Origin of the sequence: Streptomyces sp. NPDC127038 (genome assembly GCF_042725875.1) — a bacterium.
In the GTDB taxonomy this organism is placed as follows: Bacteria; Actinomycetota; Actinomycetes; order Streptomycetales; family Streptomycetaceae; genus Streptomyces.
The window spans coordinates 1-47,253 of the sequence record NZ_JBHXDQ010000073.1 but is presented as its reverse complement, the minus strand read 5'-3'; the positions used below and the strand labels follow the sequence as shown (position 1 = coordinate 47,253).

Here is a 47,253-nt window from a genome sequence, read left to right as displayed (position 1 = left end):
TGGGCGCCCGCCGGGCGGCCCTGGGGCCCCGGACGTGCGCCGCGGGTTCAGGCCTTCCGCACGACCACGGTGACCGTCCACGCCTGGAGGCCCTTGCAGGAGATCCTGGCCGGATCGCTCGGGCACAGGGGACGCGACGAGGTCAGCCGGACCGTGCCGGGCGAGACGGCCCGGTAGGCGGCCGAGGCGTCACCCGGCTGGAGGACGATCCCGCTGTTGACGGCCTCCAGGGCCTTTCCGTCCGCCGCGACGGGCTTCCAGGGCCGGACGGTGGTGCCGTCCAGCGAGACCCGGACCGTCTCGCCGGGTGTCAGACAGTACGTGTGGCCCGTGTCGGCGGCACCGAGCCCGGCCCCGGGCGCCGCCCCGCAGTCGGGGCGGGACGGGGACGGGGACGGCGGCGGTGACGCGGTGTCTCCGGACGGGGGCGGTGACGCGGTGCTTCCGGACGGGGACGGCGACACGTTGCCGCCGGCGCCCGTGTCGCCCCCGTTCTGGGCGCCGCAGCCCGCGAGGAGCAGGGCCAGGGCGGTGAGGGAGATGGTCCGGGTGTGAGTCGTTCGACGCATGGGGTGGCCTCCTTGGGGATGGGACGTGCCACCGGCCCTTCAGGATCCGTTCCCGCGCACGACAGGGCCCCGGCCGCCTCGGCGACCGGGGCCCCGGTGTCGGTCAGCTGGTCGTCACGGCCGTGTCGTCCACGACGAAGCTGGTCTGGAGCGAGGAGTCCTCGACGCCGCTGAACTTCAGCGTGACGGTCGAACCGGCGAAGGAGGACAGGTCGAAGCTCTTCTGCGCGTAGCCCGTCGCCTTGTTGAGGTTGGAGTAGGTCGCGAGCGTGGTCGAGCCCGCGGTGACGGTGAGCTTGTCGTAGGCCGTGCTGGTGCTGGTCTCGGCCGTGTCGATGTGCAGGTAGAAGGTGAACGTGGCCTTGCAGCCGCTGGGGACGGTCACCGACTGGGACAGGGTGTCGGTGTGGGTCGAGCCGTACCCGTCGAGCCAGGCGTCGTACGAGCCGGCGTGCGTGGCCTCGCCCGTGTCATTGGTGATGACACCGCTGGTCTCGCTCCACACGGTGGCGCCGGACTCGAAGCCCTGGTTGCCGAGCAGCTGCGCCGAGGTGCAGGTGCCGCCGCCCGAGGTGCTGACGGTCCAGGTGAACGAGGCCGAACCGGAGGCGCCCGTGCTGTCCTTCGCCGTGACGGTGACCGCGTAGGTGCCGGCGGTGCTCGCGGTGCCGGAGATCAGACCGGTCGAGCTGCTGATCGACAGGCCGGTCGGCAGCCCGGTGGCGCTGTAGGTGAGGGTCGCGCCCGCGCTGTCACTGGCCGAGATCTGCAGGCTCGCCGCGCTGCCCGTGGCCGTGGACTGGCTGCCCGGGTTGGTGACGGTCACCGTGTTGCCCGTGCTGGTACCCGAGGTGAAGGCGGCCGTGCCGTTGGGGGTGCCCCAGCCGGTCGGGCCGTCGTAGCCGGTGCCCGCGGTGCAGAAGTACGAGGTGGAGCAGGAGCCGTTGTTGCCGCTGGTCACGTCGTACAGGTTCGAGGTGTGGGAGTAGGGGTACTTCGCCGGGTAGTCGCTGGAGCCGGGGGTGCCGGCGAGCGCGTACACGCCCGCGATGATGGGCGAGGAGGCGCTGGTGCCGCCGTAGACCGCCCAGCCGGAGCCGCCGTAGGTGTCGTAGACCGCCACACCGGTCGCGGGGTCGGCGACCGCGGAGACGTCGGACTCCATGCGCTTGGTGCAGCCCGTGTCGGTCTGCCAGGAGGGCTTGGCGTCGTAGGCGGAGCAGCCCGAGCCGGTGCCCTCGGTGCTGCTGGTCTTCCAGACCGACTCGGTCCAGCCGCGGGTGCTGGAGGAGGTGCTCAGCGCGGTTCCGCCGACGGCGGTCACGTACTGCGAGGTCGCCGGGTACTCGGCGCCGTAGGCCTCGTCACCCGAGGAGACGGTGATCGCGACACCCGGGTGCTTGAAGTACGAGGTGTCCTCGCTGGTCTGCGAGGAGGACTCGGAGCCGCCCCAGCTGTTGGAGACGAACTTCGCGCCCAGTGCGACGGCCTCGTTCTCCGCGATGCCGAGGTCGGAGTCGTTCGCGGAGCTGGCCTCGACGAGGATGATGTTGCAGTTCGGGCAGACGGCGCTGACCATGTCGATGTCCAGCGCCTCCTCACCCGCCCAGCCGGTGTCGTTCGTCGGCAGCGAGGTGGTCGAGCCCGTCTGGCTGACCTGCTTGAAGCAGCCGCTGGCCACAGTGCAGGCGGACAGCCCGTACTGCGAGCGGTAGGTGGCCAGGTCGGAGGCCGCGTTGGGGTCGTTGTAGGCGTCGACCACGGCGACCGTCATGCCGGAGCCGCCCGTCGAGGGCAGGTTGTAGGCGCTGTGCAGGTTGGCCGGGCTGAGGCCGGACACCGCGGCGGCGGCGTCGGGGGAGACCTTCGCCGCGAGCTTCTGCGCGATGTCGGTGCGCCGCTGGGCGAAGCAGGACATCTGGCCGGGCTTGGCCGCCGTGGCGCACAGGTGCTTGGTCGCGACCTTCTGGCCGGCCCTGCCGGTCGCGTGGACCGTCTGCCGGGAGGGGTCGGTGAGGGCCCGGGCGTTCTGGGTGGTGCGCGATACGTGGGGGGCCGGCGCGGGCTGCGCGCTCGCGGGCGGGGCCGCGGTGAACCCGGCGAGGCCGAGGGCCAGGGCGGGGAGGGCGGTGGTGAGGAGTCTTCGCAGGCTCCGGGCCGGTCTGCCGGCGGGTATCGGGCGCTGGGAACGCATGGGGGTGTCGCCTCCATCGGTTCGAGGCCGGTGCCGCTGCGGCCCGGGTGAGGCCGTTCGCGGTGCCAGGGCCGGAAGTGGGGTTCTCGGCGCTCTGAATCGGCACGCCCGTGACGCGCGTAGCGTGAACGTGGAGAGACACGTCATGGGCATGCCAAATCAGTCGTCCCGGCGTGCCGCTGTGCGTGGCGTGACGGGACGGCCAGAACGTAGCCGGGGAGAACGACGTGCGAACAGCCGTGCCGGAAGAACTTTGCCGCTTGATGGGAGGGGATTGGCACGGCGATTGGAGGCGCGGGGGCAGTACGTGACGAAAGCCGGGCCGCAACGGGCGGCCCGGCTCTCATCGGTGACGAACGGTCAGGACGACCGCCGCCGTCAGAAGTCCTCGTCGAAGTCGACGGTTCCCTCCACCGCGACCTGGTACGCGGAGGGCCGGCGCTCGAAGAAGTTGGTCAGCTCCTGGACACCCTGGAGCTCCATGAAGGAGAACGGGTTCTCCGAGCCGTACACCGGCGCGAAGCCCAGCCGCTGGAGGCGCTGGTCCGCCACGCACTCCAGGTACTGCCGCATCGAGTCGGTGTTCATGCCCGGCAGGCCCTCGCCGCACAGGTCACGGCCGAACTGCAGCTCCGCCTCGACGGCCTCGCGCAGCATGGCGGTCACCTGCTCCTGGAGCAGGTCGTCGAAGAGCTCCGGCTCCTCCTTGCGGACGGTGTCGACGACCTCGAAGGCGAAGCTCATGTGCATCGTCTCGTCGCGGAACACCCAGTTGGTGCCCGTCGCCAGACCGTGCAGCAGACCCCGGCTGCGGAACCAGTAGACGTACGCGAAGGCCCCGTAGAAGAAGAGCCCCTCGATGCACGCCGCGAAGCAGATCAGGTTCAGCAGGAAGCGGCGCCGGTCGGCCTTGGTCTCCAGCCGGTCCAGCTTCTCCACCGAGTCCATCCACTTGAAGCAGAACTGCGCCTTCTCGCGGATGGAGGGGATGTTCTCGACCGCGTCGAAGGCCGCCGCGCGGTCCTCGAGGTCGGGCAGGTAGGTGTCGAGCAGCGTCAGATAGAACTGGACGTGCACGGCCTCCTCGAAGAGCTGACGGCTCAGGTACAGCCGCGCCTCGGGGGAGTTGATGTGCTTGTACAGCGTCAGGACCAGGTTGTTCGACACGATCGAGTCGCCCGTCGCGAAGAACGCGACCAGCCGGCCGATCATGTGCTGCTCACCCGGCGTCAGCTTCGCGAGGTCGGCCACGTCCGAGTGGAGGTCGACCTCCTCGACGGTCCAGGTGTTCTTGATCGCGTCCCGGTAGCGCTCGTAGAAGTCCGGGTAGCGCATGGGACGCAGGGTGAGTTCGAAGCCCGGGTCGAGCAGGTTCTTCTCGGTGGAGCTCATTACTGGCAGGCCTCGCAGGACTCGGGGTTTTCGAGGGAGCAGGCGACGGCGTCGGGGTCGGCGGCCTGCTGGACGGGGATGACGGTCTCGGGGCGCGCCTGCGCCTGGGCCGCGCGGGCGATGCGCGTCGCCGGGCGCGAACGCAGGTAGTACGTCGTCTTCAGCCCCGCCTTCCAGGCGTACGCGTACATCGAGGAGAGCTTGCCGATGGTCGGCGTCTCCAGGAACAGGTTCAGCGACTGGGCCTGGTCCAGGAACGGGGTGCGGGCGGCGGCCATGTCGATCAGACCGCGCTGCGGGATCTCCCACGCCGTGCGGTACAGGTCGCGGACCTCCTGCGGGACCCAGGTGAAGCCCTGGACCGAGCCGTTGGACTCGCGCAGCGCCTCACGGGTCTGCGCGTCCCACACGCCGAGCTCCTTCAGCTCGGCCACCAGGTAGGAGTTGACCTGGAGGAACTCGCCCGACAGCGTCTCGCGCTTGAACAGGTTCGACACCTGCGGCTCGATGCACTCGTACACGCCCGCGATGGACGCGATGGTGGCGGTCGGCGCGATGGCGAGCAGCAGCGAGTTGCGCATGCCGACCGAGGCGATCCGCTCCCGCAGGGCGGCCCAGCGCTCCGGCCAGTTCAGCTCGACGTCGAAGTGGTCGGGGTGCAGCACGCCACGGGCGGTACGGGTCTTCTCCCAGGCCGGGAGCGGTCCGTTGCGCTCGGCGAGGTCCGCGGATGCCTCGTACGAGGCGAGCATGATCCGCTCGGCGATCCGGGTCGACAGGGCGCGGGCCTCGGGCGAGTCGAAGGGGATCCGCAGCTTGAAGAAGACGTCCTGGAGGCCCATCGCGCCGAGGCCGACCGGACGCCACTTGGCGTTGGAGCGGCCCGCCTGCTCGGTCGGGTAGAAGTTGATGTCCACCACGCGGTCGAGGAAGGTCACCGCGGTGCGCACGGTCTCGTCGAGCCGCTGCCAGTCGATGTCCCCGCCGGTCACGAACGCACCGAGGTTGACCGAGCCCAGGTTGCAGACCGCCGTCTCGCCGTCGTCCGTGACCTCCAGGATCTCGGTGCACAGGTTCGAGGAGTGGACGGTGTGGCCCGGCTCCGCCGTCTGGTTGGCGGTCCGGTTGGCGGCGTCCTTGAACGTCATCCAGCCGTTGCCGGTCTGCGCGAGGGTGCGCATCATGCGGCCGTAGAGGTCGCGGGCCGGGATGGTCTTGCGGGCGAGGCCCGCCTCCTCGGCCTTGCGGTAGGCCGCGTCGAACTCGTCGCCCCACAGGTCGACCAGTTCCGGCACGTCGGCGGGGGAGAACAGCGACCAGACGCCGTCCTCGTTCACCCGGCGCATGAACTCGTCCGGGATCCAGTGCGCGAGGTTCAGGTTGTGCGTACGCCGGGCGTCCTCACCGGTGTTGTCGCGCAGCTCCAGGAACTCCTCGATGTCGGAGTGCCAGGTCTCCAGGTAGACCGCGGCCGCGCCCTTGCGCCGGCCGCCCTGGTTCACCGCGGCCACCGAGGCGTCGAGCGTCTTCAGGAACGGGACGATGCCGTTGGAGTGCCCGTTGGTGCCGCGGATCAGCGAACCGCGGCTGCGGATGCGGGAGTACGAGAGACCGATGCCGCCGGCGTGCTTCGACAGCCGCGCCACCTGGTGGTAGCGGTCGTAGATGGAGTCCAGCTCGTCCAGCGGGGAGTCGAGGAGGTAGCAGGACGACATCTGGGGGTGCCGCGTACCGGAGTTGAAGAGCGTGGGGGAGGACGGCAGGTAGTCGAGGCGGCTCATGAGCCGGTAGAGCGCCGCGACCTCGTCCACCGAGCGGACGGTGTCGTCCTCCGCGAGACCGGAGGCCACCCGCAGCATGAAGTGCTGGGGGGTCTCGACGACCTTGCGCGTGATCGGGTGCCGGAGCAGATAGCGGGAGTGCAGCGTGCGCAGGCCGAAGTAGCCGAAGCGGCCGTCGCCCTCGGCGTCGATCAGCGTGTCGAGACGGTCCGTGTGCAGTTCCACGAACGCAGCCGTACGGTCGGCGATCAGGCCCTCGCGGTGGCCGACGGCGACCGACTCGGAGAAGGTGGTGACGCCCTGGGAGGCGGCCTCGGCGGCGATGGTGACCGCGAGCAGGCGGGCGGCGAGCCGGGAGTAGGCGGGGTCCTCGGCGATGAGACCCGCGGCCGCCTCGGTGGCCAGTTCGCGCAGCTCGGCCTCGTCGGCACGGGCGGACCGGCCGCGCAGCGCCGCGGCGGCGACCCGGCCGGGGTCGGCGTCGGGGAGGTCGGCGGTCAGCTCCGTCAGGGTACGCAGCAGCACGGTTCCGGGACCGTCGGTCTCCACCGGGGCCTGCTGCGCGGTCACTGAAGCCGGATCGGCTGGCGCGATGGTCACGTGTGGCTCTCCTCGCTCGGCACGGGGCCTCACGGGCGGGTGCGGGGCACACGGGAGCGCTTTCGGGCACAGCGCACCGCGTCCACCGGCCCATTCCGCGAGGCCCGGACGTCGTCGGCACCCGGGCCGGACGGCCGGGGCGCGCTGTCGGCAGGTCCTCGGACTGACGCGAGTACGGGCACACGCAGACGCGAACACGCACAAGTACACCGTTGCGGGACAGTTCCGGATTCGCACCGGATTCCCCTGCGGCGACAGCGACCATGAGCATACATCTTGTGCCGGGCTTCGGGACTGCCCCCACATGTTGTGTCCGCTTGGTGTCCCGGGGCGCTACGGAGTGTGCCGGAACGCCAACTCGTAGGTGAGCAGCCGGATGTCGTCGAGCTCCGGGAGGGGGTTCCAGTCGCGCTCCGGGGTGCGGGTGAAGCCGAGGCGCTCGTAGAGCCGGTGGGCTCCGTGCATGGTGCGCTGGGTGGACAGCACGAGCCGCGTGCAGCCCTCCAGGGCCCGTGCGCGGGCGACGCAGGCGCGTACGAGGGCCTCGCCCGCACCCCGGCCGCGCGCCTCGCGCGCGACCGCCAGCATCCGGATCTCGGCCTCCCCTGGGCGCGCGAAGTCGGCCATGGGGCCGGCGTCCGCCACGAAGGTCACACTGCCGAGCACCCGGTCCCCCTCGACGGCCGCGAGCACCTCGGCGACGGCCGCCCGTCCCTCGACGTCCCGCAATTTTCCGAGGTACGCGTCGCTCTCGCCGAAGTCGAGCAGCCCGTCCCCGAGATAGGCCCGCGCCGCGATCTCGCCGACGACGGGGTACTCCTCGGGCCGCGCCGGCCGGATGACGATGTCCATGCGGGCGAGTGTGCCCGACCGGCACGGCGACGGGCCGCCGGTTTTTTCACCGGCGGCCCGTCGTTCACGGCTGTCGCGGGACCCGGCCCGCAGGCGGGGGACCCGGTACCCGGTGTCTCCTAGTGGCTCGCATCCGCCGTGGCCGGCGGGAGTTCCGTCTCGACCCCGGGGTCGCCCGCGTCGGCCGTGTAGTCCCCCGGAGAGGTCTCGTCGACGCCGTCCGGGGCCTTGAGCGCCCGCAGGGCGAAGGTGAGGACGACGGCGACGGCCGCGTTCAGGACGAACGCCGTCAGCCCGATGTAGCCGATCTCCCCGATGCCGGGGATCTCCTTCGAGCTGCCGCCGAAGTGCTTCTGGGTCGGGGAGGCCACCCCGTAGGCGGCGATCGTGCCGTAGAGCATGCCGACCGCCCAGCCGGCCAGCAGCGCCCAGCGGTGGAACCAGCGGGTGAACAGACCGCCGACCAGCGAGGGGAAGGTCTGGAGGATCCAGATCCCGCCCAGCAGCTGGAAGTTGATCGCGACGGTCTTGTCCATGGTCAGGACGAAGACCAGGGCGCCGACCTTCACCAGGAGCGAGACCAGCTTGGAGACCCTGGTCTCCTGCCGCGGGGTCGCGGCCGGATTGATGAAGTCCTTGTAGATGTTGCGGGTGAACAGATTCGCGGCCGCGATCGACATGATGGCCGCCGGGACGAGCGCGCCGATGCCGATGGCGGCGAAGGCGACGCCCGCGAACCAGTCGGGGAACATGTCCTCGAAGAGCTGGGGGATGGCCAGCTGGCCGTTGGTGACCTTCACCCCGGCCGCGATCGCCATGAACCCGAGCAGCGCGAGCAGGCCCAGCATCAGCGAGTACAACGGCAGGATCGTGGTGTTGCGGCGGATCACCTCCCGGCTGCGGCCGGACAGCGTCGCGGTGACCGAGTGCGGATACATGAACAGCGCCAGCGCCGAACCGAGCGCGAGCGTGGCGTACGTCCACTGGCCGGCCTGGGCGGGGACGAGCCCGCCGGCGCCCGCGGCCGTGTACTTGGCGCCCGCCGCCTTGAAGATCTCGTCGAAGCCGCCGAGTTTGATCGGGATGTAGATGATCGCCACCGCGATCACGATGTAGATCAGCGTGTCCTTCACGAACGCGATCAGCGCGGGCGCCCGCAGCCCCGAGGAGTAGGTGTACGCGGCCAGCACGCCGAACGCGATGAGCAGTGGCAGGTCCTTGACGAACCAGTTGGAGGACGCCCCGCCGCCCACCCCCATCACGTCCAGGACGGCCTGGATGCCGACGAGTTGGAGCGCGATGTACGGCATGGTGGCGAGGATGCCGGTGACGGCCACCGCGAGCGACAGGCCCTTGGAGCCGAAGCGGCCGCGCACGAAGTCCGAGGTCGTCACATAGCCGTGCCGGTGCGAGACCGACCACAGGCGGGGCAGGAAGGTGAAGATCAGCGGATACACCAGGATCGTGTACGGCACCGCGAAGAAGCCGGCCGCGCCCGCCGCGTAGACCGCCGCGGGCACGGCGACGAAGGTGTACGCGGTGTAGAGGTCGCCGCCGAGCAGGAACCAGGTCACCCAGGTGCCGAACGACCGTCCGCCCAGGCCCCATTCGTCGAGCGTGTGCTCGTCGGCGGCCCGGCGCCAGCGCGCGGCCAGGAAGCCCATGACCGTGACGGCCAGGAAGAAGAAGATGAAGACGCCGAGGGCGACGCCGTTCACGCCGTCTTTCATGCTTCAGCGCCCTCCTTCACGGAGGAGGTGCGGGCCCGCTGGTCACGCCGCCACAGGTGGTACGCGGTCACGGTCAGCAGCGTGGAGAGGGGCACCCACAGTATTTGGTACCAGTAGAAGAACGGGATACCGATGAACGCCGGGTCGGTCTTGGTGTAGGAGCCGACCCACAGCATCGCCACGAAGGGCGCGAGCAGGCACAGGCCGATCACCACACGTACCGGTGTCACCACCGGTGGTTTCACTTCGGGCAGGTCTGACACAGGTCGTCTCCGTCCCCTCATCGATCACCTGGGTAACGCGCAGGCAATCTAGGGGACGGTCCGGCTTTAGGGAACACCGCAGCGCGGCGGCGGGTGTGGAGGGTTGGTGTCGGGCACGGGGGTGTGCCCCGTGCCCGCGGAGTGCCTCGTACCGCTCAGTCCTGCGGGCGCTTGAGGCGCGCGACGAACTTGTACCGGTCGCCGCGGTACACCGAGCGCACCCACTCCACCGGCTCGCCGTGCCGGTCGAGCGAGTGACGGGAGAGCATCAGCATGGGCAGGCCCACGTCCGTGCCGAGCAGCCCGGCCTCGCGCGGGGTCGCCAGCGAGGTCTCGATGGTCTCCTCGGCCTCGGCGAGGTGGACGTCGTACACCTCGGCCAGCGCGGTGTAGAGGGACGTGTACTTGACCAGCGACCTGCGCAGGGCGGGGAAGCGCTTGGCCGAGAGGTGGGTCGTCTCGATGGCCATGGGCTCGCCGCTGGCGAGGCGCAGCCGCTCGATCCGCAGCACGCGTCCGCCGGCGGAGATGTCGAGCAGCCCGGCGAGGGCGTCGTCCGCGGTGATGTAGCCGATGTCCAGCAGCTGCGAGGTGGGTTCGAGGCCCTGGGCGCGCATGTCCTCGGTGTACGAGGTCAGTTGGAGCGCCTGGGAGACCTTCGGCTTGGCGACGAAGGTGCCCTTGCCCTGGATGCGTTCGAGCCGGCCCTCGACGACCAGCTCCTGAAGGGCCTGCCGCACCGTGGTCCGCGAGGTGTCGAACTCGGCGGCGAGGGTCCGCTCCGGCGGCACCGGCGTGCCGGGGGGCAGCGTGTCCGTCATGTCGAGCAGGTGCTTCTTGAGGCGGTAGTACTTGGGCACGCGCGCGGTACGGATGGGCGCCCCACCCTCGTTCTCCGCACTGCTGACATCGGTGCTCATGCTCTGCCTTCCCGGCTCCGGATGCCGAAGCGACCGCCATGTCGTCGGCCACGGTCACATCGTGGCACGCCTTGTCGTCCGCGTGATCCCCGCACGCTCCGTGATCCCCTCTATATACCGTCGGCGTACCCGTTGGTCTAGTCCATCGCGTGCCCGCGGTGGTGCGGGAGCCGCCGTGCACGGTCCGTGAGCGGTTCCTTCGCAGGCCGCGAACTCGCCCGTGTTTTGTGCCGCTTGGCTACTTAAAGGTCCTTGCATATGTAGGTCCCATAACGGCCGACTGGACGGGCTTACACACCCTTGACACCCCCCTAGGTCTAGGCCAAGCTCCGGGTACTGGTCTACACCATTGGTCCAGTCCCGGCCCCACGGGCGGTACACGGCGTATGTCACCGCGGGGGAGCAGGGGGGTTTGTGGCATCCCTGAGGAGGGTGGCGTGAAGCGCAAGCTGATAGCCGCGATCGGTATCGCGGGCATGATGTTCTCCGTCGCGGCGTGCGGGAACGACAACAAGTCCGGGGGGTCGGACAAGGGCGCGGACGCCAAGGAGCTGACGGTCTGGCTCACGGTCGACGCGCAGAACAACTGGCCCGAGCTGGTCAAGCAGGCCGACAGCGCGATCGAGGCGAAGCACCCCGGCATCAAGATCAAGCACGAGTACTACGGCTGGCCGGACAAGAACACCAAGCTCGACGCGGTCCTCGCCACCGACAAGGCGCCGGACGTGGTCGAGATGGGCAACAGCGAGATGCTCGGCTACATGGTCAAGGGTGCGTTCGCCCCCCTCGACGCGTCGAAGTTCGACAACTCGAGCGCCTGGCTCGACGGACTCAAGGAGTCCGTGACCTACGACGGCAAGACCTACGGCGTGCCGTACTACGCCGGTGGCCGCGTCGGCAACTGGCGCAAGGACATCGCCGCCTCGGCCGGCGTGAAGTCCACGCCGAAGACCTACGCGGAACTCACCTCCGACCTGGACAAGATCCAGAAGAAGGAGGGCAACAAGTTCAGCGCCTGGTACCAGCCCACCCGTGACTGGTACGCGGCCATGTCCTTCGTCTACGACGCCGGCGGCGCCATCGCGAAGGAGGAGGGCGGCACGTGGAAGGCCAACCTCTCCTCGCCCGAGTCCGTCAAGGGTCTCAACGAGTTCAAGACCATCGTCGACAAGTACATGCACGGCGACAAGACCAAGGACGAGTCCGACCGTTACATCGTCTACGGCCAGGGCAAGTCGGGCATGATCTTCGGTGCCGCCTGGGAGGGCGCGACCGCCGAGGACCCGAAGAGCGACAAGACCGGCAAGCTCAAGGGCAACCTCGAGAACTTCGTGATGCCCGGCCCGTCCGGCAAGAACCTCCCGGTCTTCCTGGGCGGCTCCGACCTCGCCGTCCCGGTGAAGTCGAAGGCGCAGGCCGTCGCCGCCGAGTGGATCAACGCGTTCACCGGTGCGAAGGGCCAGAAGGGCCTGATGGCCAAGGGCAACCTGCCCAACAACAAGACGGACCTCGTCAGCCTCCAGAGCGACCCGGCGACGGCCGTTCCGGCGACCGCCGCCGAGTCCAGCTGGTTCGTCCCGATGGCACCGGGCTGGGGCCAGGTCGAGAAGGCCCAGATCCTGCAGACCATGCTGCAGAACATCGGCACCGGCAAGAAGTCCGTCGCGGACGCCGCGAAGGAAGCGGACGCCGCGATCGACAAGGTCATCAACACCAAGTGACCTGAGGGCAGGGTCCCGTCCCTCCGCCACGGAGGGACGGGGCCCTGCCTCCCGTCCGGCCCGGCCAGGGGCTCGCCCCGGCGCCCCGCCGTACGGGCCCTTCGCTTTCGTTCGACCTGAGGGACCGCTGAGGAGCGCGCGATGAGTGCCGCAGACACGACCACCCACGCCAAGGTGCCGCCACCGCGGCAGGCACCACCACCGGCCGTCGCCGAGGCACCACGCGCCAGACGGACCCTGGGCGCGGCGGCGGTCCCCTGGGTCCTGCTCGCCCCCTGTCTGCTGATCCTCGCGCTGGTCCTCGGCTATCCCCTGGTGCGCCTGGTCACGCTCTCCTTCCAGAAGTTCGGGCAGTCCCAGCTCTGGGGCTTCCAGCCGGCCGAGTCGGTCGGCTTCGCCAACTTCAAGGGCGTGCTCTCGGACGGAGAGTTCTGGCAGGTGGTCGTCAGGACCATCCTGTTCGCCGGCGGGGCCGTCGTCTTCACGATGGTCATCGGCATGCTGATCGCGCTGCTCCTCCAGCGGGTCTCCGGCTGGATGAAGACGCTGATCAACATCGTGCTCGTGGCCAGCTGGGGCATGCCCATCATCGTGGCCACCACCGTCTTCAAGTGGCTCTTCGACTCCGACTACGGCATCTTCAACGCGCTGCTCAGCAGACTTCCCGGCGTCGACATGATCGGCCACAACTGGTTCGCCAGCGGGCCGCAGGGCCTGAGCGTGATCATGCTCCTGGTCGTCTGGGGCGCGGTGCCCTTCGTGGTCATCACCCTCAGCGCGGGACTCACCCAGGTCCCCGCCGAGCTGGAGGAGGCCGCACGGCTCGACGGCGCCGGCGCCTGGGGCGTCTTCCGCCACGTCACCCTGCCGATCCTCAAGCCGATCATCGTCATGCTGACGACCCTCTCCGTCATCTGGGACATGGGCGTCTTCCCGCAGGTCTTCGTCATGCGCGGCGGCCACCCGGAGGCGGAGTTCCAGCTCCTCACCACGTACTCGTACGACCGGGCGTTCGTCGTCAACGACTACGCGCAGGGGTCGGCGATCGCCGTGCTCACCGTGCTGCTGCTCCTGGGCGTGGTCGCCGTGTACATGCGTCAGATGCTCCAGATCGGAGAGGTCGAATGAGTTCCCTCGCCACGTCCGGGCGTACGTCCGCCACGGGGCGGAAGTCCTCCGGGCCCCGCAAGTCCAAGCTCGGCTGGAACCTGCTCGGCCTGTTCGTCTTCCTCACCGCGGGCTTCCCGGTCTACTGGATGCTCAACACGGCGATCAAGCCGGCCAAGGACGCGATCGACCCCGACCCGAGCCTGCTCCCCACCGGGTTCACGCTCGACAACTTCCGCCGCGCGCTGGACATCGCCGACTTCTGGGGCCCGGTGGGCCGCAGTCTGATCGTGTCGCTCTCGGTGGTCGTGATCGGCATCGTGGTCGGGATGCTGGCCGCGCTGGCCATCTCCCGCTTCGCCTTCCGCGGCCGCAAGGTCGTGATCGTCGGCATCCTCGCGGTCCAGATGATCCCGCTGGTCGCCATGATCATCCCGGTCTTCCTGCTGCTGAACGACCTCCACCAGTACGACAAGCTCTCCGGTCTGATCCTCACCTATCTGACCTTCATCCTCCCCTTCACGGTGTGGACGCTGCGCGGTTTCATCGTCAACATCCCGAAGGAGCTGGAGGAGGCGGCCATGGTCGACGGGTGCAGCCGCACCGGCGCCTTCATCCGCGTGGTCTTCCCGCTGCTGGCCCCCGGCATGGTCGCGACCTCGGTCTACGCCTTCATCCAGGCATGGAACGAGTACCTCTACGCCCTCATGCTGCTGAGCCAGGAGAACCAGACCGCCACGGTCTGGCTCGGCAACTTCACCACCAAGCACGGCACCGAGTACGCCCCGATGATGGCCGGCGCCACCCTGATGGCCGTGCCGATCGTCGTCCTGTTCCTCCTCGTCCAGCGCAAGATGGCCGCGGGTCTGACCGCGGGCGCCGTGAAGGGATAACGCCCCCGATGACGACATTCGCCAGCGGTACAGACACCCTGACGCGCGACGCCCTCACCGTGCTCCAGCCCGGATTCACCGGGACCACGGCCCCGGACTGGCTGTTGCGCCGTCTCGGTGAGGGACTCGCCTCCGTCGGACTGTTCGGCCGCAACATCGCCTCGCCCGGCCAACTGGCCGCGCTGACAGCCCAGTTGCGCGCCGAGCGTGACGACGTCCTGGTCGCCATCGACGAAGAGGGCGGTGACGTCACCCGTCTGGAGGTGCGCACCGGGTCGTCCTTCCCCGGCAACCACGCGCTGGGCGCCGTCGACGACGTGGAGCTCACCGAGCAGGTCGCCCTCGAACTCGGCCGCAGACTGGCCGCGTGCGGGGTCAACCTCAACTGGGCGCCGTCCGCCGACGTGAACTCCAACCCCGCCAACCCGGTCATCGGCGTACGGTCCTTCGGCGCCGACACCGCCCTGGTGGCCCGGCACACGGCCGCCTACGTCACCGGCCTCCAGGCCGCAGGCGTGGCCGCCTGCACCAAGCACTTCCCCGGTCACGGGGACACCGCGGTGGACTCCCACCACGCCCTGCCGCGCATCGACGCGGACCTGTCGGTGCTCCAGTCCCGCGAACTCGTCCCCTTCCGGGCCGCGATCGCCGCGGGCAGCCGGGCCGTGATGAGCGCGCACATCCTCGTCCCGGCCCTGGACCCGGACCGCCCCGCCACCCTCTCCCGCCGCATCCTCACGGGCCTGCTGCGCGAGGAGCTCGGCTACGACGGCCTCATCGTCACCGACGGCATGGAGATGCAGGCCATCGCGGCGACGTACGGCATCGAGCGGGGCAGCGTGCTGGCCATCGCGGCCGGCGCGGACGCCATCTGCGTCGGCGGGGGACTGGCGGACGACGACACCGTGCGCCGGCTGCGCGACGCCCTGGTCTCCGCCGTCCGCTCCGGCGAGCTGTCCGAGGAGCGCCTCGCGGACGCGGCGAACCGGGTGCGGGAGCTGGCCGAGTGGACGGCCGCGGCCGCCGCGTCCCGCACGGCCTCCCCGGCCGCCGCCGGCCCGGTGACCGTCTCCGCGAATGGCTTGAACGGCTCGAACGCCTCGAACGGCCCGGCCGGTACGGGCGGGGCGAGCGGTACGGATGGTACGGGTGTCACCGGCGGCGCGGACGGTGCGGGTGGTGCCGGCGGTACGGACGCGGGAGCCGACGTGGGCCTGGTCGCGGCCCGGCGGGCGCTGACCGTGACCCGCTCCGCGGCCTACACCCCGCTCACCGAGGCTCCCTACGTGGCCGCGCTCACCCCGGTCGCGAACATCGCCGTCGGCGACGAGACCCCCTGGGGCGTGGCGGCCGAGCTGGCCCGGCTGTTCCCCGGCACCGGGACCGGCAGCTTCAGTGGCGAGGACGCGGGTGCCTCGGCCCTCGCGGCCGCCGCCGGACGGCCCCTCGTCGCGGTGGTCCGCGACGAGCACCGCCACCCCTGGATGGCGGCCGCCCTCGACACCCTGCTCGCCGCCCGCCCCGACACCGTCGTGGTCGAGATGGGCGTCCCCCAGTCGGCGCCCCGCGGTGCCCTGCACATCGCCACCCACGGCGCGGCCAGGGTCTGCGGCCAGGCGGCGGCGGAGGCCATCGCGGGCGAGTAGGGCCTGTCCGGCCGGCCCCCGGGCCCCCACGCGCCGGTGCCGGGCACTCCCTCGGGAGTGCCCGGCACCGTTGTGTCCGGGGACCGGCGGCCGCGCCGGAGCGGCTTCCAGGGCTCTAGATGCCCTGCCAGTCCGGCTTGGCGGCGAAGGTCTGGCGGAAGTAGTCCGCGAGCTTCAGCTTGGACGCGGCGGCCTCGTCGACGACCACGGTCGCGTGCGGGTGCAGCTGGAGCGCCGACGCCGGGCAGACCGCCGCGACCGGCCCCTCGACCGTCGCCGCGACGGCGTCGGCCTTGCCCTCGCCGGTCGCCAGCAGCACCAGGTGGCGTGCCTCCAGGATGGTGCCGATGCCCTGGGTGATGACGTGGTGCGGCACCTGCGCGATGTCGCCGTCGAAGAACCGCGCGTTGTCCACCCGGGTCTGCTCGGTCAGCGTCTTGATCCGGGTCCGCGAGGCGAGCGAGGAGCACGGCTCGTTGAACCCGATGTGCCCGTCCGTCCCGATCCCCAGCAGCTGGAGGTCGACCCCGCCGGCCGCCGCCAGCGCGCGGTCGTAGGCCTCGCACGCGGCCTGGACGTCCGCCGCGGTGCCGTCGGGTCCCATGAACGCGTCCATGCCGATGCCCAGCGGCTCCAGCACCTCGCGCCGCAGTACGGAGCGGTAGGACTCGGGGTGCTCGGCCGGCAGGCCCACGTACTCGTCGAGCTGTGCGATGCGCGCACCCGAGGTGTCCACGGCACCGGACCGCACGCGGGCCGCCAGCGCCGTGTAGACGGGCAGCGGCGTCGAGCCGGTGGCCACGCCGAGGAGCGCGTCGGGCTTGCGTCCGAGCAGTTCCGCCATGGCCTCGGCGATCAGCTCGCCGCCCGCCTTGGCGTCCGGGACGATGACAACTTCCACGCTGGGCCTGCCGATCTGGAGAGGGGACTCAGGAACGCATCCGAATCCGAAGGGGGACACATGTGGTATAGACCAATCTAGCAGAGGGTGCCCCTCCCGTCGCCCCGGCGCGGGCGCGTCGTGGGACGAATCGCGGCACGGGCCGCGGGGCGCGATCGCCGGGCGGAAGCGGACCCGTTGGTTCCGTTCGGCGGACGGCTCCGCCCGCCCCCGCGCCGCCCGTTCGCCCTCCGGGGCGGGATAGCCTGAGGGGCGCTCCTGGTGTTGGATGAGCGGACGACGAGGACCACGGCCGCCCCCCGGGGCGGGGTGCCGAACCGGCCGCCGATCCATGGACGCGGAACCATGGTCTAGTCCACAATGCTCTGAGAAACTGAATAAGCCTCCGTCTTCCCCGCACAGGAAGACGGACCGAGGAACCGGCGCTCTCTGCCCTGACTGCACCGGCTCCTCTCTTCGGCCGACCGGGACCGCACACCCCACGGCCGTTGTTGCTCCGGGCTGCGGTGCCGGGAGGGTTGAGGGTCCCTCTCAGGCGCCGCGGCCCGCGGGTGTTCCCAGGGGCCTCACGACGCCCCCGGGCCCCCGGCACGTGGCCGATTTCGGGACCTGTCGGATCCGCCGGGTACGCTCGCACACGTGCCCTCCATGAACGATCTCGTACGCCAGCACACAGCCCTCGACGACTCCGATCTCGAGTGGCTGCATCTGCTGGTCTCGGAGTGGCAGCTGCTCTCCGACCTCTCCTTCGCCGACCTCGTGCTGTGGGTCCCCACCCGCGACGGCACCCGCTACGTCTCGGTCGCCCAGATGCGCCCCAACACCGGGCCCACCTCGTACCAGGACGACATGGTCGGCCATCTGGTCCCGCGTGGCCGCCGCCCGCTGCTGGACGCGGCGCTCGACGAGGGCCGGATCGTGCGCGAGGGAGACCCCGAGTGGCGCGAGGAGGTGCCGGTCCGTGTCGAGTCCATTCCCGTACGGCGCGAGGGCCGCGTCCTCGGTGTCATCGCGCGCAACACCAACCTGCTCACCGTGCGCACCCCGAGCCGTCTCGAACTGACGTATCTCCAGAGCGCCTCCGACCTCGCGCAGATGATCGCCGCGGGCACCTTCCCGTTCCCCGACCAGCAGGTCGACATGGACGCCTCGCCCCGGGTCGGCGACGGACTGATCCGCCTCGACGCGGACGGCATCGTCCAGTACGCCTCCCCGAACGCGCTCTCCGCGTACCACCGCATCGGTCTGGCCTCCGACCTGGTGGGCCACAACCTCGGCTCCACGACCGCCGAACTCGCCCCGTCGCGGGGCCCGGTGGACGAGGCGCTGTCGAAGGTGGCCAGCGGCTGGGCGCCCCGCGAGTTCGAGATCGAGAGCGCCGACGGGGTGATCCAGCTCCGGGCGATCCCGCTCAAGCCCAAGGGCACCCGCGTCGGTTCCCTGGTGCTGCTCCGCGACGTCACCGAACTGCGCCGCCGCGAGCGTGAGTTGATCACCAAGGACGCCACCATCCGGGAGATCCACCACCGGGTGAAGAACAACCTCCAGACCGTCGCCGCCCTGCTGCGGCTCCAGGCCCGCCGCATCGACTCGGACCGGGGCCGGGAGGCCCTGGAGGAGGCCGTGCGCCGCGTCGGTTCGATCGCGATCGTGCACGAGACGCTCTCCCAGAACCTGGACGAGCGGGTCGAGTTCGACGAGATCGCCGACCGGGTGCTCGCCATGGTCGCCGAGATCTCGCCGGGCAAGGTCACCGGCCGGCGCACCGGACGCTTCGGCATCCTGGACGCGGAGGTGGCGACCCCGCTCTCCATGGTGCTCACCGAGGTCCTCCAGAACGCGCTGGAGCACGGCTTCCGCGAGGGCGACCGGGGGACCGTCGAGGTCTCCGCGGTGCGCGGCGGCACCTCGAAGGACGCCCGGCTGCTGGTCACCGTCCAGGACGACGGGGTCGGACTGCCCGAGGGCTTCGACCCGCACCGCTCGGGCAACCTCGGTCTCCAGATCGTACGGACGCTGGTGGAGGGCGAGTTGGGCGGCACCTTCGACATGGTGGCCGCTCCGGAGCGGGGGACCCAGGTGCTCCTGGACATCCCGGTGGTCGTGCCCAAGTGACGTCCCGCCCCCGGAGCGCGGGCGCCGCGCCAGCGGCCGGGGGCACGTGAGAATCGCACAAGAGGCCGGTGGGCGGCGGCAGTCGGGGCCCACCGGACACCGTCACTCACCGTGACGGGCTCCGGACGGGCACAGCAATGAGCCCCGGACCACCAGGTGGTCCGGGGCTGAAAGCTCGTTGCATCAAGCGCATCGGGGTACTGCGCGCTGCGGCTCGGGGGCGGGAGTTGCGTACTCGCTGTACGCGCCGCCAAGCTCAGGCTCGTGCGGGGTGGAACGTCAGGCGGTGGCCTGACGAGCTCGGTTGCGGGCGGCACGGCGCTTCATTGCGCGGCGCTCGTCCTCGCTGAGGCCACCCCAGACGCCGGAGTCCTGGCCGGACTCGAGCGCCCACTGCAGGCACTGCTCCATGACGGGGCAGCGGCGGCAGACGGCCTTGGCTTCCTCGATCTGCAGCAGCGCAGGACCGGTGTTGCCGATGGGGAAGAAGAGCTCGGGGTCTTCCTCGCGGCAAACGGCGTTGTGACGCCAGTCCATGGCTGCTACCTCTCCTTGGTATTACATGCACGTTGCTTGTGAATGTGAACGCTTTCACGAATCCCTCAACAAGTGAAGGGCCGACAACCAGACGGACTGGTGTGGTCCTTGATTTGAGGAGGGGTTCCGGTGCTCTGTGGGGCCGATGTTGCGGGCCGTCCCGAGCGCCACGTAGAGACTCGCAAACCTCAGCGGCGGATACAACCCCTTCCGGAAAGTTTTTTTTGATTCCTCGGTGTCGGCTGAGTCACAGCCGTACTTCCATGGGGTGGACCGTGGTCTAAACGTTCGAGTGAAAGGAGTTTGGCCCCTTCCACTCACACAATCACACGCAGTGCACGGCGTACGCCTGTGAACGTCACGCTTGTACGCAGTCCCAGATGGTCGCCGTCCATCTGAAGGGGTAGCGGCACCTTCGAATGCAAGGTGAAGTCCGTCAGGTCATGCAGAGTGACGGCGTGCTTGCCCTGGGGTCCGCGCTCGGGGGACGAAGTGAGCAACTGGGTGGCATACCGGGCGGCCGACGGTGTCGACATACGGCTGAGCGCGAGTACGTCGAGTCCGGTATCGAACGAGGCCTTAGGCGTCGCGTACACCGGACGATTGCCGAGAAACGTCCACGGCGAGGTGTTGCAGATGATGGACAGGACCAGACCGGTGACCGGGTCGGTGCCGGGGCGCTCCAGGGTGATCGTTCCGCGCCGCCGGTGAGGATCGTCCAGAAACTGGCGCAGTACTTGGCGGAGATACAGCGCATGCGTCGAGCGCCGGCCGAGCTCGCGCTGCTGTTCGACCCGCCCCACCACGCCCGCGTCGAAGCCGAGCCCGGCGCAGAAGGTGAACCAGCGGGAGGGGACGGCCTCGTCCTCGGTGCCCGGGGTTCCCGCGGCGAGACCGAGGCCGACCGTGCGCTCCCGCTCCTCGCGCAGCGCGTCCAGCAGGGCGCCGGTCGCCTCGACGGCGTCGTTCGGCAGGCCGAGGGCGCGGGCGAAGACATTGGTGGAGCCGCCGGGAACCACGGCGAGGCCCGGAAGACGCTGGAGGTCGGGGCCCCGGTGCAGCAGACCGTTCACGACCTCGTTGACCGTGCCGTCCCCGCCCAGGGCCACGACCAGGTCTATGTCGTCGCTGTCGGCGGCCTGCCGGCCGAGGTCCCGGGCGTGCCCGCGGTACTCGGTCGTGACCACTTCCAGTTTCATCTCACTGGCGAGCGCGTGGATCAGCACGTCACGCGTGCGCGCACTGGTGGTGGTTGCCGCCGGATTGACCACGAGAAGTGCACGCATGCGATGCAGCGTACCTACTGGGTGGTACTCGTCCCAGACCGAGGTAGGGATCCAGTAAGAGTTCGCAGGTGGCACGGGCGCGCGGAACCGGACCGGCGCGAGGCCCGCGGCCCCGCGGTTCCCGGCCCCCGGGGCACCCGGGCGCCCGGGACCGGCGGCTACTCTTCGGGGGTGAGCCGTGAGCAGAATCCCACCCCCGACGCCCCCCGCACCGATCCCCGCCCCGGGCGGCTGACCGCGGCGGCGGCGCTGGCCGCGCTGGAGGGGACCGCCCTCGTGGCGGGCGGCGTCTGCGTCCTGGTCCTCGGACTCACCGGGGATCCCGACAGCCGGCAGCAGGCCGTCACCGGCGGCGTCACGCTGATCGCCCTGGCGCTGCTGCCGCTGCTCGCCGCGCGCGGACTGCTGCTGCGCCGCTCCTGGAGCCGCGGCCCGGCCCTGGTCACCCAGATCCTTGCGCTGCCCGTCGCCTACACCCTGCTCCAGGCCGACAGCGTCGCGATCCCCGCCGGGATCGCCCTCGGGGTGGTCGCGCTGGTGGCCTTCGTGCTGCTGGTGCACCCGGAAACGACCAGGGCCCTCGGAATCCGAGGGCCCGGCGGTGAGGTGGGGGACGCGCGGGAGGAGAAGTAGCCGGGGCGCACGCCCCGGGATCTTCTCCTCGTGACGCGCGCTCCGGGGACCGCTCCCCGGAAGCGGTGCCGCGGGGCTCACCCCGCGGCCGCCTCACTCCTCGACGAGGAGCTTCTCCCGCAGCTGGGCCAGCGTGCGGGCCAGCAGCCGGGAGACGTGCATCTGCGAGATGCCGACCTCCTGCGCGATCTGCGACTGGGTCATGTTGCCGAAGAAGCGGAGAAGCAGGATCCGCTTCTCCCGCGGGGGCAGGTCCTCCAGCAGCGGCTTCAGCGACTCCCGGTACTCGACCCCCTCCAGCGCCTCGTCCTCGGCGCCCAGGGTGTCCGCGACCGCCGGGGACTCGTCGTCCGTGTCGGGGACGTCCAGGGACAGCGTGGAGTACGCGTTGGCGGACTCCAGGCCCTCCAGGACCTCCTCCTCCGAGATGGCCAGCTTCTCGGCCAGCTCGTGGACCGTCGGGGAACGGCCGTGCAGCTGGGACAGCTCCGCGGTCGCCGTGGTCAGCGCCAGCCGCAGTTCCTGGAGCCGGCGCGGGACCCGCACCGCCCAGCCCTTGTCGCGGAAGTGCCGCTTGATCTCGCCGACCACCGTCGGCGTCGCGTACGTCGAGAACTCGACACCGCGCTCCGGGTCGAACCGGTCGACCGACTTGATCAGCCCGATCGTCGCGACCTGCGTCAGGTCGTCCAGCGGCTCACCGCGGTTGCGGAAGCGGCGGGCCAGGTGCTCCACGAGCGGCAGGTGCATGCGGACCAGCTGGTTGCGCAGCTCCGCGTACTCGGCGCTGCCGTCCTGGAGCTTGCGCAGCTCGACGAACATCGCCCGCGCCCCGCTGCGGTCCTGCGGGTCGTGCTGGACGCGCTGGGCACTCGGCCCGTGCTGCGCGCCCTGCACGACCTGATCGGGCTCCCGCTCGTGCTGCGCGCCCTGCACGTTCTGCTCCGCGTTTCGCTCGTGCTCGCTCATAGTCCCGCCCGTCACCGTTTCCCGAGCTCGAGGCTCTTCCCCCGTGTCCTCGGCCGTGCTCGAACCGGGGGGACCTCCCCGGACGGGGAAGACTCCCGGTTGCGCCGCCGAGGAGACGTCGATCTCCGGATGCGGCCGGGCCTGTTCGGGGATGCCGTCGACGCCGTCCGCCGTGTGCCGCGGCCCGACCGGACCGTCGGCGCGCCCCGCGGGAGGCTCCCGTGTGCCGCGCTCTTCGTCCCGCACCGGCCCGTCCCCGTTCCTCACGCCGGCCCGGGTCCCGCGCCGCGCTGTTTGTAGAGGCTGATCGAAACGGTCTTGTCCTCGGCGACGGTGGAGTCGACCTTGCCCGCGAGAGCCGACAGGACGGTCCACGCGAACGTGTCACGTGACGGAGCGTGACCGTCGGTGGTCGGCGCCGAGACCGTTACCTCCAGTGAGTCGTCGATCAGCCGGAAGACACAGCTGAGCACCGAACCGGGGACGGCCTGCTGAAGCAGGATCGCGCAGGCCTCGTCCACCGCGATGCGCAGATCCTCGATCTCGTCGAGGGTGAAGTCCAACCGGGCCGCCAGCCCGGCCGTGGCCGTGCGCAGTACCGACAGGTAGGCACCCGCGGCCGGCAGCCGGACTTCCACGAAGTCCTTCGTCGCGGGCTCGCCTGCGATCTGGGACACCCTCACCTCCATGGTGGTACAAGCTCATTCGAGCTCTTTCGGGGGCCGAGGGTCGCCCCCCGGGGTAACGCGCTACGTCGTTCTGCGGTGACGCTACCGCGCTCCCGACTTTCCTGTCCTGGGGACCCCGCCCCTTGCTGTCACTCATAGTAAGCCCATGAGTACGGACAGTGGCTAGAGGTCTGCGGCCCCAAATAGGAAGAGCGCGCGCCGGGTTGACGTACCCAGACGTCAGACGGTCGAACCGTCCGGATCGTGAGTCACGCGCGTGCGTGATCCGCGGCTCAGACGAGGACGTGGTCCACGAAACACCAACGCCAGTTCTCCCCCTGCTCGAACGTGCGCATGATCGGATGTCCGGTGTCGTCGTGATGGGCCGAGGCGTGCCTCAGGGGTGAGGAGTCGCAGCAGGCGAGATGCCCGCACTCCAGACACAGCCGGAGCTGCACCGGGTGGGTGCCGGCGGCCACGCACTCGAGGCAGGTCTCGCTCCCGGGTGCGGGTTCGGGCTCCGGCAGCGCGTCGGTGTGCGTGCACTGTTTCATGATTGCCAGGTTACGTCGGGCGTGCGGGGTACCGCGCGGAAAAAGAGGGCGGGCGGAAGACGATGGACGTGTTGCCACTGCTGTTGCTGGTCGCGGGGAGCGCTGCGGTCGCCGGGGCCGCCCGCCGCACCCCGGTCCCGGCACCCCTGTTGATCGTCGCCGTGGCCCTGCTGGTCTCGTACGTCCCCGGGGTGCCCGCGTACGAACTCGACCCGGACGTCGTGCTCCCGCTGGTGCTGCCCCCGCTGCTGTACACGGCGGCCACCGACAGCTCCTACCTGGACCTGAGGGCCCAGTTGCGGCCGGTCGCCCTGCTCTCCGTCGGGTACGTCCTCTTCGCGACCCTCGTGGTCGGCTGGGCCGCCTATCTGCTCGTACCGGGCCTGCCGCTGCCCGCCGCCCTCGTCCTCGGCGCCGTCGTCGCGCCGCCGGACGCGGTGGCCGCGACCGCCGTCGCGCGCCGGGTGGGACTGCCCTCGCGGATCACCACGATCCTCCAGGGCGAGTCCCTGGTGAACGACGCCACCGCGATCACCGCCTACAGGGTGGCCCTCGCCGCGGCCGTCGGCGAGGGCGCGACCTGGGCGGGCGGCATCGGCGAGTTCCTGCTCGCGGCGGTCGGCGGGGTCGTCGTCGGGCTCGTGCTGATGATCCCGATCCACTGGCTGCGCACGCACATGAACGAGGCGCTCCTGCAGAACACCCTCTCCCTGCTGATCCCCTTCGTCGCCTACGGGATCGCCGAGCAGTTCGACGCCTCCGGCGTGCTCGCGGTCGTCGTCGTCGCCCTCTACCTCGGACACCGCTCCTGGGAGGTGGACTTCGCGACCCGGCTCCAGGAGGAGGCCGTGTGGAAGATGGTCGCCTTCGTCCTGGAGTCCGCGGTGTTCGCGCTCATCGGACTCCAGCTGCCCGTCGTCCTCAAGGGCCTCGGGGCCTACGAGGGCACGACCGCCGCCTGGTACGCCGTCGCCCTCTTCCTCGTCGTCGTCGCCACCCGCTTCGTCTGGGTGTACCCCGCCACCTTCCTGCCCCGGCTCCTGTCGGCCCGCATCCGCGAACGCGAGGCCAACCCCACCTGGAAGGGACCGTTCGTCATCGGCTGGGCCGGCATGCGCGGGGTCGTCTCGCTCGCCATCGCCTTCTCCATCCCGCTCACCGTGCACGGCGGCGGCGCCTTCCCCGACCGCAACCTGATCCTCTTCCTGACCTTCACCACCGTCATCGGCACCCTGGTCGTGCAGGGACTCACCCTGCCCCCGCTCATCCGGCTGCTGAACCTGCCGGGACGCGACACCCAGGCCGAGACCCTCGCCGAGGCCAACGCACAGGCGCAGGCCTCCCGCGCGGCCGAGGAGCGCCTCGACGAACTCCTCGCCGACGAGCGCAACGCCCTGCCCCCGCCGCTCGCCGAGCGCCTGCGCACGGTCATGGAACGACGCCGCAACGCCGTCTGGGAGCGGCTCGGCGCGGTCAACCCGGTCACCGGCGAGACAGCGGACGACACCTACCGCCGGCTGTCCCGCGAGATGATCGGCACCGAGCGCGACGTCTTCGTCAAGCTCCGCGACCACCGCTACATCGACGACGAGATGCTGCGCACGCTGCTGCGCCGGCTGGACCTGGAGGAGGCGGCGGCCTACCGGGAGGCGGCCTGAGATCCGGGATCCGCCCGGCCGGTCAGGTCCCGGCGCCCGCGGCGGGGAACGGCGCTCCGGTGATCACGGCGGCCACCGTCGTGCCGCGCGGGAACGCCCCCTCCCCGGCGAGGGCGACAAGTCCGTAGAGCAGCTTGGCGACATAGAGACGTTCGACCGGCAGTCCGTGCCGCTGCTCGAAGTCCTCGGCGAAGGAGTCGAGTTCGGGGGTGGTACGGGCGTAGCCGCCGAAGTGGAAGCGGTCGTCCAGGGACCAGGTCCCGCGCCGTGCGCCGAACGCGGCCTTCTGCAGGGCCGTCACGTCGGCGTCGAGGAAGCCGCCGCGCAGGACGGGGACGCCGAGCGCGCGCCGGCCGGGGCCGAGACCGGCGGCCGTCCCCGCCAGGGTGCCGCCGGTGCCGCAGGCGAGGGCGGCCACGTCGATCCCGTCCGCGTCCCGCAGCTCCTCGCCGAGCGCCACGCAGCCGCGTACGGCCAGGGCGTTGCTGCCGCCCTCGGGCACCACGTACGCGTCCTCGGAACCCGTCGCGCGCAGGATCGCGGCCAGCGTCCCGGGGTCCGTCTTGTGCCGGTAGGTCGATCTGTCGACGAAGTGGAGCCGCATGCCGTCGGCCGCGCAGCGGGCCAGCGAGGGGTTCAGCGGGCGGTCGGCCAGTTCCTGGCCGCGGACCACGCCGAGGGTGGGCAGCCCGAGCAGACGGCCCGCGGCGGCGGTGGCGCGCAGATGGTTCGAGTAGGCCCCGCCGAACGTGACCAGCGGGCGGCCCGCCGCCGCCTCCAGGTTCGGCGTCAGCTTGCGCCACTTGTTGCCGATCAGCTCCGGGTGGATCAGATCGTCCCGCTTCAGCACGAGCCGGACCCCGTACCGCTCGAAACGCCGGTCCCCCACCTCCTCCAAAGGTGACGGAAGCCGCGGGGGAGGACCGGGGGCCGGGGCCGGGGTCGGGGAGTCCGGGGTGGCGGGGCTGGTCACGCCCTCATTGTCGGACACCTGTCCGGGGGCGGCCCGGTGCGGGGTCGCGGCGGGCCGGGGCCCCCGTTCCTCGGCTCCGCCCCCGCCCGTCAGCTCACTTCAGCTGCTCGCGGACGCGCCCGCGCAGGAAGTCCATCGTGAAGCCCCGCGGGTCCACCTTCCCCGGCTGCCACTCCAGGTGGCCGATGACCGAGCGTTCCGTCCAGCCGTGGAACCGGCAGATCGCGGCACAGGCCTTGGCGATGGCGTCGAGCTGCGCCTCGGGCCACGGGTCCTTGCCGTCGCCGAGGTTCTCGCACTCGAAGCCGTAGAAGTGACGGTTGCCGTCGGTGTTCGCCTCGTTGTCGTGCGGCAGCGCCTTCTCGGCGATCACCGCGCGCAGCACGTCGTCGTCGCCGAGACCCGCGTGGTTGGCACGGCCGTAGCCGACCAGGTGCACGACACCGTCCTTGGTGATGACCCCGTGGCACAGCGGTCCGGGCAGGTCCTCGCGGCCCTCGCGGCACAGTCCGACCGTGAGCGCGCCGCCCGAGGTCACCGTGTGGTGGATCATCACCCCGTGCACCGGCCCCCACGGGCCCTTCTGGTTGCGGTTGTGATGCCGCCAGTCGCCGACCTCGACGACATGGACGCCTTCGTCCCTGATCCGGCCCAGGAAACTGTCCGCGGACATGGGCGATGCCATGGCCGACTCCTTCGCGCTGTACGCCGGCCACCCTGCCGTGGCCGTCTGGTACCGCAGCTTCTATAGGCGGCCGGGCCGCCGGGCCCACCCGTTCGCACAGCGTGCGAGCCGATCCGGTCAGCCGGCCGGGAACGGGAACGCCCCTCCCTGCCCAGCTCCGGAGTGATCCATTCCCCCTCATTCGTGTAATGGCACGGGCACGCTCCGTGATGGAAGGCTTGGCCGTGAAGATCAGTGCACGACCGGGAGGGCAATTTTCATGTCGGTAGGCGAAGAGGTCCGCGCGGAGCAGAACCGTCCGCAGCAGAGTCTCGGCACATCAGCCGCGCGGAACCTGGCCACCACCACCAAGTCCGCGCCACAGATGCAGGAGATCAGCTCGCGGTGGCTGCTGCGCATGCTTCCGTGGGTGAACGTGCAGGGTGGCACGTACCGCGTGAACCGGCGGCTCAGCTACTCCGTGGGCGACGGCCGGGTGACGTTCGTCAAGACCGGCGACCGCGTGCAGGTCATCCCCGCGGAACTCGGGGAACTGTCCGTGCTGCGGTCGTACGAGGATCACGACGTACTGGGCGAACTCGCCCAGCGGTGCCAGCAGCGGGAGTTCGCCCCCGGCGAGGTCCTGGCCTCCTTCGGCAGCCGGGCCGAGGAGGTGTTCCTCCTCGCGCACGGCAAGGTCGAGAAGATCGGCACCGGCCCCTACGGGGGCGACGCGGTGCTCGGAGTCCTCGCCGACGGCGCGTACTTCGGCGAACAGTCGCTCATCGACCCGGAGGCCATCTGGGAGTACACGGCCCGCGCGGTGACGGCGGTGACCGTGCTCGTCCTGCCCCGCAACGACCTCGAACAGGTGGCGGAACGCTCGGAGTCCCTGAACGCACACCTCACGGAACTGCGCGCGATCCCGTCGCAGCGCACGAACAAGTACGGCGAGAAGGAGATCGACCTCGCGGCAGGCCACACCGGCGAGCAGGACATCCCGGGCACCTTCGTGGACTACGAGGCGTCCCCGCGCGAGTACGAACTGAGCATCGCCCAGACCGTCCTGCGGCTGCACACCCGCGTGGCCGACCTCTACAACCAGCCGATGAACCAGACCGAGCAGCAGCTGCGGCTCACCGTGGAGGCGCTGAAGGAGCGCCAGGAGCACGAGCTCATCAACAACCGCGAGTTCGGCCTGCTCAACAACTGCGAGTACGACCAGCGGCTCCAGCCGCACGACGGCGTACCGAGCCCCGACGACCTGGACGAGCTGCTCAGCCGCCGCCGCGGCACCAAGCTGTTCCTCGCCCACCCGCGCGCGATCTCCGCGTTCGGCCGCGAACTGAACAAGCGCGGGCTCGTCCCCGAGAGCATCGAGGTGGCCGGCAACCGCATCCCGACCTGGCGCGGGGTCCCGCTCTTCCCGTGCAACAAGATCCCGGTCAGCGACGCCCGGACGACCTCGATCATCGCCATGCGCACCGGCGAGGCCGAACAGGGAGTGGTCGGGCTCCAGCAGGCGGGCATCCCCGACGAGATCGAGCCGAGCCTGTCCGTGCGCTTCATGGGCATCAACGAACAGGCGATCATCTCCTACCTGGTGACGGCGTACTACTCGGCGGCCGTCCTGGTGCCGGACGCCCTCGGCATCCTGGAGAACGTCGAGATCGGCCGCTGGCGGTGACGATCCGCGACGCGGAGCGCCTCGTGGTCCCGCCTTCCGGGGCGGGACCACGGCGGGGGCGCGGTACCGTCGGGAGACCCGCGGAGGAACGGGAGCCGCCGGGCCCGCCCGACGTGCAGGAGGCCGCGGCCGTCCTGGAACGCGCGCGGGCGCTGGTCGACCCCGAACTGCGCCGGGCCCTCGACTCGCTGCCGGGCTCGATGCGCAGGGTCGCCCTGTACCACTTCGGCTGGGAGCAGGCGGACGGCACTCCCGCGGCGGGCAACGCGGGCAAGGCCATCCGCCCCGCGCTCGTGCTGAGCGCGGTCCAGGCGCTCGGCGGACAGCACGCGACGGCCGTACGGGCGGCCGCCGCCGTGGAGCTGATCCACAACTTCAGCCTGCTGCACGACGACCTGATGGACCGGGACACCACCCGCAGACACCGTCCCACCGCGTGGACCGTGTTCGGCGACGCCGACGCGATCCTCGCCGGGGACGCCCTCCAGGCGCTGGCCCTGCGGCTCCTCGCCGAGGACCCGCACCCGGCGTCCCCGGCGGCCGCGGCCCGGCTCGCGGGCTGCGTCGTCGAACTGTGCGCCGGACAGCACACGGACACGGCCATGGAGAAGCTCGGCCCGGACGAGGTCACCCTCGACGAGTGCCTCGCCATGGCCGAGGCGAAGACGGGCGCCCTGCTCGGCAGCGCCTGCGCCATCGGCGCGCTGTACGCGGGGGCGGACGCCGGGGACGTGGAGGCGCTGGACGCCTTCGGCCGGCAGGCGGGGCTCGCCTTCCAGCTGATCGACGACGTGATCGGGATCTGGGGGAACCCGGGCCGCACCGGCAAGGCCGCCGGGGCGGACCTCGCCGCCCGCAAGAAGTCGCTGCCCGTGGTCGCCGCGCTCACCTCGGGCACCCCGGCGGCCGCCGAACTCGCCGGTCTGTACGCGGCGCCGTACCGGGAAGGGGAACTGGAGCGCACGGCGCGGGCCGTCGAGAGAGCGGGCGGGCGCGACTGGGCGCAGGCCCAGGCGGTGGACCGGATGTCCCGGGCCCTGCACGAGCTGTCGCGCGCGGTCCCCGACCCCGAGACGGCGGGCGGGCTCATCGCGCTCGCCGAGTTCGTCACGCGGCGCAGCGACTGAGGCCCGCACCCCGGGCCCTCCGACCCCGGAACCCCGGGCGGCGCGCGGAACCTGACGCCCGCGCGCCGTCCGGCTCCGGAGGCGGGCCCCGCGCGTCCCCACGGCGTGCGGGACCCACGCCCGGCCGCCTCCCGGGTACCCGGCGGGCAGGCGTCCGCACCCAGCCGTATTAGGCTCAACCGCCGTACGGTCGAGGCTGGTTGGGGCGAAGGGCGGGACTGGTCATGGGTGTGGCGATCCGGGTGGCGGGCGAGGCGGACCGGGAACTGGTCGTCGGGCTGCTGGACGAGGCCTTCCAGGACGATCCGGTGAGCAACTGGGTCTTCCCCGACCCCGCGCACCGGCGCGCGAAGCACCCCGGGCTGATGGCGGCCTTCACCGACGTCGTGCTCGCGGAGGGACGCATAGACCTGGCCGAGGACGGTTCGGCGTGCGCGCTGTGGCTGTCCGTGCCCGCCGCGCACCACGACGGCGTGGGCGAGGGGGACACCGGCGGCGACGGGGCGGACGAGGACGGTCCCGCGCAGCTCCGCGCGGCCGTCGACCCGGACAACGAGCGGGTCGAGCTGATCGGCCGGCTGACGGCGGGCATCCACCCCGAGGGGCGGGCCCACGCCTACCTGTGGATGATCGGGGTGGCGCCGGAGCGCCAGGGCGAGGGGCTCGGCGGCGCGCTGATCGAGTCCGTCCTCGACCGCTGCGACCGCGAGGGACTGGCCGCCTATCTGGAGGCCAGCAACGCCCGCAGCCGCGCCCTGTACGAACGGCTCGGCTTCGAGCTCACGGGCAGCCCCCTCGACCTGCCGGACGGCCCGCGCATGTGGCCCATGTGGCGCGAACCGCGTCCAACGGCACAGGTCTAGGTCCGGGGCGGCGGACTCCGGGACCGGCGCGCACGACAGGAAGCGTCCGGTGCGCCGTCCTACCCTGAAGGCATGGGCACCGATGAGCATGTATGTCCCGCATGCGGGCAGCCGGTCGCCACGGTCGTGCACCGGTACAAGACGCTGGGCGCCTGGGTGCCCCGATGGGGTCCCGGACCCTGCCGCAACCCGGACTGCGCGGACTTCGCGCACGAGCCGGGCCACGGACATGCGCAGGCGGAGGCACCGGCGGAGGCGCAGGCGCAGGAGCCGGTGAGGGCGCCGGCACCGGAGCCGGCGCCGGAACAGGCGCGGGCCCTCCCGGAGGAGACCGCGGCCGAGAAGCCCTGACCCGCACCGGATGCCAGTCGGACGACAGTCGGACGCCGGTCGGGCACCGGCCGGACATCATCCGTGCGGCACCGGGAAAAAGAAGTGCGCGGACGTGTAGAGAAACGCGGACCGGCTCCGACGTCCCCTGTGAGAGCCGCCCGCCACGGGCGGTCCGAGCCGAGGAAGCCGAAGGAGCGGACTCATGAAGTACCTGGTGATGGTGCAGGGCACACAGGCCGACTACGAGGGCATGCGGGGCAACGCCTCCGCGCAGTCGCCGGCCTGGAACGAACAGGAACTCCAGGCCATGTACGCCTACATGGGCGCGATCAGCGACGACCTCTCCGAGTCCGGTGAACTCGTCGACGCCCAGGGGCTGACCGACCCCGCGCGGGCCCGCCAGGTCGACCTGGGCCCCGACGGCAAGGCCGTGATCACCGACGGCCCGTACAGCGAGACCAAGGAGCTGATGGCCGGCTACTGGCTGGTCGACTGCGCGAGCCTGGAGCGGGTCACCGAGATCGCCGAGCGGGTCACCCGCTGCCCGGGCCCCGAGGGCGGCACCGGACGCCCGGTCGTCATCCGGCCCGTCCAGGAAGGCGCCGGGGACCTCTGAGCGGGATGACCGGCCCGACCGAGGTCGAGGACCTGCTGCGCCGCCACGCGCCGCAGGTCCTCGGCGCGCTCGTGCGCCGCTACGGGCACTTCGACGCCGCCGAGGACGCCACCCAGGAGGCGCTGCTCGCCGCCGCCGGGCAGTGGCCGGAGAACGGGGTGCCGGACAACCCGCGCGGATGGCTGATCAAGGTCGCCTCGCGGCGGCTCGTCGACGCGCTGCGTGCCGAGCAGGCACGGCGGCTGCGCGAGGAGAAGGCCGCGGCGCTGACCCCGCGCGACGCCTTCACCGCGCCGCCGCCGGGCGCGGACCGCGCCCCGTCCCAGGACGACACGCTCACCCTCCTCTTCCTGTGCTGCCAGCCCGCCCTGTCCCCGCCCGCGCAGATCGCCCTCACCCTGCGCGCCGTCGGCGGTCTGACCACGGCGGAGATCGCGCGGGCGTACCTGGTGCCCGAGGCGACCATGGCCCAGCGCATCAGCCGGGCCAAACAGCGGATCCGGGGCGTCGGCCTCGGCCGCCCCGAGCACTGGGAGCAACGGCTACCCGCCGTCCTGCACACCCTCTACCTGATCTTCAACGAGGGCTACACGGCGACCTCGGGCCGTGCGCTCCAGCGTGCCGAACTCGCCCAGGAGGCCATCCGGTTGACCCGTACGGTCCGGCAACTGCTGCCCGAGGACGGCGAGGTGACCGGGCTGCTGGCGCTGATGCTGCTCACCGACGCCCGGCGCGCGGCGCGGACCGGGCCGCACGGCGAACTCGTCCCGCTCGACGAACAGGACCGCGCCCGCTGGGACGCGGCGGCGATCGAGGAGGGGGTGGGCCTGGTCACCGAGGCACTGGCGCTCGGTCCGGCCGGCCCCTACGCGCTCCGGGCCGCCATCGCGGCCGTCCACGACGAGGCACCTTCGCCGGAGGCGACGGACTGGACCGAGATCCTCGGCCTGTACGACCTCCTCGTCCGCCGGGTCCCGGGCCCCGTCGAGCGCCTCAACCGCGCGGTCGCCGTGGCCATGGTGCACGGGCCGCACGCCGCGCTCGCCGAACTCGACCTGCTGGAGGGCGAGTCGGCCGCAGGACACCGGCTGGACGCGGTCCGGGGCCATCTCCTGGAGCGCGCCGGCGACCCGGCCGCCGCCCGCGCCGCCTACGCGTCGGCGGCCGCCAAGACCCTCAGCCTGCCCGAGCGCCGCTATCTGGAAGTGCGCGCGGCACGGCTGCGGTCATAGCGTGGTCCCCATGTCGGAACCTCTGCTGCACCTGACCGAGCGCTCCCTGTGGGACGCGGCCCGCGCGTCGGGCACCTTCGAGATCTCCACCCGCGGCCGGACCCTGGAGGAGGAGGGCTTCATCCACTGCTCGCTGCGCCGCCAACTCCCCGCCGTGGCGGCCATGGTGTACGGCTCCTACACCGGCCCCGACGACCTGGTGGTCCTGGTGATCGACCCCGAACGGCTCACGGCGCCGGTCCGCTTCGAGGCCATGAGCCCCGGCGGGGAGGAGTTCCCGCACGTCTACGGCCCGATCGAGACGACCGCCGTCGTGGCCGTGGAGCCCTGGGACCCGCAGGGCACCGGCGGCTAAGGCAGGCTGCCCGTCGCGGGGTCGCGGCCGGTCAGGCAGTACACGCCGCCGGCGGGGTCGCGCATCACCGTCCAGCGTGCGCCCCGGCCGACCATGGTCGCGCCGAGGGCCTCGTGGCGGGCCCGGACCGCTTCGACGTCCGAGCAGGCGAGGTCCAGGTGGGCCGAGGTGGGGCGGTCGGTGCCGAGCCGTTGCAGCAGGATGCGCAGCGGCAGCCCGGCGGGCGGCCTGATCAGGTGGAACTCCGGGAGCGCCCCCGGAAGGGACTCCCAGCCCGTGAGCCCGCTCCAGAACACGGCCTCGGCGTCGAACACGCCCGGTGCCAGGTCGATGCTCACCTGGTCGAGGCGGCTCGTCGCCCCGGCCGGACCCTCGACGACCGGCGGCCGCACGGACTGCCCGTCCCAGGGCACCGCGCAGAACAACTGGCCGCCGGGGGAGCGCAGTACGGCCCACCGGCCGTGGTCCGCCACGAGCGCCGCACCCAGGCGCAGCGCCAGGTCCACCAGTTCCGGCACCTCCTCCACGGACAGGCACAGATGCGCGCCCCCGGGGCCGTCCTGGACGCCCTGCGCCTTCACGCAGGCGTCGCCCTCGCCGGGCAGCAGCGTCACGAACTCGCCGCGCTCGCCCCGGGGTTCGGACGGTTCCGTACCGGTGACCGCCGTCCAGAATCCGAGCGCGGTTCCGAGGTCCGCGGCGGGCCGGTCGACGAAGACATGGGTCCACCGGACGACCGGGCCCGTGACCGGCGCGACGGTCTCCGCCCCGCCGCCCCCGCGGCTCATACGGTCTCCAGCGCGATCAGGGCGCGCAGCGACGTCTTCATCCGCGCGACGAAGGAGTCCCGGGCCTCGGGGGAGAGGACGTCCAGGGACAGATACGGGTTGAGGTCCTCCAGCTCGACGAGCAGCAGCTCGCCGCCGGGGGCCCGGCAGGCGTCCACGCGCTGGATGCCGTGCCGGATGTCGTTCCAGTCGACGAACCGCTGCGCGAACTCCCGGTCCTCGTCGGTGGGTTCGTAGGGTTCCAGGGCCCAGCGCCGCTCCGGGTCGGGCGCGTACAGGGCGTACTGGAGGGTGTCGTCGACGAAGTAGAACGACACCTCGTAGCGGAACTCGACGCGCGGCTGGACGAGGATGTCGCCGAACGGCAGGCCGGCGAGCTCCTCGCGCGGCACGAACTCCAGGCCGATGGAGTCCGCCCCCTGCCGGGGCTTCACCACGTACGTCGCGGCCTCGGGCAGCCTGCCCAGGTCCTCTGCGCGGTCGACGGTCGGGATGACGGGGAACCCGGCCGCGGTGAGCTCCAGCAGGTAGCCCTTGCCGGCCATGTCCCCCTTGCCGGAGAGCTGGTTGTAGACGCGGACTCCCTCCGCGAGCGCCCGCTCGCGGAACTCGTCGTAGGCGGCCTGGTGGTGCAGGACGGGACCGCTGTTGCGTACGACCACGGCGTCGAAGCCGGTCGTCAGCGCGGCCGCGTCCAGCGGGTGGCAGACGGCGATGTCGAAGTCCTCGCGCAGCCGCGAGGTCAGGGCGATGTCCTCGTCGCAGTACCGCCGCCCCTTGGCCGGATAGGCCAGGTCGCTGACGAACAGGACGCGGGGGCGTGCGGACGGCACGGTGGCTCCTCGGAGTCGGAGTGTGCGGGCGGATCGTTCCCCGGGCGGCCGGCGCCCGCGGAACCCGTAGTGTCTCTCCCGCCCGTTCCCGGCCTCCCGCCACCCCCGGCCTCCGGTCCCGGCCGGCCCCGGTCTCCCGGCCGGTCCCGGTCTCCCGGCCGGTCCCGGTCTCCGCCGCCCCCGGGCTCCCGGTCAGCGCCCGGCGCGCTTCTGGGTGAAGCGCAGGAGGTTGCCGGCCGGGTCGCGGAAAGCGCAGTCCCGCACGCCGTACGGCTGATCCTCGGGTTCCTGGACGACGTCGGCGCCCGAGGCCCGCACCCGTTCGAACAGCTCGTCGCAGTCGGTCGTCGAGAAGATCACTCCGCGCAGCATCCCCTTGGCCAGCAGCTGGGCCATGGCCTGCTTGTCCGCGGCGGAGGCGTCGGGGTCGGCGGCCGGGGGCTCCAGGACGATCTCCACGTCCGGCTGGAGCGGGGAGCCCACGGTGACCCACCGCATCCCCTCGAAGCCGACGTCGCCCCGGACCTCCAGGCCCAGTACGTCGCGGTAGAAGGCGAGCGCCTTGTCGTGGTCGTCGACGGAGATGAAGCACTGGGACAGTTTCAGATCCATGTCTCCAACCTAGGCCTTGTCCGGCCCCGGCGGAGGGCGCTGTCCCCGGGCTCGTCGGACAGGTCCTAGAGGCGTGTGCCCGGTTCCGCCTCCGGGTTGGGGTGGCGGGCCGGACGGGTCAGCCGGCGGGACACGCAGGAGGGGATGGGGGCGCCGTGGTCGTGCGGACGGGCCCGGTACGCGCTCGGCGTCTCGCCCACCAGTTCGGTGAACCGGGAGCTGAAGGAGCCGAGCGAGGTGCACCCGACCGCGAAGCACACCTCGGTCACCGTCATGTCGCCGCGCCGCAGCAGGGCCTTCGCGCGCTCGATCCGCCGGGTCATCAGATAGGTGTAGGGCGTCTCGCCGAACGCCTCCCGGAAGCTGCGCTGGAAGTGTCCCGGCGACATCAGCGCGGTGCGCGCGAGCGTGGCCATGTCCCACGGCTCCGCGTACGCGCGGTTCATCCGGTCGCGCGCCTGCCGCAGCCGGACCAGGTCTTCGAGCGGTCTGGGATTCGCCACGTCCCCAGAATGGCACAAGGGAACCGCCGCCCCCCGGGGGATCACTGGCCCGGGGGACGGCGGTGGTCGTGTGCGCGCGGGGTCCGCGCGCGGTCAGGCGGCGAGGACCTTGGCCTTGGCCTTCTCGAACTCCTCGGCCGTGATGTGGCCGTGGTTCTTGAGGTCCGCGAGCTTCGCCAGTTCATCGGCCTTGCCGGTGCCGCTGCCGGCGGTCTCCCGGATGTAGGCGTTCATGTCCTCCTGGCTCTTCTGGATGCGCCGCATCTCGCGCTCGCCCATGCCGCGGCCCCGCGCGATCAGGTACACGAAGATGCCCAGGAAGGGCAGGATGACGACGAAGACGCACCAGCCCGCCTTGCCCCAGCCGTTCAGGTCGTCGTCGCGGAAGATGTCCCCGATGACGCGGAACAGCAGCATGAACCAGAGGATCCAGAGGAAGAACCACATCGTGGTCCAGAAGACCTGGAGCAGGGGATAGTCCGCTGCCAGATTGACCGTCGAGCCGTTCATGGTCGAACTCCTGTCGTTGGTGCGACATCTCCGCGAGCGTTGCCTTGGTGTCGGGCGGATCGAACTGTCGCCGGGCGCCGGGTCGCTTTCTCGGGGATTCCGCCCAGGCCCGGCCGCCATGGGTTCGCGGCCGGTCGGCAGGGCCTGGCGGGTCGGTGCGCGGAGCGCGGTGGTCGGGCGGACGGGTCACGTTGCCGCGGTGTCCGCCGGCGGACAGACGCTCGAAGGCGGGGGGCGAGCCGGACCCCCCGGACACACGGGGCGGACCGTGACGGGGCCCTCCGGTGTGCTCGGCGTGGCCGGTGCGACGGCAGGGGCGTCGTACGGGGGCAGGGGCCGCGTCGACGGCGTGCGCCGCGGGGGTCCCTGGCGCCGCGGGGACACGAGGGACCGTACGGGGTCCTTCGGGCCGCCGTGGCGGACGGGCCCGGGGCACGGCACACCCGGCACGGGCCGGATCTGCCGCTGGATGCAGGCCATGAGCGGTGCCCTCTCTGACGCGTGACGTCTTGCTTCGGCTCCAGAGTGCGGTCGTCCCCCGGCCCGCCGGATCACCCTTCGCGGGTGAGCTCGCGGATCCGGCCGGCAGGGGCTCCCGGGTGGTCCTCGCGGCTCCGGGGACCCGGTTCACCTGCGGTCCGGCCGTCCCCCTGCGTCCCCGCCCGCCGTATCCGGCCCGTTCCCCGCGGGTGGTCCGCCGTCCCCGTCCTCGCGCGCGAGGGAGTCCCGCAGCCGGGGAAATCCGGTGTCGAGCTGTTCGTCGACCCAGGCCAGGCGCCGGTCGGGCGGCCCGGCGGGGCGGTCGTGGCCGCTCTCGCGGAGGTCCTCCAGGAGGGTGCGGAGGCGCAGGAGGACCATCGGGGAGTTCCTGGCCGCCGGGATCACGTCGTCGAGCGCGGTCCGCAGGAAGTCCTCGCGGCCGGGCATCGGGACGACCACGCGTACGGTGCCGGCCCGGTCGGCGACCGTGTGCCGCCCGCGCTCCGGAACCGGCCGGGACAGCAGGTCCTCCACGGCGTCCAGCGCCTGCACCGCGGTGGCGGGGTCGTTGACCGCCGGGGACAGGGCCCGGAGCGCGATGTCGGCGAGGAGGCGGAACGCGAGGCCGGGATCCTGGTCGAAGGTCCGTTCGGCGCCGGTCTCCAGGGCGCGCAGCACGGCGGAGGCGGGGAGGTCGCCGTCGTGGACCTCGGCGACCGCGGCTCCGTGCCGCAGGGTGGTGCCGGGGCTCACCCGCAGGACGACGACGGCGCCGGCCGCCCCGGCGGCCTCCGCCAGCCGGCCGGTGTCCACGCGCCGCAGCACCGTGCCGTCCCCCGGCCAGCGAACCGTCGACCACGTCCGGCCCGCCGCATCGTCGGACCTCCACCCACCGGACTCCGCGGACACCCCGCCCCCGCCACCCGTGCCCGCCGCCCCCGCCGTGTCTGCGCCGCCGCTGCGGAGGGCGTCGAGGGCGTCGAGGGCGCGGCCGCCCCGTTCGCGGACGGAGCGCAGGACCGGGGCCAGCTGGATCGCGGCGACCGCCTGGAGCAGCAGGCCGCGCAGCAGTGTCAGCAGCAGGAGCAGCAGGACGCCCGTGACGGCGGGCACGATCACGGTGACCTCGTCCCGGCCGGCGACGTCCAGGGCAGCGGTGGCACAGAAGACGGCCAGTCCGATGACGAAGGCGAAGGTCCGCCACACGATCGGCGCGTCCCGGAAGAGGGTGAGCCGGGGGGTGAAGGTGGTGGCCGCCCACTGCACCACCAGGAACAGCACGGAGAAGATGACGGTGGCCGCGCCGAGCACCCCGAACGCGGTCGCGAGCAGCAGCTCGGCCACCGGGCGGGCCGGCAGCGAGGGCCCCCCGCGGAGCTCAGGGACGACCAGGCCAAGACCCAGTCCGACGCCGACGGAAGCCAGTTGCAGCAGGCCCGAGCGCAGCCGCCGCCGACGGCCGAACGCGGCACGGCCGGTGCGGACGGAGGCGTTCCGGCCGGCCGCCGCGAGAACGTTCATCGGACATCCTCCGGGCCGGTCCCGGGGCCGGCGGAACGCGGACCCGCCCCTCAAGGTTCGCCGCCGACGCGGCCCTCCGCATCACCGCTCCCCGCCCGGCGCTCTCACCCCTCGCAGGTGAGCGGCCGGGGCGGAGGGGAGCTCCGTACGCTCACCCGTCCTGGATTCCCGGACCTTTTTCCGCTCCCGGAGGGCGCGGTGCCGGGGCCCGGGTGGAAGGTGGTAGGGCGAGGGTGTGAGCGGGAGCGTTCCGGGGCGGACGGATGTCGCCCGCACCGGGGGATGCCACATCGGCGGGCGCGACCGACGATGGCAGGGCATCGCAGCGGACCCCGCGCCCCGGCCCCGAGGGAAGTGCTCGTATGCGCTACGAATTCCGCATCGCCGGCATTGTTTCGGACACGCTCGCCTCGGCCTTCTCCGAGCTCGACAGGGTTCGTACGAAGGAGCAGACCCTGTTCTTCGGCACGGTCATCGACGACGCCCATCTCTACGGACTGCTCACCCGGTTCCAGGCCCTGGGCCTGCGGGTGATCGAGATGCGCCAGATGCCCGTGTGACCACGGAACCCCGGCCGCCCCCGGAAAAGCAGAACGCACCCGGTCCGTCGGGACGCCGGGTGCGGCGCCCCCGCGGACCGGGTGCGGACGAGCAGGCGGCGCGAGCCGCGCGGACGCGGTTCGGACGGCCCGGACGAAGGTCAGGCCTTCTTGGTCTCCCAGAAGATCTTGTCGATCTGGGCGATGTAGTCCAGCGCCTTCTGGCCCGTCGCCGGGTCGGTGGACGCCTTCGCGGCCGAGAGGGCCTTGAGGGTGTCGTTGACCAGCTGGTGCAGCTCCGGGTACTTCTCGAAGTGCGGGGGCTTGAAGTAGTCGCTCCAGAGCACCGACACGTGGTGCTTGGCGAGCTCGGCGCGCTGCTCCTTGATGACGGTGGCGCGAGCCTGGAAGTGCGGGTCGTCGTTGCCGGCCATCTTGTCCTGGACGGCCTTGACCGACTCCGCCTCGATGCGGGCCTGGGCCGGGTCGTACACGCCGCAGGGCAGGTCGCAGTGCGCGCTGACCTTGACCTTGGGGGCAAACAGGCGGGAGAGCATTGAGCTGTCCTTCCTCGTGATCGTCTTCTCAGGTGGGACATTACTCCGTGGGAGAGGGTATTTCGCGAGTGCCCCCATGGGCTTACGACAAAAGTCCGGGGTGAAACTGGGACTGGTGGAGGATAGGACCGGGGAGGTGCCGTCGATGCCGGAGCTGTCGCAGGAGACCGAGCGGGGGAAGGCCCTGCTGCCCTTCGGGGCCGCGGAGGTGACGGGCCCTTCGATGGTGCCCACCCTCCAGCACGGGGACAGGCTCGTCGTCCACTGGGGGGCGAGGGTGGGGCCGGGTGACGTCGTCGTCCTGCGGCACCCGTTCCAGCAGGACCTGCTCGTCGTGAAGCGGATCGCGGAGCGGCGCGACGGCGGCTGGTGGGTGCTCGGCGACAACGCGTTCGCGGGCGGGGACAGCACCGACTACGGAACCGTCCCCGAGGAACTCGTCCTCGGGAAGGTGCGGTTCCGGTTCCGCCCGCCGAAGTCGGGTCAGCGTTCGCCGTTCGCCGTGGTCCGCTGGGTGCTGGTGGCCGCCAGGCCCGTGCTTCCCGCCCGGTCCGCCTCCAGGCGCTTGCGGGCGCGGTAGGCGGCGACGTTGGCGCGGGTCGCGCAGCGGTCCGAGCAGTAGCGCCGGGAGCGGTTGGTCGAGGTGTCCAGGTAGGCGTTGCGGCACGGGGCCGCCTCGCACAGGCCGAGCCGGTCGACGCCGTACTCGGTGAGATGGAAGGCCAGTCCCATCGCCGCGATCGCCGCGTAGCCCGCGGTCGCGTTCGAGGGGTGGTCCGCCAGGTGCATGTGCCACAGCGGACGGCCGTCGTCGTCGCGGTGGTCGTGCCCCGAGATCTGCGGGCTCACCGGGAATTCCAGGAGCAGCGAGTTCAGCAGGTCCACGGCGAGGGTCTCCTCGCCGCCGGCTGCCGCCTCGAAGACCGCGCGCAGCCGCCCCCGTACCGAACGGAAGCGGGTGACGTCGGCCTCCGCGGCGCGCCGGGCCGCCGAGGCGTTGCCCCCGAACAGGTCGCGCACGGCCTCGACGGAGGTCAGCGCGTCCTTGCCCCGGGCCGGTTCCTCGGTGTTGACGAGGCGGACGGCGTAATCCGAGTAATAGGCCAGTTCCACTTGTAGTCCTTACGGAGGCGCTCTATCGTCGTGGCGGTGGTCAGGTAACAGCTGATCGCGCTTACAGGGTATTACGTGGTCGACTGGAGGAGGGGCTTTCATGGCCATCGGCACCGGAACCGACTGGGACGCCTGGCAGCGGAGCTGGGACCGGCAGCAGGAGTGGTACATGCCGGACCGCGAGGAGCGCTTCCGGGTGATGCTCGACATGACCGAGGCGCTCACCGGACCCGCGCCCCGCGTCCTCGACCTCGCCTGCGGCACCGGCACCATCACCGCCCGGCTGCTCGCCCGCCTCCCCGGAGCCACCAGCACCGGCGTCGCCCTCGACCCCGCCCTCCTCGCCATCGCCGAGGGCACCTTCGCCGGCGACGACCGCGTCACCCTCGTCACCGCCGACCTCAAGGACCCCGACTGGCGCGCCCGGCTGCCGTACGACACGTACGACGCGGTCCTGACCGCCACCGCCCTGCACTGGCTGCACAGCGGACCCCTCACCGTCCTCTACGGCCAGATCGCCGAACTCGTCCGCGACGGCGGTGTGTTCATGAACGCCGACCACATGATCGACGAGACGACACCCCGGATCAACGCCGCCGACCGCGCCCAGCGCCACGCCCGGATGGACCGGGCAAGGCTCGCCGGCGCCCTCGACTGGGCCGATTGGTGGAAGGTGGCCGCCCAGGACCCCGTCCTCGCCGGACCCACCGCCCGCCGCTTCGAGATCTACGGCGAGCACGCCGACGGCGACATGCCCTCCGCCGACTGGCACGCGCGCGTCCTGCGCGAACAGGGCTTCGGCGAGGCCCGCCCGGTCTGGCGCTCCCCGTCGGACGCGCTGGTGCTCGCGGTCAAGTAAGCCACCCGCGAACCCTGTTGGAGGCGGTACGGAAAATCCGTACCGCCTCTTCCGCGTCCTGCGGCACCTCCCGCCGCACTGGAAGGGTGAGACGGTCCGCGAGCGCGGGCCGGGAAGGGGGCGGGATGACGCGCGGCGAGGAAGCCGCTCTGCACGCTTTCGTGGAGGGCAGACGGACGGCCCTGTTCCGCAGTGCCTATCTGCTGTGCGGCAATCGCGACGAGGCCGAGGACCTCGTCCAGACGACGCTGGTGAAGGTCGTCCTCGGCGCGCGGCGGCACGGACGCCTCGAAAGTCTCGAGGCCTACGCGCGCAAGACGCTGGTCAACACCTTCATCTCCGCCCGCCGCCGGTTCTGGCGGCGCGAGCACGCGTACGGCGAGGTGCCGGACGTGGCGGGGCGGTCGGTCGACAGCGACACGGGACTCATGGTGCGGGCCGCGCTCGCGGAACTCGCGCCGAAACAGCGGGCCGTGCTCGTCCTGCGCTACTGGGAGGACCTGAGCGTGGCCGCCACGGCCCAGGTCCTCGGGATGCGCGAGAGCACGGTCAAGAGCCACACGGCCAGGGGACTCGCGGCACTGAGGGCCGCGGTGCGGGAGGAGTACGCATGAATCAGGAAGCGGAGACGGAGTACGTGAGGGAGCTGCTCGGGCGGGCCGTGGGCGACGTCCGGGTGCCCGGGAGCCCGGGCGGCGAGGCGGTCTTCGCCAAGGCCTCGCGGGTGCGGTGGCAGCGGCGCACGGCGGTGACCGGCGCCGTCGCGGCGGCCGTCGCGGCCGGGCTGGTCCTCGGACCCGGCGTGCTTTCCGGCACCGGGCACGGCACGAGCGTGGCGAGCACGCCGACGGCCGGCGAGTACACGACGAAGGCGGGCCGCTTCGCGAAGCTGCTCCCCGCCGGGACCGGGAAGATCAGCGAGATCTCGCTGGTGCGTCTGTTCAAGCAGGATCCGAAGGCCCCCGAGCCCAAGCCGGTCGGCCCGTACGACGGCGCCTACGCCGTCGCCCGGCCCGGCGGGGTCGGCTACATCTCCGTGGGCGTGGTCACCCCGTCCGTGGTCTCGGCGAAGACGGGCGGCAAGGGTCTGGGCAACCCCTGCAAGGACGCTCCCAAGGACGGACGCCTCGGCTGCACCACGCGGAAGCTGTCCGACGGCAGGCTCCTGGCCGTCTGGGAGACGCCTCCGTCCGATCCCGCCCTGCACCCGGTTCCGGCCGGGGGGCGGGAGTTCGAGGCGCGGCTGGTCCTGAAGGACGGCGGCTTCCTCGATGTGCGGGCCAGCACCGGATTCCAGGGCAAGGGCCGGCTCGGCCCGCTGCTCAAGACCCCGCCGCTGACCCGGGCCCAGCTCGCCGAGCTGGTCCAGAACCCGGCTCTGCTGAAGTAACGGACGGGGCGGAGACAGCGGAAGGGGCGGTACGGGAGACCCGTACCGCCCCTTTTCCTGCGCCCAGGGGCGCGGGTGTTCCGGTCAGAGGACCTTCGACAGGAACGACTTGGTGCGCTCGTGCTGCGGGTCCGTCAGGACGTCACGCGGGTTGCCCGACTCGACGACCACACCGCCGTCCATGAAGACCAGGCTGTCGCCGACCTCACGGGCGAAGCCCATCTCGTGCGTGACGACGACCATCGTCATACCGGACTCGGCGAGGTCGCGCATGACGTCGAGGACGTCACCGACCAGCTCCGGGTCCAGCGCCGAGGTCGGCTCGTCGAAGAGCATCAGCTTCGGGTCCATCGCCAGCGCGCGGGCGATCGCCACACGCTGCTGCTGGCCGCCGGACAGCTGCGAGGGGTAGTTCTTCGCCTTGTCGCCGAGGCCGACGCGCTCCAGCAGCTCCATCGCGCGGTCCCGGGCGTCCGACTTCTTGACGCCCTTCACCTGGATCGGCGCTTCCATGACGTTCTCGACGGCCGTCATGTGCGGGAACAGGTTGAAGCGCTGGAAGACCATGCCGATGTCACGGCGCTTCAGGGCGACTTCGCTGTCCTTGAGCTCGTAGAGCTTGTCGCCCTTCTGGCGGTAGCCCACCAGATCGCCGTCGACGTACAGGCGGCCGGCGTTGATCTTCTCCAGGTGGTTGATGCACCTCAGGAAGGTCGACTTGCCGGAGCCGGACGGGCCGATCAGGCAGAACACCTCACCGGTGTTCACCTCCAGGTCGATGCCCTTGAGGACCTCCACCGGGCCGAAGGACTTGTGCACGCCCTCCGACTTCACCATCGCGGTCATGCCTTGCCCCTCCCACTGCCGAGCCCGAGCATGTTCGTCTTGATCTTCTGGAAGACCGTCGGCGGCAGGCTGCGGCTGGAACCGCGTGCGTAGTAGCGCTCCAGGTAGTACTGGAAGACGCTGAACACGCTGGTCATGGCCAGGTACCAGATGGAGGCCACGAACAGCATCTCCATGACGGCGTACGACGTGGAGCCGATCGCCGAGGTGGAACGCAGCAGCTCGTTGTACGTGACCGCGTACACCAGCGACGAGGTCTTCAGCATGTTGATGAACTCGTTGCCGGTCGGCGGCACGATCACCCGCATCGCCTGCGGGATCACGATGCGGAACAGCGTCTTGGTGTGGCTCATGCCGAGGGCCTGGGCGGCCTCGGTCTGGCCCTCGTCGACGGCCAGCAGGCCGGCGCGGCAGATCTCGGCCATGTACGCGGCCTCGTTCAGACCGAGACCGAGCAGGGCGCACATGAACGGGGTCATGACGTCCGTCATGTTGTTCTTGTAGATCGGCCCGAGGTTCAGCACCGGGAAGATCAGCGCCAGGTTGAACCACAGCAGCAGCTGGACGTAGACCGGGGTGCCGCGGAAGAACCAGATGTACAGCCACGCGACCGTGCTGGTCACCGGGTTCTTCGAGAGCCGCATCACCGCGAGGAGGATGCCGAGCACCACACCCACGATCATGGCGAGGATGCTGATCAGCAGCGTGCGGCCGGCACCCTGGACGACGGTGGAGACGAAGAGCTGGTCGCCCACCGTGTGCCACTGGATGTTGCCGTGCGAGAACGCGATCCCGAGCGCCACCAGCAGCGCGAGGACGATGACGCCGCTGATCCACCGGCCGTAGTGCCGGACGGGGATCGCCTTGATGGTCTCCGGAGCCGGCCCGGACGCCGCACCCGCGGACACCGAGTCGCCCGGGGGCGGGGTGTCCGAGGGGGACTTGTCGAGTTTGTCAGTCACGTGACTGCCCTTCAGTGGTGCGCTCGGCTTACTTGCCGCCGTTGATCGCGGACTGCGAGATCGCGCCGGACTGGGCGCCCCACTTCTCCAGGACCTTCTGGTACGAGCCGTCCTTGATGATCGCGTCGACGGCTTCCTTCAGCGCGTCGCGGAGCTGGGTGTTCTTCTTGTTCAGGATGATGCCGAACGGTCCGGCGTCGTACTGCTTGTTGATGACCTCGAAGGCCTTGCCGCCGTCGGCCTTGTTGGACAGGTCGACCGCCACCGGGTAGTCGTTGATGCCGGCCACGGCACCGCCGGACTTCACACGGGTCTGGGCCTCGGTGTCGTTCTGGAACGACTCGATGTTGATGGCCTTCTTGCCGGCGTCCGTGCACTTCTTGGACTGGTCCTTCAGGGCCGTCTCGTACGTCGTGCCCTGCTGCACCGCCGCGACCTTGCCGCAGAGGTCCTCGATGCCCTTGATGCCCTCGGGGTTGCCCTTCTTCACGTAGATGGCCGTACCGGCCGTGAAGTAGTCCACGAAGTCGACGCCCTCGCCGAGCTTCTTGCCCTTGTCGTCCAGGCCTTCCTGGCGCTGCTTGTTGTCCGTGATGGACGACATGCCGATGTCGTAGCGGCCCGAGTTGACGGCGGTGATCAGGCCGTCGAAGGAGCCCGAGGTGAACTCGAACTTCACGCCGAGCTGCTTGGCCAGCGCGTCGGCCAGGTCCGGGTCGACACCGACGATCTTGCCGCCCTCGGTCGACTCCATGGGCGCGTACTCGGCGTTCGTGCCGACCTTGACGACACCCGCGTCCTGGATGCTCTTGGGCAGCTTGGAGAAGAGCGGCGCACTGTTGGTGGCCGTGCCGGAGCTGTCCTTCTTGGTCTGGTCACCGCAGCCGGTGAGGACCAGTGCGCCGGCGACCGCGATCGCGCCGACCGCTGCTATCCGGGACTGCGCGGCCTTGGTACGACGGGTGGTGCGTGCGGTCATGAGGGTTCCTCCGGCGGATCTGGGAGTAGCCGATAGGTCGACGGAAACACACACCATCGAGTGTCGCGACCTCGTGTAATGACGGCATCTTGCCATTCGGACCGCGAGATTCAGGGTGGCCGCTATGTCAAAATCGGATAACGGGTGACCCCCGAACCAACGCCGGGCCGTCCGGTGGCGCCGGATCTTGTCCGGGAATCCGTTCTTCCGGCGGGAAGATCTTCGGTGCATCGCCGCAGGCGGAAGACCGCTACACGGCACTCGTGTCCGAACGAGGACATGTCGGTACGTGTCAATGGATCAGGGCATGAGTCATCTCACCGACGTGTGATCTTGGCTCTATGGACTCGTCCTCGACACCATCCGTCCGGTAAGAAGGTTCTTTACACCCCTCATCCGGGGCTCAGGGCGCGTGTGCGGCGCGCCCGTCGCGCAGCGGCCCGTACGCAACCACGGCGGCAGGGCCTGCGCGGTGCCCGCCCACCCCTCAACCAGGAGTGGCCACCCTCGATATTGAAGACTTAAGGGGTAAAACAAAGTGGCAGCGGAGATCGTCAATCCTCGCAGCGACAGCAGTACGGATCACGAAGGCGGGGCAGAGCCCCTCGATTCCTTCGACCCGGCTTTCGCGCTGCACCGCGGCGGCAAGATGGCAGTGCAAGCCACCGTGCCCGTCCGCAACAAGGACGACCTGTCCCTGGCTTACACGCCCGGCGTCGCGAAGGTGTGCAGCGCGATCGCCGAGCAGCCGGAACTCGTCCACGACTACACGTGGAAGTCGTCCGTGGTCGCTGTGGTGACCGACGGCACGGCAGTGCTCGGGCTCGGTGACATCGGCCCGGAGGCCTCGCTCCCCGTCATGGAGGGCAAGGCCATTCTGTTCAAGCAGTTCGGCGGTGTGGACGCGGTGCCGATCGCGCTCGCCTGCACCGGCGTCGACGAGATCGTCGAGACCGTGGTCCGGCTCGCTCCCTCCTTCGGCGGAGTCAACCTGGAGGACATCTCGGCACCGCGGTGCTTCGAGATCGAGCGCAGGCTCCAGGAGCGACTGGACATCCCGGTCTTCCACGACGACCAGCACGGGACCGCGGTGGTCACCCTCGCGGCCCTGCGGAACGCCGCCAGGCTCACCGGGCGCTCGCTCGGCGACCTGCGCGCGGTGATCTCCGGCGCGGGCGCGGCCGGTATCGCCATCGCCAAGTTCCTGCTGGAGGCGGGCCTCGGTGACGTCGCGGTCGCCGACCGCAAGGGCGTCGTGTCCCGTGACCGGGACGACCTGACGGACGTCAAGCGGGAGCTGGCGGAGATCACCAACAAGGCGGGGATCTCCGGTTCGCTGGAGGAGGCGCTCGCGGGCGCCGACGTCTTCATCGGCGTCTCCGGCGGTACGGTCCCGGAGCCGGCGGTCGCCTCCATGGCTGAGGGTGCCTTCGTCTTCGCGATGGCCAACCCGAACCCCGAGGTGCACCCGGAGATCGCCCACAAGTACGCGGCCGTCGTCGCGACCGGGCGGTCGGACTTCCCGAACCAGATCAACAACGTGCTGGCCTTCCCGGGGATCTTCGCCGGTGCGCTCCAGGTCCGGGCCTCCCGGATCACCGAGGGCATGAAGATCGCCGCCGCCGACGCGCTGGCCGCGGTCGTCGGGGACGACCTCGCCGCGGACTACGTCATTCCCTCGCCGTTCGACGAGCGGGTGGCTCCGGCGGTGACGGCCGCGGTGGCGGCCGCCGCCCGTGCGGAGGGCGTCGCCCGCCGCTGACGCGCAGCGCCCCGCTTGGCCCCGCCGGAAAGCTTCCGGCGGGGCCAAGGGTTTTTCGCCCCCTCCGCCCCTGCCCGTCCCGTCACGGGGGCGCCGCCCCCGGACCCCCGCTCCTCAATCGCCGGAGGGGCTGAATTTTCCTCGCCGGAGAGTTCCAGCC

At 71.2% G+C, this 47,253-nt stretch carries 47 protein-coding genes and 1 riboswitch; of the genes, 20 read left to right on the top strand and 27 right to left on the bottom strand.

Annotation, left to right across the window (positions count from 1 at the left end; translation table 11 throughout):
- Positions 1-47: 47 nt before the first annotated feature.
- From ACFWI4_RS34920 to ACFWI4_RS34885, 8 genes are all read right to left on the bottom strand, one after another.
- The gene (locus ACFWI4_RS34920; protein WP_387204747.1) at positions 48-569 is read right to left on the bottom strand and encodes a hypothetical protein; all 522 of its coding nucleotides are present in this window, start codon (positions 567-569) and stop codon (positions 48-50) included.
- Positions 570-672: 103 nt separating this feature from the next.
- Positions 673-2,763, bottom strand: coding sequence for a putative Ig domain-containing protein (locus tag ACFWI4_RS34915; RefSeq protein WP_387204744.1), 2,091 nt, complete (start codon positions 2,761-2,763; stop codon positions 673-675).
- A gap of 378 nt (positions 2,764-3,141) precedes the next feature.
- Entirely contained in the window at positions 3,142-4,155 is a 1,014-nt protein-coding gene (locus ACFWI4_RS34910; protein ID WP_387204741.1) for a ribonucleotide-diphosphate reductase subunit beta, read from the bottom strand.
- Positions 4,155-6,536, bottom strand: a complete 2,382-nt coding sequence (locus ACFWI4_RS34905; protein WP_387204738.1) for a ribonucleoside-diphosphate reductase subunit alpha — start codon at positions 6,534-6,536, stop codon at positions 4,155-4,157. Before ACFWI4_RS34905 ends, ACFWI4_RS34910 begins: the two co-directional genes overlap by 1 nt.
- A 131-nt stretch (positions 6,537-6,667) precedes the next feature.
- Positions 6,668-6,817, bottom strand: a riboswitch (cobalamin riboswitch).
- Positions 6,818-6,869: 52 nt separating this feature from the next.
- Positions 6,870-7,388, bottom strand: coding sequence for a GNAT family N-acetyltransferase (locus ACFWI4_RS34900; RefSeq protein ID WP_387204735.1), 519 nt, complete (start codon positions 7,386-7,388; stop codon positions 6,870-6,872).
- Between the two features lie 119 nt (positions 7,389-7,507).
- On the bottom strand, positions 7,508-9,118 hold the full coding sequence (mctP, locus tag ACFWI4_RS34895; protein WP_387204732.1) for a monocarboxylate uptake permease MctP: 1,611 nt from the start codon (positions 9,116-9,118) through the stop codon (positions 7,508-7,510).
- The gene (locus ACFWI4_RS34890) at positions 9,115-9,402 is read right to left on the bottom strand and encodes a DUF3311 domain-containing protein (RefSeq protein WP_385400800.1); all 288 of its coding nucleotides are present in this window, start codon (positions 9,400-9,402) and stop codon (positions 9,115-9,117) included. Before ACFWI4_RS34890 ends, mctP begins: the two co-directional genes overlap by 4 nt.
- A gap of 134 nt (positions 9,403-9,536) precedes the next feature.
- Entirely contained in the window at positions 9,537-10,301 is a 765-nt protein-coding gene (locus tag ACFWI4_RS34885) for a GntR family transcriptional regulator (RefSeq protein ID WP_385400803.1), read from the bottom strand.
- Positions 10,302-10,738: 437 nt separating this feature from the next.
- Here ACFWI4_RS34885 and ACFWI4_RS34880 point away from each other — a divergent pair, with 437 nt between their 5' ends.
- The 4 genes from ACFWI4_RS34880 (at position 10,739) to ACFWI4_RS34865 (ending at position 15,668) form a co-directional block, all read left to right on the top strand.
- Complete coding sequence (locus tag ACFWI4_RS34880; RefSeq protein WP_387204728.1) at positions 10,739-12,022, top strand: extracellular solute-binding protein; 1,284 nt, start codon at positions 10,739-10,741, stop codon at positions 12,020-12,022.
- Between the two features lie 141 nt (positions 12,023-12,163).
- Positions 12,164-13,150 carry a carbohydrate ABC transporter permease gene (locus ACFWI4_RS34875; protein WP_387204725.1) on the top strand — a complete coding sequence of 329 codons (987 nt, stop codon included), beginning with the start codon at positions 12,164-12,166 and terminating at the stop codon, positions 13,148-13,150.
- On the top strand, positions 13,147-14,022 hold the full coding sequence (locus tag ACFWI4_RS34870; protein WP_385400812.1) for a carbohydrate ABC transporter permease: 876 nt from the start codon (positions 13,147-13,149) through the stop codon (positions 14,020-14,022). Before ACFWI4_RS34875 ends, ACFWI4_RS34870 begins: the two co-directional genes overlap by 4 nt.
- An 8-nt stretch (positions 14,023-14,030) precedes the next feature.
- On the top strand, positions 14,031-15,668 hold the full coding sequence (locus ACFWI4_RS34865) for a glycoside hydrolase family 3 protein (protein ID WP_387204721.1): 1,638 nt from the start codon (positions 14,031-14,033) through the stop codon (positions 15,666-15,668).
- A 115-nt stretch (positions 15,669-15,783) separates the two neighbouring features.
- On the opposite strand, the gene nagB is transcribed toward ACFWI4_RS34865, so the two are convergent.
- Positions 15,784-16,569 carry a glucosamine-6-phosphate deaminase gene (gene nagB / locus ACFWI4_RS34860; protein ID WP_385400817.1) on the bottom strand — a complete coding sequence of 262 codons (786 nt, stop codon included), beginning with the start codon at positions 16,567-16,569 and terminating at the stop codon, positions 15,784-15,786.
- A gap of 639 nt (positions 16,570-17,208) precedes the next feature.
- On the opposite strand from nagB, the gene ACFWI4_RS34855 reads away from it, so the two are divergent.
- A complete protein-coding gene (locus ACFWI4_RS34855) occupies positions 17,209-18,684 on the top strand; it encodes a sensor histidine kinase (RefSeq protein ID WP_387204717.1) in 1,476 nt (491 codons plus the stop codon).
- A 279-nt stretch (positions 18,685-18,963) separates the two neighbouring features.
- Here ACFWI4_RS34855 and ACFWI4_RS34850 read toward each other — a convergent pair whose 3' ends face one another.
- Positions 18,964-19,221 carry a WhiB family transcriptional regulator gene (locus ACFWI4_RS34850; RefSeq protein ID WP_006380970.1) on the bottom strand — a complete coding sequence of 86 codons (258 nt, stop codon included), beginning with the start codon at positions 19,219-19,221 and terminating at the stop codon, positions 18,964-18,966.
- A gap of 317 nt (positions 19,222-19,538) precedes the next feature.
- Positions 19,539-20,507 (bottom strand): diacylglycerol/lipid kinase family protein, encoded by a 969-nt coding sequence (locus tag ACFWI4_RS34845; protein WP_385400823.1) that lies wholly within the window; start codon positions 20,505-20,507, stop codon positions 19,539-19,541.
- A gap of 171 nt (positions 20,508-20,678) precedes the next feature.
- On the opposite strand from ACFWI4_RS34845, the gene ACFWI4_RS34840 reads away from it, so the two are divergent.
- The gene (locus ACFWI4_RS34840) at positions 20,679-21,140 is read left to right on the top strand and encodes a hypothetical protein (protein WP_387204714.1); all 462 of its coding nucleotides are present in this window, start codon (positions 20,679-20,681) and stop codon (positions 21,138-21,140) included.
- A gap of 93 nt (positions 21,141-21,233) precedes the next feature.
- On the opposite strand, the gene ACFWI4_RS34835 is transcribed toward ACFWI4_RS34840, so the two are convergent.
- The 3 genes from ACFWI4_RS34835 to ACFWI4_RS34825 all read right to left on the bottom strand — a co-directional run bounded on the left by ACFWI4_RS34835 (position 21,234) and on the right by ACFWI4_RS34825 (position 23,331).
- A complete protein-coding gene (locus ACFWI4_RS34835) occupies positions 21,234-22,376 on the bottom strand; it encodes an RNA polymerase sigma factor SigF (protein WP_387204711.1) in 1,143 nt (380 codons plus the stop codon).
- Positions 22,373-22,786 (bottom strand): anti-sigma regulatory factor, encoded by a 414-nt coding sequence (locus tag ACFWI4_RS34830; RefSeq protein ID WP_054228129.1) that lies wholly within the window; start codon positions 22,784-22,786, stop codon positions 22,373-22,375. The genes ACFWI4_RS34835 and ACFWI4_RS34830 overlap by 4 nt, the downstream gene beginning before the upstream one ends.
- A gap of 284 nt (positions 22,787-23,070) precedes the next feature.
- The gene (locus ACFWI4_RS34825; protein WP_385400833.1) at positions 23,071-23,331 is read right to left on the bottom strand and encodes a UBP-type zinc finger domain-containing protein; all 261 of its coding nucleotides are present in this window, start codon (positions 23,329-23,331) and stop codon (positions 23,071-23,073) included.
- 62 nt (positions 23,332-23,393) lie between these two features.
- Between ACFWI4_RS34825 and ACFWI4_RS34820 the strand changes: the two genes are divergently transcribed.
- A complete protein-coding gene (locus ACFWI4_RS34820; RefSeq protein WP_387204708.1) occupies positions 23,394-24,989 on the top strand; it encodes a Na+/H+ antiporter in 1,596 nt (531 codons plus the stop codon).
- 22 nt (positions 24,990-25,011) lie between these two features.
- On the opposite strand, the gene ACFWI4_RS34815 is transcribed toward ACFWI4_RS34820, so the two are convergent.
- Both ACFWI4_RS34815 and ACFWI4_RS34810 read right to left on the bottom strand, forming a co-directional pair.
- Positions 25,012-25,962: a 1-aminocyclopropane-1-carboxylate deaminase/D-cysteine desulfhydrase gene (locus ACFWI4_RS34815; protein WP_387204705.1), complete on the bottom strand. Its 951-nt coding sequence runs from the start codon at positions 25,960-25,962 to the stop codon at positions 25,012-25,014.
- Positions 25,963-26,056: 94 nt separating this feature from the next.
- Positions 26,057-26,647: an N-acetylmuramoyl-L-alanine amidase gene (locus ACFWI4_RS34810; RefSeq protein ID WP_387204702.1), complete on the bottom strand. Its 591-nt coding sequence runs from the start codon at positions 26,645-26,647 to the stop codon at positions 26,057-26,059.
- A 259-nt stretch (positions 26,648-26,906) separates the two neighbouring features.
- On the opposite strand from ACFWI4_RS34810, the gene ACFWI4_RS34805 reads away from it, so the two are divergent.
- From ACFWI4_RS34805 to ACFWI4_RS34775, 7 genes are all read left to right on the top strand, one after another.
- Positions 26,907-28,313, top strand: coding sequence for a family 2B encapsulin nanocompartment shell protein (locus ACFWI4_RS34805; RefSeq protein ID WP_339131401.1), 1,407 nt, complete (start codon positions 26,907-26,909; stop codon positions 28,311-28,313).
- Between the two features lie 2 nt (positions 28,314-28,315).
- Positions 28,316-29,440, top strand: coding sequence for a family 2 encapsulin nanocompartment cargo protein polyprenyl transferase (locus ACFWI4_RS34800; protein WP_387204751.1), 1,125 nt, complete (start codon positions 28,316-28,318; stop codon positions 29,438-29,440).
- Between the two features lie 224 nt (positions 29,441-29,664).
- Complete coding sequence (locus ACFWI4_RS34795) at positions 29,665-30,303, top strand: GNAT family N-acetyltransferase (RefSeq protein WP_387204699.1); 639 nt, start codon at positions 29,665-29,667, stop codon at positions 30,301-30,303.
- Between the two features lie 72 nt (positions 30,304-30,375).
- Complete coding sequence (locus ACFWI4_RS34790; RefSeq protein WP_387204696.1) at positions 30,376-30,654, top strand: hypothetical protein; 279 nt, start codon at positions 30,376-30,378, stop codon at positions 30,652-30,654.
- A gap of 184 nt (positions 30,655-30,838) precedes the next feature.
- A complete protein-coding gene (locus ACFWI4_RS34785; protein WP_385400850.1) occupies positions 30,839-31,252 on the top strand; it encodes a YciI family protein in 414 nt (137 codons plus the stop codon).
- 5 nt (positions 31,253-31,257) lie between these two features.
- A complete protein-coding gene (locus ACFWI4_RS34780; RefSeq protein ID WP_387204692.1) occupies positions 31,258-32,484 on the top strand; it encodes an RNA polymerase sigma factor in 1,227 nt (408 codons plus the stop codon).
- Between the two features lie 10 nt (positions 32,485-32,494).
- The gene (locus ACFWI4_RS34775; protein WP_387204689.1) at positions 32,495-32,839 is read left to right on the top strand and encodes a DUF952 domain-containing protein; all 345 of its coding nucleotides are present in this window, start codon (positions 32,495-32,497) and stop codon (positions 32,837-32,839) included.
- On the opposite strand, the gene ACFWI4_RS34770 is transcribed toward ACFWI4_RS34775, so the two are convergent.
- The 6 genes from ACFWI4_RS34770 to ACFWI4_RS34745 form a co-directional block, all read right to left on the bottom strand.
- A complete protein-coding gene (locus ACFWI4_RS34770) occupies positions 32,836-33,627 on the bottom strand; it encodes a VOC family protein (protein ID WP_387204686.1) in 792 nt (263 codons plus the stop codon). The two genes, ACFWI4_RS34775 and ACFWI4_RS34770, sit on opposite strands and share 4 nt — an antisense overlap.
- On the bottom strand, positions 33,624-34,460 hold the full coding sequence (locus ACFWI4_RS34765) for a hypothetical protein (RefSeq protein ID WP_387204683.1): 837 nt from the start codon (positions 34,458-34,460) through the stop codon (positions 33,624-33,626). The genes ACFWI4_RS34770 and ACFWI4_RS34765 overlap by 4 nt, the downstream gene beginning before the upstream one ends.
- Positions 34,461-34,652: 192 nt before the next feature.
- Positions 34,653-35,072, bottom strand: coding sequence for a VOC family protein (locus ACFWI4_RS34760; protein WP_385400864.1), 420 nt, complete (start codon positions 35,070-35,072; stop codon positions 34,653-34,655).
- 65 nt (positions 35,073-35,137) lie between these two features.
- Complete coding sequence (locus ACFWI4_RS34755; protein ID WP_385400921.1) at positions 35,138-35,518, bottom strand: helix-turn-helix transcriptional regulator; 381 nt, start codon at positions 35,516-35,518, stop codon at positions 35,138-35,140.
- 150 nt (positions 35,519-35,668) lie between these two features.
- Positions 35,669-36,085 (bottom strand): SHOCT domain-containing protein, encoded by a 417-nt coding sequence (locus tag ACFWI4_RS34750; RefSeq protein ID WP_385400868.1) that lies wholly within the window; start codon positions 36,083-36,085, stop codon positions 35,669-35,671.
- A gap of 627 nt (positions 36,086-36,712) precedes the next feature.
- A complete protein-coding gene (locus tag ACFWI4_RS34745) occupies positions 36,713-38,086 on the bottom strand; it encodes a DUF2254 family protein (RefSeq protein ID WP_387204679.1) in 1,374 nt (457 codons plus the stop codon).
- A gap of 362 nt (positions 38,087-38,448) precedes the next feature.
- Here ACFWI4_RS34745 and ACFWI4_RS34740 point away from each other — a divergent pair, with 362 nt between their 5' ends.
- Positions 38,449-38,646, top strand: a complete 198-nt coding sequence (locus tag ACFWI4_RS34740) for a hypothetical protein (RefSeq protein ID WP_385400874.1) — start codon at positions 38,449-38,451, stop codon at positions 38,644-38,646.
- 140 nt (positions 38,647-38,786) lie between these two features.
- Here the strand turns inward: ACFWI4_RS34740 and sodN are convergent, their stop codons facing one another.
- The gene (gene sodN, locus ACFWI4_RS34735; RefSeq protein ID WP_053662116.1) at positions 38,787-39,182 is read right to left on the bottom strand and encodes a superoxide dismutase, Ni; all 396 of its coding nucleotides are present in this window, start codon (positions 39,180-39,182) and stop codon (positions 38,787-38,789) included.
- A gap of 145 nt (positions 39,183-39,327) precedes the next feature.
- Between sodN and sodX the strand changes: the two genes are divergently transcribed.
- Complete coding sequence (sodX, locus tag ACFWI4_RS34730; RefSeq protein WP_385400877.1) at positions 39,328-39,762, top strand: nickel-type superoxide dismutase maturation protease; 435 nt, start codon at positions 39,328-39,330, stop codon at positions 39,760-39,762.
- On the opposite strand, the gene ACFWI4_RS34725 is transcribed toward sodX, so the two are convergent.
- Positions 39,666-40,295 (bottom strand): CGNR zinc finger domain-containing protein, encoded by a 630-nt coding sequence (locus ACFWI4_RS34725; RefSeq protein WP_385400879.1) that lies wholly within the window; start codon positions 40,293-40,295, stop codon positions 39,666-39,668. The two genes, sodX and ACFWI4_RS34725, sit on opposite strands and share 97 nt — an antisense overlap.
- A 100-nt stretch (positions 40,296-40,395) precedes the next feature.
- Between ACFWI4_RS34725 and ACFWI4_RS34720 the strand changes: the two genes are divergently transcribed.
- The 3 genes from ACFWI4_RS34720 to ACFWI4_RS34710 all read left to right on the top strand — a co-directional run bounded on the left by ACFWI4_RS34720 (position 40,396) and on the right by ACFWI4_RS34710 (position 42,544).
- Positions 40,396-41,154, top strand: coding sequence for a class I SAM-dependent methyltransferase (locus tag ACFWI4_RS34720; RefSeq protein ID WP_387204674.1), 759 nt, complete (start codon positions 40,396-40,398; stop codon positions 41,152-41,154).
- 125 nt (positions 41,155-41,279) lie between these two features.
- Positions 41,280-41,768: a SigE family RNA polymerase sigma factor gene (locus tag ACFWI4_RS34715; RefSeq protein WP_387204671.1), complete on the top strand. Its 489-nt coding sequence runs from the start codon at positions 41,280-41,282 to the stop codon at positions 41,766-41,768.
- Positions 41,765-42,544, top strand: coding sequence for a hypothetical protein (locus ACFWI4_RS34710; RefSeq protein WP_387204668.1), 780 nt, complete (start codon positions 41,765-41,767; stop codon positions 42,542-42,544). The genes ACFWI4_RS34715 and ACFWI4_RS34710 overlap by 4 nt, the downstream gene beginning before the upstream one ends.
- A gap of 84 nt (positions 42,545-42,628) precedes the next feature.
- Here the strand turns inward: ACFWI4_RS34710 and ACFWI4_RS34705 are convergent, their stop codons facing one another.
- Genes ACFWI4_RS34705 through ACFWI4_RS34695 form a run of 3 tightly spaced genes read right to left on the bottom strand, consistent with a single transcriptional unit; the run spans position 42,629 to position 45,331 of the window.
- Positions 42,629-43,390, bottom strand: coding sequence for an amino acid ABC transporter ATP-binding protein (locus ACFWI4_RS34705; protein WP_387204665.1), 762 nt, complete (start codon positions 43,388-43,390; stop codon positions 42,629-42,631).
- Positions 43,387-44,352, bottom strand: a complete 966-nt coding sequence (locus ACFWI4_RS34700) for an amino acid ABC transporter permease (protein WP_385400892.1) — start codon at positions 44,350-44,352, stop codon at positions 43,387-43,389. The genes ACFWI4_RS34705 and ACFWI4_RS34700 overlap by 4 nt, the downstream gene beginning before the upstream one ends.
- A 28-nt stretch (positions 44,353-44,380) precedes the next feature.
- Positions 44,381-45,331: an ABC transporter substrate-binding protein gene (locus ACFWI4_RS34695; RefSeq protein WP_387204662.1), complete on the bottom strand. Its 951-nt coding sequence runs from the start codon at positions 45,329-45,331 to the stop codon at positions 44,381-44,383.
- A 538-nt stretch (positions 45,332-45,869) separates the two neighbouring features.
- Between ACFWI4_RS34695 and ACFWI4_RS34690 the strand changes: the two genes are divergently transcribed.
- Positions 45,870-47,093: an NADP-dependent malic enzyme gene (locus ACFWI4_RS34690; protein WP_385400897.1), complete on the top strand. Its 1,224-nt coding sequence runs from the start codon at positions 45,870-45,872 to the stop codon at positions 47,091-47,093.
- Positions 47,094-47,253: the final 160 nt, after the last annotated feature.

What these genes read in the sequence shown, in the direction of transcription:
- ACFWI4_RS34780 (WP_387204692.1), top strand. Translation starts at nt 31,258, where the DNA reads ATGACCGGCCCGACCGAGGTCGAGGACCTGCTGCGCCGCCACGCGCCG.
- ACFWI4_RS34770 (WP_387204686.1), bottom strand. Translation starts at nt 33,627, where the DNA reads ATGAGCCGCGGGGGCGGCGGGGCGGAGACCGTCGCGCCGGTCACGGGC.
- ACFWI4_RS34740 (WP_385400874.1), top strand. Translation starts at nt 38,449, where the DNA reads ATGCGCTACGAATTCCGCATCGCCGGCATTGTTTCGGACACGCTCGCC.
- mctP (WP_387204732.1), bottom strand. Translation starts at nt 9,118, where the DNA reads ATGAAAGACGGCGTGAACGGCGTCGCCCTCGGCGTCTTCATCTTCTTC.
- ACFWI4_RS34795 (WP_387204699.1), top strand. Translation starts at nt 29,665, where the DNA reads ATGGGTGTGGCGATCCGGGTGGCGGGCGAGGCGGACCGGGAACTGGTC.
- ACFWI4_RS34760 (WP_385400864.1), bottom strand. Translation starts at nt 35,072, where the DNA reads ATGGATCTGAAACTGTCCCAGTGCTTCATCTCCGTCGACGACCACGAC.
- ACFWI4_RS34805 (WP_339131401.1), top strand. Translation starts at nt 26,907, where the DNA reads ATGTCGGTAGGCGAAGAGGTCCGCGCGGAGCAGAACCGTCCGCAGCAG.
- ACFWI4_RS34825 (WP_385400833.1), bottom strand. Translation starts at nt 23,331, where the DNA reads ATGAAACAGTGCACGCACACCGACGCGCTGCCGGAGCCCGAACCCGCA.
- ACFWI4_RS34870 (WP_385400812.1), top strand. Translation starts at nt 13,147, where the DNA reads ATGAGTTCCCTCGCCACGTCCGGGCGTACGTCCGCCACGGGGCGGAAG.
- ACFWI4_RS34715 (WP_387204671.1), top strand. Translation starts at nt 41,280, where the DNA reads ATGACGCGCGGCGAGGAAGCCGCTCTGCACGCTTTCGTGGAGGGCAGA.
- ACFWI4_RS34885 (WP_385400803.1), bottom strand. Translation starts at nt 10,301, where the DNA reads ATGAGCACCGATGTCAGCAGTGCGGAGAACGAGGGTGGGGCGCCCATC.
- ACFWI4_RS34750 (WP_385400868.1), bottom strand. Translation starts at nt 36,085, where the DNA reads ATGAACGGCTCGACGGTCAATCTGGCAGCGGACTATCCCCTGCTCCAG.
- ACFWI4_RS34920 (WP_387204747.1), bottom strand. Translation starts at nt 569, where the DNA reads ATGCGTCGAACGACTCACACCCGGACCATCTCCCTCACCGCCCTGGCC.
- ACFWI4_RS34890 (WP_385400800.1), bottom strand. Translation starts at nt 9,402, where the DNA reads ATGAGGGGACGGAGACGACCTGTGTCAGACCTGCCCGAAGTGAAACCA.
- ACFWI4_RS34710 (WP_387204668.1), top strand. Translation starts at nt 41,765, where the DNA reads ATGAATCAGGAAGCGGAGACGGAGTACGTGAGGGAGCTGCTCGGGCGG.
- ACFWI4_RS34900 (WP_387204735.1), bottom strand. Translation starts at nt 7,388, where the DNA reads ATGGACATCGTCATCCGGCCGGCGCGGCCCGAGGAGTACCCCGTCGTC.
- ACFWI4_RS34910 (WP_387204741.1), bottom strand. Translation starts at nt 4,155, where the DNA reads ATGAGCTCCACCGAGAAGAACCTGCTCGACCCGGGCTTCGAACTCACC.
- ACFWI4_RS34720 (WP_387204674.1), top strand. Translation starts at nt 40,396, where the DNA reads ATGGCCATCGGCACCGGAACCGACTGGGACGCCTGGCAGCGGAGCTGG.
- ACFWI4_RS34820 (WP_387204708.1), top strand. Translation starts at nt 23,394, where the DNA reads ATGGACGTGTTGCCACTGCTGTTGCTGGTCGCGGGGAGCGCTGCGGTC.
- ACFWI4_RS34790 (WP_387204696.1), top strand. Translation starts at nt 30,376, where the DNA reads ATGGGCACCGATGAGCATGTATGTCCCGCATGCGGGCAGCCGGTCGCC.
- ACFWI4_RS34705 (WP_387204665.1), bottom strand. Translation starts at nt 43,390, where the DNA reads ATGACCGCGATGGTGAAGTCGGAGGGCGTGCACAAGTCCTTCGGCCCG.
- ACFWI4_RS34745 (WP_387204679.1), bottom strand. Translation starts at nt 38,086, where the DNA reads ATGAACGTTCTCGCGGCGGCCGGCCGGAACGCCTCCGTCCGCACCGGC.
- ACFWI4_RS34755 (WP_385400921.1), bottom strand. Translation starts at nt 35,518, where the DNA reads ATGAACCGCGCGTACGCGGAGCCGTGGGACATGGCCACGCTCGCGCGC.
- ACFWI4_RS34695 (WP_387204662.1), bottom strand. Translation starts at nt 45,331, where the DNA reads ATGACCGCACGCACCACCCGTCGTACCAAGGCCGCGCAGTCCCGGATA.
- ACFWI4_RS34845 (WP_385400823.1), bottom strand. Translation starts at nt 20,507, where the DNA reads ATGCGTGCACTTCTCGTGGTCAATCCGGCGGCAACCACCACCAGTGCG.
- ACFWI4_RS34915 (WP_387204744.1), bottom strand. Translation starts at nt 2,763, where the DNA reads ATGCGTTCCCAGCGCCCGATACCCGCCGGCAGACCGGCCCGGAGCCTG.
- ACFWI4_RS34785 (WP_385400850.1), top strand. Translation starts at nt 30,839, where the DNA reads ATGAAGTACCTGGTGATGGTGCAGGGCACACAGGCCGACTACGAGGGC.
- ACFWI4_RS34810 (WP_387204702.1), bottom strand. Translation starts at nt 26,647, where the DNA reads ATGGCATCGCCCATGTCCGCGGACAGTTTCCTGGGCCGGATCAGGGAC.
- ACFWI4_RS34775 (WP_387204689.1), top strand. Translation starts at nt 32,495, where the DNA reads ATGTCGGAACCTCTGCTGCACCTGACCGAGCGCTCCCTGTGGGACGCG.
- ACFWI4_RS34850 (WP_006380970.1), bottom strand. Translation starts at nt 19,221, where the DNA reads ATGGACTGGCGTCACAACGCCGTTTGCCGCGAGGAAGACCCCGAGCTC.
- ACFWI4_RS34875 (WP_387204725.1), top strand. Translation starts at nt 12,164, where the DNA reads ATGAGTGCCGCAGACACGACCACCCACGCCAAGGTGCCGCCACCGCGG.
- ACFWI4_RS34865 (WP_387204721.1), top strand. Translation starts at nt 14,031, where the DNA reads ATGACGACATTCGCCAGCGGTACAGACACCCTGACGCGCGACGCCCTC.
- sodN (WP_053662116.1), bottom strand. Translation starts at nt 39,182, where the DNA reads ATGCTCTCCCGCCTGTTTGCCCCCAAGGTCAAGGTCAGCGCGCACTGC.
- sodX (WP_385400877.1), top strand. Translation starts at nt 39,328, where the DNA reads ATGCCGGAGCTGTCGCAGGAGACCGAGCGGGGGAAGGCCCTGCTGCCC.